The following is a 41843-nucleotide window of genomic DNA, read 5'->3' on the forward strand; positions in this document are numbered from 1 at the left end:
CGCTATGGAAGCGAGGTTTGCAATGGCCGGGTCCCTTTTGAAATCCTAATGAAAAGGAGTCCGTTGCGCGATGAACAACAAAGGCAGCTTCAACGGCTTTCACTAAAGAAGGGCTGGAGCAACCGCACCCAAATCAAAATCATCCGTCTTGCTCGGACGATCGCCGACCTGCAAGCAAGACGAACCATCAGCGACGAACATATTAGTGAGGCAATCCAGCTAAATACAGTGTGAATGCTTTTTATTTTAAGGGTAGAGCCTTTATTTTAAAAAATCAGCCCTTTTGTCGCCGGCTTTTCAGCCTTTCTTTGATATTTCCAGAATGTGCTAGGAAAATAATAGCAATTAAGGCTAATTCAATGACAAACGTTATCCACTGGTAATGCTTGAATATGAGAAAGATAGGAATAAACAAGAATGCCCCTAGCCCTGAGAAGGTGAAGCTTTTTGTAAAAGGATAAAGGGCGAAAAATGCCAGCAAAATGACGGCAATCAGGAGCGGATCAAAGCAAATCATCCCGCCAATAAAGGTCGAAATCCCTTTCCCGCCCTTGAATTTCAATGCAGCCGGTTTAATATGACCAAGAATCGCCATCCCAAGACCAATCAATTGAACATACTCAGGTAAATGAAGGTAGCGGGCTATGAGAATTACGCTTATCCCCTTTAATGCGTCGCCTAGGAAAATAAGGGCGAACGCCTTTCTTCCATGAAGGCGGCCGGCATTCCTCGCGCCGACATTGCCGCTTCCATGAAGTCGAATATCTTTATGGTGCAGGATTTTTATGACAAGATAGCCAAACATGATATTGCCGATTAAATAGGAAAAGACAAGATACAACCAAATCACTGGAATCACAACCAATCAAAATATTGAGAAACCCGGGATGGAAAAAGGTCCAATCTAGGTTCTGTGCGTAATTTCTGCTCTAATTTTTCAAAAATAGTCCTAAACTTCGATTTCAATTGATTTTTGACAGAATTCGAGAAACGAAATTTACTGCAGTTCTAATTGTTTCTTAAGCTCCGTGCGGATTCTTTGCTTTTCTTCCTCTGAGACCAGGCCGTAGTAGATTTTGTTGATCATTGTGCCGGTTTCGTTTATTTCCATTTGCTGTATGTTCTTTCCGGCGTCTCGATAATTTTTTTGAATATCCATGATCTGATCGAAAGTAAGATTTGTTTTAATATTTTTTCCAAGGGCTGTAAAGATATCGGAGAATTTCGTTAAGGTTGACACGCTGGTTCCTTCATTAATGATTGCTTGAATGATTTGCCGCTGTCTTAATTGGCGTCCAAAATCGCCCCGCGGGTCATTATAGCGCATGCGAGCAAAACTAAGAGCCTGCTCCCCGTTTAGAGAAATTTCTCCTTTTGCAAAATGGAAGCCATTTTCGGTGAAATCCAGGTCATTCTGGACTTTTACACCACCAACAGCGTTGACAATATCCTTAAATCCCTCCATGTTAATCTGGATATAATAGTCGATTGGAATATCGAGAAAATTTTCAACCGTGTCCATCGACATAGGCACCCCGCCAAAAGCATAAGCGTGATTGATTTTATCTTCCTTTCCTTTTCCGATAATTTCTGTGCGGGTGTCACGTGGAATACTTAGCATTTTTACAGAATTATTGATTGGATTTACAGCTAAGACAATAATCGTGTCTGACCGCCCTTTGTCCCCTTCTCGTTCATCAACACCAAGCATTAGAACGGAAAAAGGATCCTTTTTTTCAAAGACCACAGGTTTCTCACGTTTAACGGAAATTTCCCGTTCGAGTGGTTGATGCATCGTAATAACTGCCTTTTTAAATGAATGATAGACGGTGTAACCATATGCCCCTCCAGCAATTAACAGCACTAAAAGGATAATTCCGGTTACTCGAAGCCATTTTCTCGATTTCTTCTTCTGAGCTCTCATCTGATTAACCCCCAAAAAGTTTGAATGAATTATAGGGTGTCAGGCACCGCTCGCGGACAGTCGTTGAGGGTGGCAGAAATCAATGCGGACCTGGTTCTTGGTGAATGATAGTTTCGATGATAATTATAATATTTGACAGACGGAACCAGTTTCCCTGCTTGTTTAATAGGGTAAGCAGGCGATTACTTATAATTCAATAAAAAAGTGCCCTCACCCCAAGGGTGTCAGGCACCAATCCAATCTTTTCAATCAACTGCGCTTATTATTCTCCTTTTTCTTTTTTCTTTTGTTTTTCCTGATGTTCTTGAAGGGCGAGCAGGATATCTTGAATATCGATTTTTCCATCTTTGGTTAGATCGGATAAGGTGTTTTCGGAAACAGGCGGCCCAGCAGGTGTCGTCGGTGGAACAGCGGGAGCAATAGGTGCTGCCGGAGCTGTTGGAGCCGCCGGAGCTGTTGGGGCCGCATGTGCAACAGGTGGTACAGGAGCTGTAGGTGCTGTTGGCACAACAGGAGCCACAGGCGCCGGGGCCGGATTTGTGTTCCCGGCTGCCAGCGCAGTCGCTGCCGCCGCTGGCTGTTTCGGCCTAAAGGCAAAGGTGAACACTAGTAAAATAATAACCAGCAATCCAGATACACCGTCAACAATGTAGAAAATGGTGGTGTAGTCCGACCATAACATTTTGCTGCTGCTCATCTTTTTCTCGGAATTAGCGATATATTGTTTAATTTCGGAATGATTCGGATAGATTCGTTGGACCGCTTCAAATTTTGCCAGGGCATGTTTATAATAGCCGCCCCAATATAAATCCAAGCCTTCTTTAAATAGTTTATCTGTATCGCTTTTGAAATTTTTTACGCCCGCTTGGTTTACAAATTCTTTCACGGTATTCACAGGCACGGCGAAACTAAAGCCCTGGACCTCTTGGCCATTGACGGTGTCGCCTCTAAAGGTTAATAGCCCAATGATTTGCCCTTTCTCATTGATGACCGGCCCGCCGCTATTTCCATGTGTGGCTGCCGCATTAATTTGAATGACCGGGCTTCCCTGTTCCGTCTTTTTCGAAGTTGCGGAAATTTGTCCCGCGTTCATCGAAGAAACGAGAGATGAATCAGGTGAGAGGAGATCAGAATCCCCTGCTGCCGGATAGCCGCTCACCCAAATATTGTCTTGGTTTTGGATGTCGTCTGAATCGCCAAGTGGAATGGTCGGCAGATTCTTTCCTTCAATTTTAACCACTGCAACATCTTTGCCTTCATTAATAGGGGCGCCATAGCTTTTAATCTCCCCATCAAGGATATCGCCGCCCGGTAATATGACCTTTGTGGCTTTTTTGATATCAATGTAATGTGTATAGGAGACCAAATAATCATATGCCACTTTATAATCTTCCTGGAAATAATCGGCCATTATCGCCACTAATTGCTTAAAGGCCTCATTTGCTATATCCTCGTCTTTCATCTTTGCAAATTCTACGACATGGGCATTGGTGACAATATAGCCATTAGAGCTGATGATTGCTCCGGATCCAGAGCCGCCAATAATCGTCTGATTCTTTAGCTGATTGAAAACAGCCTTGACATTAGGGTTGTTGTCGTTAAACTGCCATTGGACAACTGCGTAGTCAACAATGCGGACGACTGCTGGCTTTGTATATTCAGCCAGCCTCTGTGCTGACGATATGTTTCCTGCTGTTGGCTTGATATTTATTAGAAAAAAGGAAGTAGCCATCACTGCAATGAGCAGCAAACTGATAGGAATGGTAAAAAGCGCCCTCTTCTTCAAAATACAATTCACCTCTTAAATTGAAAATTTAAAATACACCATGCAATATATTCATAATTATCAGAAAAATAAGCTTGTACAAAACAAATATTTAACCGAGGGTGTCAGGCACCGCTAGTGGACATTTGTCCGCCTGGAGTGGACAGTGGGGCGGAATGGCAGAAGGAAAGAGGCCCGTCTTTTAGGAAACGGGCCCATCTTGAATTGAATAATGTTCATCCCTTATCCTCTCCTTTATCTATTATTTATGCAAAAAAGGAGCATTTGGTCAGGGATTAGGCTTGATTTGAGTCCTCTTACCTAAATTTTCAAGTAAATAATGTGGGAATAGATTAATTGCAGGAAAAATCTGATAAAATGGAGAAAAAAGATTAAAAGGCGAAAACACAATCTGGATATTTTAATAAAAGGGGAGATCAATCTTAAATGAAAAAGTTCATGGTGTTCTTGATGATATCATTAGTGCTTACCGGATGCAGCAAAGTAGGAAAACTGGCAAACTTCACTGTCATATCCCAGTCTGAAATAGAAAAGAGTGTATCGATAAAAGAAGTAGAATTCGATACAGACAAAATAAACAGTCTCTATTCCGGGTTTAACGAAGAGGATTTAGAAGATGGGCTATATTTGTTTAATACTGACGGAAATACAAGGTATGTATTATTTAATTCAAAAGGCGTAAAGTATTCAAATATATCATTTACTATACAGGATAATGTGCTAAAGATTACGTATGATTCAGAGGTAGATGAGGGTTTAGAAATGCGGTCCTTTTTTAGTATTAGCAAGAAAAATGAAAATGATTTTGATACAATCATTTTAGAAAATAACGGTAAGCAGGATCATTTTAATATAAATTTCTTATGATAAAAGCTCCCGTTGAGGTTTCGTTCTTGTTATTGCTTTTCCCTTCATTGGTTATTTGTTATTATGTTAGTGGGCTTAAACGGTTGTTAGTTTTTCAAAACTGCTTGTCAAATCGGAGCATAGGGAAACACATACGGTCGATAATTTTTCAATTATGCCGACGAATTGTATGTAGATAACGTTCTTTGGAGGTTTTTTATAGTGAAGCAATTAAAGGTAATGACAGTGTTCGGAACTAGGCCGGAAGCGATTAAAATGGCACCGCTTGTCAAAGAATTAGAGAAATATCCTGATCAAATAAAATCGATTGTCACGGTTACAGCACAGCATCGCGAAATGCTCGACCAGGTCTTGAATATTTTCGAAATTACCCCCGATTACGACTTAAATATCATGAAGGAAAGACAATCCTTGATAGATGTAACAACACGCTGCTTAGAGGGGCTTAATCAGGTTTTGGCGGAAGTAAAGCCGGATATCGTCTTAGTTCATGGTGATACGTCGACAACCTTCGTGGCGAGCCTGGCTGCCTTCTATCATCAAATTCCAATCGGGCATGTCGAGGCGGGGCTCCGCACGCATAATAAATATTCGCCTTACCCTGAGGAAATGAACCGCCAGCTGACGGGCGTCTTGGCAGATCTTCATTTTTCACCGACAGGGCAATCAAAGCAAAACCTCTTAGTGGAAAATAAACGGGAAGAGGCTATTTTTATCACCGGAAATACGGCGATTGATGCTTTGAAAACAACCGTTAAAGCCAATTATTCTCATCCTGTATTAGAAAAGCTTGGGAATGATCGGTTAATTTTAATGACGGCACACCGCCGTGAAAATACCGGAGAACCAATGGAAAACATGTTCCGGGCGATTCGCCGGGTGGTTGAAAAGCATGAAGATGTTCAAGTAGTCTATCCTGTCCATATGAACCCGGTGGTGCGAGAAATCGCCAATCGCGTGCTCGGGGACAACAACCGGATTCAACTTATCGAGCCGTTAGATGTGATTGATTTCCATAACTTTGCTTCAAGAGCTTATTTGATTTTGACCGACTCAGGAGGTGTTCAGGAGGAGGCACCATCGTTAGGAGTGCCGGTGCTTGTGTTACGTGATACGACGGAACGTCCTGAGGGAATCGAGGCCGGTACTTTGAAGCTTGCCGGAACCGATGAAGAAACGATCTTTGGTTTGGCAGATGAATTGTTATCTGACAAAGCGGCACATGACCAAATGGCCAAAGCCTCCAATCCATATGGAGACGGTCTCGCCTCCAAACGAATCGTTGAAGCCATCCTCTACCACTTTACAAAAGACTCGGAAAAACCAGCAGACTTTTTACCGGGCAATGGTAGATAAGAAAAGGCAGATAATTTATGAAGTTAACGAAAATTCATCATATAGCGATAATCTGTTCTGATTTCCAAAAATCAAAGGATTTTTATGTTCGGATTCTTGGGCTGACCCCTGCGCGGGAAGTTTTTCGGGAGGATAGGAATTCCTATAAGCTGGACTTGGAAGTTGGCGGACATTACCAGATTGAGTTATTCTCGTTCCCGGATCCGCCAGCAAGGCCAAGCTACCCGGAAGCGGCAGGATTAAGGCATCTGGCATTTGAAGTGGAAGCCATTGATGAGGCGGTAGCTTATTTAATGGATCAGCAAATAAAGGTAGAAGCCATTCGCTTGGATCCGTTAACGAACAAAAAATTCACCTTCTTCGCTGATCCTGATGGGCTTCCGATTGAACTTTACGAGCAATAATAGAAAACGAAATAAGGAAAAGAAAAAGTATGCTATCATTTTACGGATAGCATATTTTTTTCTGACAATCACTGGTCCTCGCTCTTTTTCTTTCTACTGTCTAATGGGGACGGACAAATGGCCACGAGCGGTGCCTGACACCCTAAACAACACCACACCATTAAAAACGCCACTCCATTTAAAATACCGTAAAAGCCCCCGTTATCATTAAAATACGTCTTAAGTCGTAGATATCTTTCCGTTTGTGGTCTATGGCAGGCAGGATTTTTTTCGTGTATTGTTGAAGTAGTTAATGGAAATAACTTTCTTTTGATAGAATATTTCATGGGAGTGAAACCTTTAATTGCGTTCCTTCGTATGAAATACTATCGATTAATAGTCAGGAGTCGATTTATGATGAACCCTTTTCTTTCGTTTATTGTCCGCTCGTTTGTGGCCTTTCCGATAACAATCATCACTTGGCTGATATGCCTTATTCCTGTAGGGCTGACTTTTTTGCAGTCAACTGGTTATGCCATCCTTGCCGGGGTCCTTACCCATGTAGTCCTTTCGATTTTCATGAACAGCCGTTTTTTATCTAAGCACCAGCTTTCAAGAAAAGAATACCGCTACATTAGGAAGAATCTAGTCGAGGCGAAACGAAAAATCAGCCGTATGAACAAGAGTATTTTTAAGATACGAGATATTTCTTCTGTTAAGCAAAGAATTGACATACATCGGATTACTAAAAAAATCCACAAAATGACCATGAGGGAGCCGAAGCGTTTCTATAAAGCCGAAGAATTTTATTTCTCCCATTTAGATTCAGTTGTCGAGCTCACGGAAAAATACAGCTTCTTATCCTCACAGCCGAAACAAAACGCCGAGATAGGGCAATCCCTTATCGAAACACGCAGAACATTAAACGAATTATCAAAAGTTTTGGAAGAGGATTTATATCATGTAATCTCCGATGATGTTGATACATTAAATTTTGAAATTGATGTCGCAAAACATACCCTTAAGCAGAAAAAAGATTCTAAATTTCCCGAAGAGAATAGGTGGCTTAAATGAGCGAAAACAACCCAATCCAATCCAATAAAACCGGCAACTTATTAGATGATATTCTCGCCAACCCGTTTGGCGATCAACTTGAACTTTCCAAAAACCCAGTTCAACAAACAAATGAAGTCAAGCCAGTAAAGTTAATTGATGTCCTGCCTGAGGAAAACCGGGCAAAGGCCTATCAGCTTGCGGAACAAATTGACCCCACCAACCATCAAGCGATGATTCTATACGGCACTCAGGCGCAAGGAAAGCTGTTATCCTTCTCTCACGCGATGCTTGAGCATGTGCAGAAAAAGGATGTTGGCGAAATCGGCGAGATTATCAGCGATTTAATGAAGCGGCTTGATGAGGTAAATCCAGACGAACTGAAGGATGGGAAGCCATCCTTTTTTGCCCGTATGTTTGGAAAAATTTCCGGTTCACTACAGGAGGTCCTTTCCAAATATCAAAAAACTGGAGCACAAATCGACCGAATCAGCGTGAAACTGGATCGGAGCAAAAATGTTCTTTTATCCGATATCAAATTGCTTGAACAGCTTTATGAAACGAATAAGGAATATTTCCATGCCCTGAATGTCTATATTGCCGCTGGGGAAATCAAGCTTGAAGAAATGCAGGAAAAAACAATCCCGCAATTGAAAAGGGCGGCGGAAGCAGCCAATGATCAAATGAAATTCCAAGAAGTCAACGATATGATTCAATTTGCCGACCGTTTAGACAAGCGTCTCCATGATTTGAAACTAAGCCGGGAAATCACGATTCAAAGTGCACCGCAAATCCGCTTGATTCAAAACACGAACCAAGCGCTTGTTGAGAAAATCCAATCGTCGATCATGACGGCGATTCCATTATGGAAAAATCAAGTGGCGATTGCGTTAACCTTAATCCGCCAGCGTCATGCCGTCGAGGCACAAAAGCAGGTTTCCAAAACAACCAATGAGCTGCTGTTGAAAAATGCAGAAATGCTGAAAACGAATACGATTGAAACCGCGAAGGAAAACGAGCGCGGCCTCGTCGATATTGAAACATTAAAGAAAACGCAAGAAAGCTTAATCTCAACACTAGAAGAAACGATGCGCATTCAAGAAGAAGGAAGGCATAAGCGCCGCCTAGCTGAGCAAGAACTAGCCAACATGGAAAACGACCTGCGGCTAAAACTATTAGAAATAAAAGGAAAATAATAAAAGGAGCCTCTGCTGCAAACCTACTGCAACAGAGGCTCTTTTTAATTTGTAAAATTTTGGTGTCCCCCATACGAAGACAAATGTATTTTTTGGGTGTCAGGCACCCCACCCCACAACCAGTTAATTATTAACTGGTGTTGCGTTGTTGTATTCTTCGAGTGTAATGCCGCGGCTCATGATTTCTTGGGCGATTGCTTTTCCGACGTAGCGGAGGTGCCATGGTTCGTATTGGTATCCGGTGATGGCGTCTCTTCCTTTTGGATAGCGGATAATAAAGCCGTATTCTGCCGCATGGTTCTCGAGCCAGCTGGCCGCTTCCGTCCCTTCGAAACATTCCTCTGCGGCGCATTTTCCGTCCCCGCCAGTCACATCGATGGCAAGGCCTGTTTCATGCTCGCTCGTTCCAGGGACAGCACTGTACCTTTTGGCTGCTTCATACCCATCTGATTTAACATAGTGATTGAACAAACTGGTTTGGACCTCGTGGGATCGGTAAGCCGAAACACCGAGTAATTTCACACCCTCCTGGTTAGCACCAGCAAATAATTTTTCAATGGCGGCTGCTGCGGCTGCCCGCATTTTTCGCTTTTCGATTTTCTCTTTAAAGGTGAAAGGGATGTCTGGATAAATCAAATCTGTCGGCTTGTAATGATCAGGCAGCTTATTCAGCTTGTTAACCAGCACCGGGATTATTTCTGGATTGGAAACTACATGGATGCTTGACCCGTTTTTGAGGTGTTTAACGCTTTTCAGCGTGTCAGTTGAATGCTTGCTAGCAGAAATCGGCTGTTGCTCAACCGTTTTCCTCTCACTTTCAAAATGACTCTTCCCCACGCAGCCCGCTAAAGCGACCCCAAATATGATTAGACATAGAATGATAAATCTAAACTTTGTCATAGTAAACTTCCTTTTTATAAAAATTAACTTCAATAATCAGCATGGACACTATTAAAAGCTTTAAAACATGCCAGAAAAATAAAGCCCACAATCCCAAACGATAGTAGGTAGCAAAATAATACCCTCTTTTCAAAGATTTAAAACGACCATATTTTTACACTTGATGGGTCTAAAGACTCTTTTTTTTTATATTCAAGTTGCATATGCTTTTTATGACACATAAATCGTACGAAACGGCAAAACCATTGAAAAATGGTGACGCAAAACTAGAGGGGCTAATGTTTAACGACGATGCTAGCCAGTTGCCGAACACGACCAACTCCTGCGATTTATGTTAACCAATCGATTGAGGAGGTTTTTATGTGTTAAAAATGTTAATTAAGGGCCGGTACTTTTATCATGTATTCCAGCACCGCCACAATGAGCTGCTGCAGCAAGATTGCTTGTGTGAGGATTTAAAAGCAAAGCTAAAGATTAAATCAATCTACCATAATAGTAAGGTCGTTGAACTTGGTTCATTGATCTAACTTAACTTTAATTGATAATGAAAAAAGCCTAGGAATCCTCCTAGGCTTTTTATGATGAATAAATTAAGCAGTTTAATGGGACATTACTTCAGTGCCATCATCATGGCCCCACACCCAGGAATAGTTCCTGGGTGTTTTTTATTACTAAAATGTGGATAAATTAATGAAATTTGTGGACAGCTTTCCAAAAAATGTTGATGAAACCGGAAGATTTGTGGATATTCTTTATCTGATTAAATTGAAAGATGGGTAATCCACAAGGATTTGTTGATATCCATGTGGATAACATGAAAAAGGTGTTGATAACTAATTAGAAAATGTGGATAAAGTACTGGAAACTGTGGATATTTTAAAAATTAGTCATTTTGCACGGGCATAAAGGGGGAATCCTTACTTTGAATTTCCAATTTTCAAAAAATAAACCAATTGACACACAACTAAATACCTAATAAATGAAGCGAATTGGCCAGGTATAGGTATTATGTGGTATAGACGACTATACATCAATCCGTATATCCTTTAACTATAAGCTGTAAGCGGTAACAGTCATAATACATAGCAATTCCGCTTACAATTAATTGTTCAGCCAAAGGAGGATTTATGAAAAGTAAAACTATTATTTTATCCACTGTCTGTACTGTCTTTTTCGGAACGGCAACTGCTTTTGCCAGTAGTGATGCAGCCATTGTTCCAACGATTGAAAAGAAAGAAAAGTCAGGTTCTACCGCTTCCGAGAAACCCCACCCTGTTTTCACCTGGAATTCAAACTTAGTCCCAGTTTCAAGCGTTCTTCATCCCGGCTCAGCAAAAGGAGCTGGCATGGTAACAGCGCCACTCCAGCAAATTGATCAAATTATGAACCAAGCCATTTCGGAAAAAGTCATGCCCGGTGCGGTTGCCTTTGTTGCCAGGGGTGGAACAATCGTAAAGCATACCGCGTACGGGAAATCCGCGCAATACACTGATGGCAAGTTTACCGAAATGGAAAATCCGGTCTCGATGAAAGAGGACACGATTTTCGATCTCGCATCGATTAGTAAAATCTTCACGGCCACAGCAGTAATGGTTCTCTATGAACAAGGCTTATTTGCACTCGATGATCCGGTTGCCAAATACATCCCGGAATTTGCCGCTAACGGCAAAGAAAACGTCACTATCCGCCAGCTGCTGACACACACATCCGGATTCGTCTCCTGGATTCCACTCTATTCACAAGGGAACTCGCGCGACGAGAGATTGCAGTTAGTTTTCAGGCAGCCATTAAAAAATCCGCCAGGCACCGCCTACGAATATAGCGATTTAAACATGATTACCTTAGGTGCGTTGGTTGAGCGATTATCCGGCAAGCGTCAGGATGTATTCGTGAAAGAGCATATCACGGGGCCATTAGGGATGAAGGACACGATGTACAATCCGCCTGCCTCCTTGAAAAAACGGATTGCAGCCACAGAATTCCAAGCAACGCCAAACCGGGGCCTTGTTTGGGGGGAGGTTCACGATGAAAATGCCTGGTCGCTTGATGGTGTCGCCGGTCATGCCGGGGTTTTCTCAACAGCTGAAGATCTTGCTAAACTCACGTATATTTTCATCAATGATGGAAAGTATGGTGGAAAAAGAATCCTGAAGCCAGCAACGATTAAGCTATTGCTTGAAAATCAAAATGAGCGTTTCCCTGGCGATGACCACGGGCTTGGCTGGGAGCTCGGACAAGGCTGGTACATGGACGCCTTATCGGAAGGCACCTATTCCTTTGGGCACACAGGTTATACAGGAACGTCAATTGTCGTCAGCCCGAACAATAAAACGATTGCGATTCTATTGACCAACCGGGTTCATCCGAGCAGAAATACCGTTTCGACGAATCAAACAAGGCGATTATTTGCCAGACAGGTAGCAGACGCGATTCCAGTTTCGATTCCTGGTAAGGATTCCGCTTGGTTTGCAGGCTATGGCGATCAGGTGAACCGTGTCATGGAGGCCCCACTTAATCTGAAAAAAGACGCCAAACTGACATTTAGCACCTGGTATATGACAGAGTTTGGCTGGGATTTCGGCAATGTCGAAATTTTTCAAAACGGCGCTTGGAAAAAACTAACGGAGCTTACAGGCACCAGCAACGGCTGGGAGAAAAAAGAAGTGATCATCCCAAAAGACGCGGAAAAATTGCGCTTTGTTTATAAAACGGATACGGCAACAAACGGCCGCGGCTGGTATGTGCTGAATCCAAAACTCGATTCTTCGGTGTTGAAGTTTAGCAGCAATGAATGGGAGTTAAGGAATTACTAATTTTATAAAAAGAGGCGGGCGAATGAACCGCAGAAGTTTAACATCAACGACTGGCAGTTAAGAGACTACTAAAAAATAGAGGAGGAGAAACCATGCGTAAATTTTTAAAGACGCTGATCACCTCATGTTTGGGATTTGCCCTATTATTAACGGGAATTCCGCATTCAGGGGCAACGGCGGCTTCAGCAATCAAAGACGTAGTGATTGACCTTAACGTTCCGCAAGTTACGAGAGAAGTGAAAGACAACCAAATTGATTTGAATGCACTAAATGTTTATGATGACGGCCATTTTATGCTGGCTTCGGAGCACCTAACCTGGAAGTCTTCTAATAAAAATGTCGCCTCTGTCAAAGATGGTGCAGTTACCTTATCAGGGCATAACGGGAAAACATTTATCTCAGTCAGCGATGGCAAGTACAATGATCGAATTTCGATTCAATTCAAAGGGAATCAAGGGGAGATCCTTGTGGAAAAAGAAAAAGGATCACGCTATTCTATTATCGGCAAGGCGATTAAGCAGATGACGATCGAAGAAAAGGTCGGACAAATGCTGATGCCGGACTTCCGTACTTGGAAAGGGCAGAATGTCACGGTAATGAATGATGAAATTGTCCAGCTTGTCAAGAAATATCATCTTGGCGGTGTCATTCTGTTCCGGGAAAACACAGAAACGGCAGCGCAAACAACGAAGCTTGTCAGTGCTTATCAGGATGCAGCGGAGAAATATGGGCTGTTGATTTCTATTGACCAAGAAGGCGGTATCGTTACACGTTTGCAATCCGGAACAGATTTTCCTGGGAGCATGGCGCTTGGAGCTTCAAGGTCTGAAGAATTGGCTGAAAAGGTTGGCAAGGCAATTGGTGAAGAACTAAATGCTGTTGGGATTAATATGAATTTTGGTCCTGTTCTCGATACTAACAATAATCCTGATAATCCGGTCATTGGCGTTCGTTCATTTGGCGAAGACCCAGCCCTCGTGGCAAAATTGGGCAATGCCTATATTAAAGGACTTCATGAAACGGGCACAGCTGCTACTGCAAAGCATTTTCCGGGGCATGGTGATACGGCGACTGATTCACATTTAGGATTGCCGGAAGTGCCGCATGATATCGACCGTTTGAAAAAGGTGGAATTATACCCATTCCAGCAGGCAATGGATGCTGGAATAGATGCGGTAATGTCGGCACATGTAACCTTCCCAAAAATCGATAATACAAAAGCCATTTCGAAAAAGGATGGTACGGAAATTGCTGTACCTGGGACACTTTCCCATAAGGTATTAACCGGTCTAATGCGCGAAGATATGGGCTTTAAGGGTGTTATTGTGACGGATGCGATGAACATGCAGGCGATCGCCGACCATTTCGGCCCTGTTGATGCTGCTATTCGTGCGGTAAAAGCGGGAACGGATATTGTCTTAATGCCTGTAGGACTTGAATCCGTAGCTAATGGCCTTTACGATGCAGTGAAATCCGGAGATATTTCTGTAGATAGACTTGACCAGTCCGTTGAGCGAATTTTAACGCTAAAATTAAATCGCGGCATCGTTAAGGCTGAAGTAGAAAAGAGCCTTGATGAAAAGGTTTCTAATGCTGAAAAAACTTGGAGATCAGCGGAACATTTACAAATTGAAAAAGAAGCAGCAGCTAAATCGATTACACTTGTGAAAAATAGCGGCGTTCTTCCGTTAAAAGCAGGAGTGAACGATAAAATCGTTGTTGTGGGTTCGAGTGCGCCTACTCTTTTAGCTGAGGTTCAAAAACACCACAAAAATGTAACAATGATCAATACTGCAGCACCGCTTACAGGTGCCAATTTGACTGAAGCGAAAACAGCAAAATATATCATTGTTGGAACCAATACTTCCACAGTGAGCGGAAGATTGCCTTCTGCCAGTTTAATGAAGCTAGCCAATCAAATGATTGACGAAACGGATGCTTCGGTAATTGGTGTAGGAATTCGAAATCCGTATGATATTATGGCCTATCCTAAGGTAGATGCGTATCTGACACAGTACGGAACGAAGGACGTAAGCTTTGAGGCGGCGGTAAACACAATTTTCGGTGTAAATAAACCTTCAGCCAAGCTTCCGGTTACAATCTTTAACCAGGATGGCAGTGTCTTATACGGATTTGACCATGGTTTAGGGTTTTGATTTTTCAAAAACACGAGGAGGAGTACGATGAAAAAGAAATGGCTTACGGGGATTCTTGTGCTGTTGTTGGTCCTTTCCACGGTATCGGCGGCAGTTGCCAAGAACGATAATGACCAAGGAAAGAATAATGGGAAGTTCCGTTTAGGTGTTGAGGTGTTATTAAAGGATCGTCTCGACTTAATTAAAGGGAAGCGAGTTGGTTTAATTACCAATCCGACCGGCGTCGACCAAGAGCTTACTAGTATCGTAGATTTGCTGTATAAAAACCCAAATATCAAGCTAACAGCATTATATGGCCCGGAGCATGGTGTCCGCGGCAGTGCTCCTGCTGGTTCGTATGTTGAATCGTATATTGATGAAAAGACAGGAATTCCGGTTTACAGCCTTTATGGAGCGACGAAAAAGCCGACACCGGAAATGCTGAGCAATGTTGATGTCTTGTTATTTGATATTCAGGATGTAGGAGCACGTTTTTACACGTATATTTACACGATGGCGTTAGCGATGGAAGCGGCGAAAGAAAATAATATACCTATTATCGTCCTTGACCGTCCGAACCCAATCAGCGGTGCAAAGGTGGAAGGACCGATTTTAGAAGATAAATATTCATCTTTTGTCGGTGAATACCCGATTCCTGTCCGCCACGGGATGACAGTCGGAGAATTAGCTAAGCTATTCAATAAGGAGTTCAAGATTGGCGCTGATTTAACGGTTGTTAAAATGCAAGGCTGGAAGCGGAGCATGTATTACGATGACGCTGATTTACAATTCGTTATGCCGTCACCGAACATGCCAACATTAGATACGGCATTAGTGTATCCGGGTGCCTGCTTGATTGAAGGAACCAACGTATCAGAAGGCCGTGGAACGACAAGACCGTTCGAATTAATTGCCGCTCCGTTCATCAATAGCGATGACCTAGCAGCAAAATTGAATTCTTACCATTTACCGGGAGTTACTTTCCGTGCAGCGTCGTTTATCCCTTCAACATCGAAGTTTGTGAACCAGTTAAGCCACGGCGTTCAAATCCATGTCACCAACCGGAATTCCTACAAACCATTTGAAACCGGCTTAACGATTGTCAAAACCATCCATGATATGTATCCGGACAAATTCCAATTCCGGGCACCAGACAAAAACGGCATTTCCTTCTTCGATAACCTTGTCGGCAACGGCTCCATCCGAGCTGGAATCGAAGCAGGTAAATCGATCGAACAAATGAAGAAAGAATGGGAGCCAGGACTGAAGAAATTCATGGACGTCCGGGAGAAGTATTTATTATACTAATTTTTCCAGTTATAAAGGACCTTCTATATAGGAGGTCCCTTTTTTTAACTTGGAATTTTAGCTGGAAAAATGGGTTTGGCGATATAAGTTGTGAGTTTGGCGAAATAGTTCTCCAGTTTGGCGAGATAACTACCGAATTTGGCGAGATTCATCCGAAGTTTGGCGAGATTATCCTTAAAATAGGCGGAATCCCTTGTCTAGTTAAGCAAGAAAAACGGGTTTGGCGATATAAGTTGTGAGTTTGGCGAAATAGTTCTCCAGTTTGGCGAGATAACTACCGAATTTGGCCAGATTCATCCGAAGTTTGGCGAGATTATCCCTAAAATAGGCGGAATCCCCTGTATAGTTAAGCAAGAAAAACGGGTTTGGCGATATAAGTTGTGAGTTTGGCGAAATAGTTCTCCAGTTTGGCGAGATAACTACCGAATTTGGCGAGATTCATCCGAAGTTTGGCGAGATTATCCCTAAAATAGGCGGAATCCCTTGTCTAGTTAAGCAAGAAAAACGGGTTTGGCGATATAAGTTGTGAGTTTGGCGAAATAGTTCTCCAGTTTGGCGAGATAACTACCGAATTTGGCCAGATTCATCCGAAGTTTGGCGAGATTATCCCTAAAATAGGCGGAATCCCCTGTATAGTTAAGCAAGAAAAACGGGTTTGGCGATATAAGTTGTGAGTTTGGCGAAATAGTTCTCCAGTTTGGCGAGATAACTACCGAATTTGGCGAGATTCATCCGAAGTTTGGCGAGATTATCTCAAAAATCGGCGAGAACCCCAACTCTTCCGCGTATCAAACCATACCTTTTCCCTTAAAATCCATCCCTCTGCAATATCCTTCAGAAATATGACTTTTGTCACCTCATTTTAATGACAATGCTTACTAAAAACCTCCACCTCTAAAGCGTACAATGAAATCAAGTAATCAGGAGGTGTTCAAGAGAATGAACAAAATTGTAAGCTTAACAAACGTAACAAAGTCATTTCAACATAAAACAGCTGTAAACGATGTATCTTTCACGATTGGAAAAGGGGAAGTCGTGGCGATTCTTGGGCCGAATGGGGCTGGGAAAACCACTACCATCTCGATGATCTTAGGTCTGCTGAAGCCATCCGCAGGCGAGATCAAATTATTCAACCACCAGCCGCATGAAAAACAAGTCCGTGAGAAAATTGGCACGATGCTCCAAGAGGTGAGTGTCATGCCCGGCTTGAAGGTGCGGGAAATTCTTGAGTTAATTAGCAGCTACTACCCAAATCCGCTCGGAATCCAGCAACTCATCGAACTTACAGGTCTCACCAATCAAGATCTGAAAACACGGGCGGAAAAATTATCAGGCGGCCAAAAGCGGCGTTTAAGCTTTGCGCTCGCACTCGCCGGAAATCCGGAGCTGATCATTTTTGACGAGCCGACAGTCGGTATGGACATCACATCAAGAAATCGCTTTTGGCAAACAGTCCACCAAATGGCCGCCCAAGGGAAAACGATTATTTTTTCAACGCATTATCTGCAGGAAGCGGATGATGCCGCAGGGCGAATCCTACTTTTTAAAGATGGTGCCGTGGTCGCAGACGGAACGCCGGCACAAATCAAATCCAGGATTTCAAAGCAGTCCGTTTCCTTTTTCGTCGACCCGGAAATGTCGCTGGAAAAATTGTATCTCCACAGTGAGATTGATGATATCTACAGAAAAAACAACCGGGTTTACATCCAATCCTCAAATACGGACCGAGTATTGGAGCTAATTTTTCAAGAAAAAATTGGTGCACGGGATATCCAAATTGAACGCGGCAAGCTAGAGGAAGCATTCGAACAGCTGACTAGCGGCGCGAAGGAGGCTATATAAAATGAAAACATTTAAAATGCAGTGTAAATACGAAATCATCCGGGTGCTAAGGAATCGCTATTTTGTCTTTTGGTCGCTTGTGATGCCGATTCTCTTCTATTATATTTTTACCAATGTCGTGAACACGAATGCCCCGGATAAGGCGGAATGGCAGGCACATTACCTGATGTCAATGACAGTGTTCAGTGTGATGGGTTCGTCGATGATGACACTTGGAATCCGCATGGTCCAGGAACGTTCGCAGGGCTGGGCGACGTTCATCCGTATCACGCCGCTGTCCGACACGGTCTATTTTGCGGCACAAATGATTGGTCAAAGCGTAATTCATATGCTCTCGATTACAATCATTTTTATCGCAGGTGCACTTATCAATGGAGTTTCACTCACCGCGCTAGAATGGATTATGAGCGGATTATGGATTTTACTCGGCTCGCTGCCATTCCTCGCGATCGGCACCTTAATCGGATTGATGAAAAAAGTAGAGACCGCTGCAGGCGTCAGCAATGTGATTTATATGGTGCTCGCGATAGCAGGCGGCCTATGGATGCCGCTCGAAATCATGCCTAAAATCATGCAATCAATCGGAAAATGGCTGCCGTCGTATAATTTTGGCAATGGCGCATGGGAAATCATCCGCGGCAATATGCCGGATTGGAGAAATATTCTGATATTAATCGCCTATTTAGCCGTATTTATGCTACTATCGAAGTATATTAGACGAAAACAAGAAGCGGTGTGATCAAGTTGAAAAAGTCGTTTAGCATCTTTCCAAGGCAGTTTGGATTTTTTCCCTATATCTTTCTTATTTATATCGCATTTCCTGTCATTTATGTAACGAAGGAATCAGGGCTAAAGCAGCTGTTGGGCTATGGGATGGTGCTACTATTTTTGGTCACGTACCGCCAGCTTTATTTTTCAATGGGAAAAAGAAAATTTACTTACTGGTTAGCGGTTCAACTGGCCATTGTGTTTATCTTTAGTATGTTTTATAACTTAAACTACATGTTTTTAGGGTTTTTCCCAGCGAATTTTATCGGCTGGTATCACAATAAAACGGTGTTTAGGCGTGGTCTGATCGGCTTGGTGTGTGTGCAATTTATTCCGTTCATCTATCGTATGATCGAGCAGAAGAGTTTTTTCACGCCAGGAGAGCTCCTGTATTTTATTCCATTTCTCATCATCATGCTGATTTCGCCGTTTGGGATCCGCTCGATGAACCGGCGGATGGAGCTTGAGAAAGAGCTGGATCAAGCGAATAAGCAAATTGAAGAGTTGGTTAAGCGCGAGGAGCGGGTGCGGATTGCCCGCGACCTCCATGACACGCTCGGCCATACATTATCCCTGTTGACGCTAAAAAGCCAGCTTGTGCAAAGATTGACCGCGGTTGATCCAGAACGGGCACGGCTTGAAGCGAAGGAAATGGAAGTGACCTCCCGGGCAGCATTAAAGCAGGTCCGCGAGCTAGTAACTGATATGCGGGCAGCAACGATTGCCGAGGAGCTGCTCCAGGCGCAGCAAATCTTAAGAGCAGCGGGAATAACTTATCAGTACGATGGAGATGTTGATTTTTCAAAGACCTCTCCCTTTATTCAAAATATCGTCGGGATGTGTATCCGTGAAGCCTCGACCAATGTTGTCAAGCACAGCCGGGCCGCACATTGTTCGATTTCTATCAAGCTTACAGTTGAGAAAATGAGTGCGGTGGTGTGCGATGATGGGATGGGAGTTGAGCGGAACAAGCGCTTTGGCAATGGATTGAAGGGGATGGAGGAGCGGCTGGCGCTGATAGATGGGTCGATGTCCCTTTCGAATCATAACGGGGCGGTTTTGGAAATCACAGTTCCGATAATAAAAAAAGCAGGGGAGACTGCGGGATGATTCGCTTGTTTATAGCTGAAGATCAACGAATGTTATTGGGGGCGTTGGGCTCCTTACTTGATTTAGAGGAAGATATGGAGGTAATCGGCCAGGCGCTGAATGGAGAGGAAGCGCTCGCCTCAATACTCAAGCTTGAGCCAGATGTTTGCTTAATGGATATTGAAATGCCCGTCTTGAACGGGCTGGAGGTTGCTGAGGAGCTCGCACGCCGGTCTGCTTCCTGCAAGGTCATTATTTTAACTACGTTTGCCCGGCCGGGGTACTTTGAACGCGCCGTAAAAATCGGTGTCCATGGGTACTTACTGAAGGATGGCGAGATTGATGAGCTCGCTGATGCGATTCGCAAGGTGATGGCAGGAAAACGGGTATTCAGCCCCGAGTTAACCTTTGATGTCATCCGCGAAGAAAATCCGCTGACGCCAAAAGAACAAGAGATTTTGAGATTAGCAGCGTTAGGGAAAACGACAAAGGAAATCACATCGGAGCTCTTCCTATCATCCGGTACGGTCCGTAACTATATCTCGGAAATTATCCATAAGCTAGATGCGAAAAATCGAACCGAAGCCGCTGCCATCGCCGAGAAAAAAGGCTGGATTTAGCGGTGGTGTAGAGGTACCTTTTATAGGTGCCTTTTTATTATGTCAGGGGAGTGGGATTTCCGGCCATGACGGTCAAAAATAATGATAATTGTGCCCGATGAGCGAGATTTCCGGCCAATACGGTCACAAATAATGATAATTATGCCCGGTGCGCGAGATTTCCCGCCATTACGGTCACAAAAAAACCTCACACTCTCCTCATAGGGAATTTCCCCATTTTATCGCCCTTTCTATGTTGGACAACCTTCCTCCTATTCATTCGCAGAATAAATTAATACGAGCGGTGAAGGGGGAATAAATTATTGTGAAAATTTTAATCGTCGGCACAGGGTATGTCGGGACGACGACAGGCCTTATTTTTTGTGAGATGGGCCACCAGGTAACAGGCCTGGACCTTGATGATCACAAATTACAAGCATTAAAGGCTGGTAAACTATATTTCTATGAGCCCGGCCTTGAGGAGTTGCTAAGCAGGCATGTCGCCGCCAAAAATATTTATTTTACAAAAAACACAAAAAAAGCTGTAAAAGAAAATGATATTATCTTTATTTGCGTCGGTACACCAATGGAAACTGATGGGAGTGCGAATCTTACTTATGTAAAAAATGTCGCCGAGTCCATCGGCAAATATATGAACAAATCTAAAATCATTGTGACGAAAAGCACGGTGCCAGTGGGGACGGCTGAGCTAGTGGAGAAATGGGTCAGCGGAAAGCAAGCTACCCCTATTCGATTTGATGTCGTCTCCAATCCCGAGTTTCTGCGTGAGGGTTCAGCCCTTCAGGACGCACTAAATCCTGACCGAATTATTATTGGCACCAAAAGTGAAAAAGCGCGAAAAATTATGAAGGAATTATACAAAGATTTTCACTGCCCAATCGTTATAACCAACCCAAAGGCCTCCGAAATGATCAAATATGCCGCCAATTCCTTCCTTGCCATGAAGATTTCTTATATCAACGAGTTAGCTCGACTATGTGACGCCCTCAACATCAATGTGAATGAGGTTTCAAAGGGCATTGGGCTCGATACTCGGATTGGACCGCAGTTCCTCCGGGCCGGAATGGGGTATGGCGGTTCCTGTTTTCCAAAGGATGTGAACGCGTTAATCCAAACCGCGAAGGAGCAGGGCAAGCCGCTATCCATCTTAGAGAGTGTTGTTAAAGTCAACGAAAAGCAGCCCATTTATATTATTGAAAAAATCAAGCAGGCCCTCGGCGGGAATTTGATAAATAAGAAAATTGCTGTTCTTGGCTTATCATTTAAAGCGAACACAGACGATACAAGGGAGTCGCCGAGTCTTCGTTTAATTGACCGTCTGCTAGCAGAACAGGCGCAGGTGAAGGTGCACGATCCAGTCGTAAAAATTGCTGCAAGGCCGTCTCTCGTGCAGCTTCAAAGTGTAGAGGAAACGGTTGCCGGCGCAGAGGCGCTTGTTATTGGCACTGACTGGGATGAATACAAGGTACTTGAATGGGTGAACCTTAAGCCACTAATGGCCCATCCGTACATTTTCGATGGGAGAAACATGCTTGATAAGAGAATGGTAACGAATATAGGGTTTTATTATGAAGGAATCGCAAACCATTAAACTAAAAAAGGAGCATGGAGCATGCTCTTTTTTTTAGCCAGGTAAATATAACTTTCCCGTCAGGCAGCAACGCCCGGTCTTCGCCTATCGGCTCTTAAAATCGACGATTTATCATTACCAGTTCAATGACTTTACAGTTCGGCTCCTTCACCGAGGCGAACGACAACGGAAGTACCATGATGTCCGCTTGTCACATTCCTTGTATCAAAAACAAGAGGTGCCTGATGTAGAATTTTGCCAAGCGGAATGATGGAATGGTCTGTTAAAATAATCACACAATCCATTTCACTTAACACCTGCTCTGTTAACTCCGTATTTGTAAATAAATGACCATCAATAATAATCGAAGGAACATAGGGATCATGATAGCGGACATTGGCTCCTTTTTGTTTGAACTTCTTAATAACCTCTAGAGTCGGAGAATCGCGCGTATCCGCAACATCTTTTTTATATGTGATACCGTAAATCAAAATTTTGGCAGATGGTAGAGAGTGTTTCGGCTTTAAAAGTTCTTCGGTACGGGTCACGATATAGTCTATCATTCTTTCGTTTGTCCGGTCTGAGATTGTAATAAACTCACTGCTTGTCTCAAATTGCTGCAGTTTCCATTGAAGATATAAAGGATCAACTGGAATACAATGTCCTCCTATTCCGGGACCTGGATAAAACGGGGTAAATCCATAGGGTTTTGTAGAAGCAGCTCCGACTACTTCCCAGATATCAACTTTTAAGTGATCACAAAGAATGGCCATCTCATTAATAAATGAAATATTAACAAAACGGAAGGTATTTTCAAGGAGCTTGGTCAACTCAGCAGCTTCCGTTGAGGAAACGGGAACAACTTCTCGATAAACTTTTCGATAAAGGGACAATGCTTTCTCCTTGCACTTCTTCGTCACTCCCCCTAAGACCTTTGGGATATCTTCCACCCGATACTTTTCATTACCAGGATCAATTCTTTCTGGTGAATTAGCCAGGAAGAAATCTAAGCCGACCTGTAACCCGCTTTGTTCAAGAATCGGCAATAATACTTCCTTTGTAGTACCAGGAAAGGTGGAACTTTCTAAAATTACAAGCTGTCCTTTTTGCAGTCTCTTCTGAATCTCCTTTCCTGCGCTCATGATAAAACTTAAATCAGGTGTTTTATGTTTAGTAAGTGGTGTCGGTACACAAATAATAATAGAGGTAACGTCTGTTAATTCATCAAAATTTGTGGTTGCTTGGAATTGCCCACTGTCAACTACCTTTTTTAACGAAATGTCATCTATGTCTCCAATATAACTTTTTGAACATTGAAGCTTCGTGACTTTGCTAGCATCCATATCAATGCCTTTCACATGGAACCCCTTTTCCGCCAGCAAGACAGACAAGGGAAGACCCACATACCCTAAGCCAATAACAGCAATTTTTTCTTTTTCCCACTGTGAATCATCGCTATTCATTCATCTATTCTCCTTTCCTCGCCTCTAAAAAATTTAATACATTTTAAAATATGTTCGACAGAAGGGATGGAAATGGACAAGCAACTACATTACGAAATTTGGGTGTCATTTTTTTTGAAAAATATGTTGGAAATACATTTGACTGATTCCGTTTATGTAATAGGTTGCACCCACTCAGAATTAGCGGAAATTGAATAATGAGTAGTTACAAGCCGTTTCACCCTATATATGTAAGTCATAGATTAGGGAGAAATAATTTAATTACTATATCAAATGCAGTTTATCTGGATTTCCTGCTTGAACGAGCAAAAGTAAAAAAAAGTACCAAGTATCCAGGTGTTACCTGCATGTTCGATATAGAGATAAGGAGAGAAAGATGATAAATCTAGTAGATTTAAAACGTCAGTTTCAAAGTGTTGAAAATGAAGTTCTCCATGGAATAGCGGAGGTGATTAAAAGCGGTCAGTATATTTTAGGTCCAAAAGTGCGGGAGCTTGAAGAGAAAATATCAACAAAGCTCGGTGTCACTGAAGCAGTTGCGGTTGCAAATGGTACTGATGCACTTGTACTTACACTTGAAGCGTATGGAATTGGAGTGGGAGATGAAGTCATTACTACCCCTTTTACCTTCTTTGCAAGTGCAGAGGCTATCTCGCGTGTCGGTGCTGTGCCTGTCTTTGCTGATGTTGATCCAGGCACATACAATATTGATCCCGCTGAAATAGAAAGAAGAATAACCACAGCTACTAAGGCGATCATTCCAGTTCATTTATTTGGACAACCTGTTGATATGGATAAAATCACAGAGATTGCCAAAAAGCACGGACTTCTAGTGATTGAAGATGCCTGTCAGGCTTTTGGAGCTACTTATAAGAATAAGAGGGTGGGGAGTCTGGGAGACGCTGCATGTTTCTCTTTTTTTCCAACTAAAAATCTCGGCACCATGGGGGATGGAGGGATCATTACGACTTCAGACGTGGAACTTGCCGGAAAAATTAGAAAACTCCGTACTCATGGAACAACGAAGAAATATTATCATGACCAAATCGGCTATAACAGCCGCCTTGATGAGCTGCACGCCGCAATCTTGCTTATCAACCTCACTAAAATAGATGAATGGAATCAAAAAAGGAGAGAGCTTGCTGACCGTTATCGTCAGCACCTCAGGGACGTGCCATACTTAACCATGCCGGTTGAGTCAGAAGACGGCTCTCATATTTATCACCTGTTTTGCATGGAGTCAGATCGTCGAGAAGAACTCATGCAGGACCTTTTGAACGCACAGATTCAAACTGGAGTGTATTATCCGCGGTGCCTGCATTTACAAGAAGTGTACTCCTTGCTCGATTATAAGAAAGGGGATTTTCCGATAGCTGAATCGTTATCAGAAAAACTTTTTGCCATTCCGATGCATCCGTTTTTAACAGAGAATGAACAAGATCAAATTATTGCCCTTTTACGGCAAAAGGGAGGAAGCTAAATGGTCGTTCGATTTGGCTTGATCGGCTGTGGTTATATTTCAAGAAAACATCTTCAGGCAATAGCCGGCTGTAAGGATGCACAGCTAGTAGCGATCAGTGACCTGCATGAGGTGAGAATGGATGGAACAAAGAAATATTACCAAACCATTTCAGGTGATCTCCATCCCATTAAATGTCATAAAGACTATAAAGAGTTGCTCGCGGATGCGCAAGTTGATGCAGTCATTATTGCTTCTTTTTCCGGACTTCATGCAATGATGGCAAAAGACGCTCTCCTCTCGGAAAAGCATGTAGTTCTTGAAAAGCCGATGGCGCTGTCTATCGAAGAGGCAAATGAATTGATAGTACTGGCAGAGAAACAGCAAAAGGAGCTAATGGTTTGCCATCAGCTTCGGTTTCGACCGTTGATGCAAAAAATTAAAAAGTTGATTGATGAAGGGAGAATGGGAAAACCGTATTTAGGGATTTCATCCATTCGGATTAATCGCTCCCCTAGCTATTATTCTGCTGCGGCTTGGCGGGGAAATTGGGCCAGTGATGGCGGAATGCTGATCAATCAAGGGATTCATCTTGTCGATTTGCTACAATGGTTTCTTGGTGATGTTAAAACCGTATATGGAGAAATTGTTCAATCGTCTCTATTAAAGGAAACCGAGGATGTAGCTGTAGGGGTCATTAACTTCAAAAATCAAGCAAAGGGGATCATTGAGGCTAATATTGTGACCAAGCCTAATAATTTGGGATATTCTTTAACTATTTTTTGTGAGAAAGGGACGATTTCCATCGAAGGCCCTTCTCTCAATAAAATATCCCGCTGGTTTATTGAAGGAGAGGAAACGAATGAGGAAGAGCTTGATCAACTCATCCGTGATGGGAATGAACAGATTTATATGTATGAAGACTTTATAGAGGCGGTAAATTCAGAAGAAAAGCATGTGCTGATTGATGGAACGGAAGCGAAAAAGGCGCTTGAAATTATTTTTGCACTTTATCAATCGGAATTATCTAAACAGGTGATACACTTTCCTTTAACTTCGTTCTCCACAGCTGACATGAGTAGAAAGGAAGGAGAAAATCCATGAATCTTGGAAAAGTAGCGGTAACAGGCGGAGCGGGATTTTTAGGGTCGCAGCTAGTGAGAAGGCTTATGCCTTTATGTGATCATATTTATATCATTGATGATTTATCGACTGGAAACAGGGCAGCCATTCCAAAATCAGACCAGATCACCTTTTATGAAGCAAGTATCACAAATGAAAAAATACTGGAAGAGGTATTGCCCCATGTGGAGTATATTTTCCATTTTGCTTGTAAAAATCTTGTCTTATCCGTTGAAAATATGAATGATGATTTCGAAACGAACCTATACGGAGGCTACTTGCTGCTTCAAAAGGCCGAGGAATGCTGCCGGGGGTTAAAGCGCTTTGTCTATGCTTCAACCACCTCGATTTACAGCCATGCTGACATCCTGCCTACACCAGAATTTTACTATAATATCAAACTTCCCTATGCAGCTAGTAAATTCTCGATGGAGCATTATTGCCATGTTTACCATCAAATGTATCAAATGCCGGTTAGCATTCTAAGATTTTCAAATGTTTATGGACCAGGCCAACTTGCCTCTAATCCGTATTGTGGGGTGGTAGCTAAATTCTTTGAAGCCGCGCAAAATCAACAGCCAATGATTATTTACGGTGATGGCAGCCAAACGCGGGATTTTACGTACGTAGAAGATGCGATGGACGCTGTCTTGTTGGCAGCTGTACAAGAGAATGCAGTAGGAACTGTTTATAACGTTGGAACCGGAATGGAAACCAGCGTTCTTGACCTTGCAAAAGAGGTTCAAAAGGCTAGTGGGCAAAAAGACCTTCCCCTTCAGTTTGCGCCAAAACGAAAAGTGGATGTCGTGCAGCGAAGAAGTATTCTTGCTGAGAAAATTCAAGCTGAATAGAATTGGCAAAAACCACATTCTATCACAGAGGGGATTGCAAAAACCTATGCTTGGTTAAAAGGAGTGGAGGAAAATGAGAATCTTCCACGGGACAATTGAAATCGCCGGCCAAATGGGAATTTTGAGCAGTGCCCTGACAAAAAAGGGGCATTGCTCTGTCGGCTATAATACGTTCCATTCTTATCTTGGTTATAAAGATTTCCTCATCAATACAAATCAGGGCGGGCTTGAGGAAAGGGTCCAGGAAATTTTAGAGGAATATGATCTGTTTCATTTTCATTACGGATCGACCCTCTTACCGGAATTTGCGGATCTGCCAGAAATTAAAAGCCAACATAAAAAAATGATTATGCATCACTGGGGTAATGACGTAAGGTTTCATGATCAAGCAAGAAAGAACAATCCCTATGTTTATACGGGTGATTCACCATCCAATGAAGACATCCATGCCAAATTAATGAAAATTACGGAACACATTAAAGAAGCGATTGTTCAGGACTACGAAGTGTATGATTACGTCAAGGATTATTATGAAAAGGTACATGTTGTTCCGATTGCCATTGATCTTACACATTTTCAGCCGCACTATCCGTCAGTGCATAAAGATCGGCCACTCATCCTCCATGCCCCAACTAATCCGGATTTTAAGGGCACCTTCTATATTGAAAAGACGATTGAACGATTGAAAGAAGACTACGACTTTGAGTATCGGCGAATTGAAAAAATGAATCATGAGGAGGTCATTAAGCTATACAAGGATGCGGATATTATTATTGACCAGGTTTTATGCGGGTCCTACGGCTTACTTAGTGTGGAATCGATGGCGCTGGGGAAGCCTGTGTTAACGTTTATTCGTCCGGATCTCATTTCCTCGTTTCCAGCAGAATTGCCGATTGTGAACGCCAATCCGGATAACTTATACGAACAGGTCAAACGGCTGCTTGATAACCCTGATCTGCGTAGAGATCTTGGTGTAAGCGGCCGCCAGTATGTGGAAAAGGTTCATTCACATGAAATAATCGCGGATCGATTGCTCGCAATCTATGCAACATTAAGGGGCTAGAGAAGAACAATTTGACGCTGTTTTTCCGCAAAAAAAACTGGTTTCAAGGAATTGAAACCAGTTTATGCTTTTCTTAAGACGGGAATGCTGCTGTCGGATATATTGGTTCATAGTCTTTTTTTATGAAGGAATAGAGGCAGGCATATTCGTTAGGATGATTTTCATAAATATCCCGCATCGTTTGATTAGGAAATTGAAAGACGAGGAGGCTTTTGTTCATATACTCGTTGTGTACGCCATAGTTTAAATAATCAAACAAATGATTTTCCTTATAAAGATGGCCTTTCCCAAAAGTGATTTGCATGCCGATATGGTAATACTTTGCAAATATGGTGGAGTGGACAATCCATTTATAATCTGGTCCAGCTGTTCCGTAAAAGTTTGGATGGGTGCAGGTAGCGTCAAATCCAAATTTCCTCCATTCCACACACCCGGCAGAGCCATACTGCTGCAGCCATAATGACAACAGTCCTTTTATGCGAATATAGGCGTTCACCTTTCTAACAAGGCTTTCATCCCGGCCGTCTACCGATGCTCGCGGCCAGACAAACCCTTGGAATGTTAATTTTTCATGGAGTCGATCAAATTTTTTCCATTTTTTTAAAAACTGATCAATCCACCACGTCATTGCCAAAAACCTGTGTTCTTCAGTTTTGAAATTTATCCATTTTCCCTTTAAAAAGCCAAACTTTGTTTGAGTAAGATTCGGATAAGGTATCGTCACCCATATATCTGTTTTCTTTCCGTCTGCAGTGTTACTAGCTGCAGCATCCAAATTATATTCATCCATAAAAAGCCTTTTTAATGCCAGCTTCCAATCCTGTTTTGCTGGTAATACCCCAAAATCGGCATACATCGGGTATAGAAAATGATTTTTCCTGCCACTGATTGGATTGAAGATCAAGCCCCCAAACATTGAATCTACAGGTTCGCCGTTAACTAAATAAGTTTGATACGGCATTAAATCCTCAGCAGTCCAATTGGTAATCCCATTTTCAGTTTCCTCTCCATAGGGAAGCAGGCAAAGGTGATTTTGTATACCAAGCTCTTCTGCTGTCATATATTCATTTGTTGACAAGTGATTCCCATCCCTTCCATATTGTCGAGCTCCATCGCCTAGGAGCTCGGGGTCATAAGCCAATCCGTCAGAAGGCTAAAAAGCAGACTCCTCGCGGGCTTGTCTTATGCCTGTCGCCCCTCTAGCAAGGCGCATGCGACTTTCATATTGTCCTATTACAGCGTATGAGCTCCTCGAAAAATGGTGAGTCCGCTTGTCCCCATTTTAAATATTTCAAATAACCAACTTATCCAAAGTGAATATACTATAGCGGAAGGAGAGATAAGTATGAAAATTGTCCATGCCCCTACTGAAATTGCCGGGCAGATGGGGATTATTTGTAAGGAACTGAGGAAGAAAGGGCATTTCGCTGCTGGATATAACGGCTTTCACACGTATTTGAATTATAAGGGAGATATTATCAATACAGACGCATTTGAGGTGATGAAGGAACTGGAATTTTTAGTTGAGAATACTGATATTTTCCACTTCCATAATGCCAACACATTTATGCAGGATTTTGCAGATCTTCCGTTATTAAAGGAACTGGGAAAGAAAATGGTGATGCATCATTGGGGAAGTGATGTTCGTAGTGTTAGAATGGTCAGAAAGCTGAATCCCTATCGGCTTCCACCGACCTATTATACGGATTTAGAAATTGACAGGCAGCTTAAATATGTAACGAAGTATATTGATACAGCAATCGTCCAGGATTATGAAGCCTACCCTTACGTAAAAGACTATTACAAAAAGGTATTTGTTCTCCCGCTTGCTTGTAATGTTGAGGACTTTGAGGTGTCGTACCCATTGGTTACAAATGATAACCCTGCCATTGTCCATGCGCCAACCAATCGATCATTTAAAGGTTCAAACCATGTAGAAGCGGCTGTTAACCAACTACAAGGCAAAGCTGAGTTTACGTATCAGATTGTCGAAAAAATGAGTCATGAAAAGGCCATCGCGATCTATAAGGATGCAGATATCATTATTGATCAGCTGCTGTGTGGAACATATGGAATGTTTAGTGTCGAAGCGATGGCCATGGGCAAACCGGTTGTTGCTTTTATTAGAGACGATGTACGTAACAAGTTTCCTGCTGAATTGCCAATTGTACAAGCAACCCCGGAAACGCTTGCCGATGTCCTGCTTGAATTAATTCAAAATCCTGAGCGACGCCATGAAATCGGAAGAGCCGGCAGAAGGTATGTGGAAACCTATCATTCAGCTGAACGAGTGACGAATGAGCTTATTACGATCTATCAGCAGCTATTACAGGGTGAGTAAAGTAGGGCAGCAGTTTCCCTTAAATAGAAGAGAAAATTTGGTGCTAAGAATTGCCCAGCTATTTTTATAACGGAGAAGGGGGAATGCGTATGATCCATGCATCAGCACAAATAGGTGAAAATGTCACGATCGGGGAGTACGTAGTGATCGAAGAAAATGTCACAATAGGAAACAATGTATCGATCAGGCATCACGTGGTTATTAAAAAAGATACAATAATTGGTGATTTTGTTCAAATTGGAGAACTGACAGTCCTTGGGAAACCGACTTCTTCCAATAAAAAAATGGCACGCAAGCCAGGAAAAACTCTTGATCCATTAATGATCGAGGCTCATGTCACGATTGGCTGCAACAGCGTAATTTACCGCGATGTAAAGCTTGAAACCGGTGTGTTTGTTGGTGATCTAACAAGTATCCGTGAAAAAGTAACCGTCGGCGAAGACAGCATTATTGGACGTAATGCCATCGTTGAGACAAACACGAAAATTGGAAAGCGCGTTACCATTCAAACAGGCTGCTATATTACAGCAGATATGGTGATTGAAGATGAGGTGTTTATCGGCCCTTGCTGCTCATCCTCTAATGACAAGTATATGGGGATGGGGAATTTCAAGCATCAAGGACCAGTTATTAAGAGCGGAGCCAAAATTGGAAACAACGCAACTCTCTTACCAGCTATTACGATTGGTGAAAAATCAATAGTCGGAGCGGGTTGTGTAGTTACGAAGGATGTTCCTGCTAATAAGACGGTTGTCGGTAATCCTGGGAGAATAATACGGTGAAATTCAAGGGAGAAGAATATTTAAAATAGGAACAAGGTTCCGGCCCTCTTGTCCCTCCATATGTTATCAATGACCTTATTATAGGCAGGATGGTTGAACAAATGAAGACAATTGTCTTTTTGGGATGTAACAATTCTGGCACTAGTAAAGAAGCGCTAACGATAGCAAAAGAAATGGGATACTTCATTGTTTTGTTAACAAACAAGAAAAATCACATGTTGAAAAAATACGAATTTCCAGGTGTTGATCAAGTTGTTTTTATCAACGACTTATTAGATGAAGTAAAGGTTCTCGATGAACTGACAAAATTAACGGTAACAGGAAAACAAATATGTGCATGCCTTAGTTTTATTGATCCCTATGTTTCTTTTGCCGCAAAACTGTCTGAACATCTAGGACTGGTAAAACTATCGGTGGACTCACTTTATATTATGGAAAATAAAATTAGGTTTAGAGAAAAATTAACAGATCTTTCGAGTTCGCCTTTTTATGTAGTCTTTAATAATAGTATACCTGTTGACCAGTTTGTACAGCGGTATAAAGCATTTTTGCCATTGATATTGAAACCGCCGGCTTCCAATGGTTCAAAGAATGTCCTCTTGGTTGAAACAATAGAAAAGTTTATGGCCGGTATAAAATTTCTACAAATAAAATATCCAACACAGCCGCTATTAGTGGAAGAATATTTATTAGGGCCTCAGTTTTTAATTGAGATCATTGTAACCAACAATGAAATGACTGTTGTCGGAGTGATTGAACAAGAATTTACAAACAACGAAAGATTTATCGTGACTGGATATAAATACCCTGCAAGATTAACGAATGAAGAATATAAAAACCTTGTTGATTCCATCACAGCCATTGTTGACCAAGTAGGACTTTCAAATGGATCGTGTCATTTAGAGATGAGAATTGTACAAGGGGAATGGAAACTTGTCGAGATCAATCCAAGAATGTCTGGTGGAGCGATGAACCAAATCATTGAGGAAGGAACAGGAATTAACCTCATTAAAGAAATAGTAAGAATGGCTCTCGGTGAGCAACCCTTATTAATCGAAACACGAAAACAACATGTGTACGCCATATATTTAACGATTGGTTCTCAAGGAAAGCTACTCAAAGTAACAGGTATGGATCAAGCTTTGAGGCATGAAGGTGTAAAATACGTCCATATCAAGCCAAAGGAAGGAAATATATTAATCGTCCCCTACTCTATGGGCAATCGTTATGCCTGCATCATTGCAGCCTCGGAATCTCCAGAAATAGCAAAATCTAGCGCAATAGCCGCTGCACAGGAGATAAAGTTTTATTTGGAACCAATTTGAGTGATAATTGGGTAAAATGTCCAAGCATGAATTCCTTTACAATTCGCACACTCCCCTTGATCGATAAATATCATATTAAAAAGGACAGATACAGGGAGCTGTCAGTGAAATTGAGTAGCGAGAAAAGAAGTATACATGGTTTATGTGAAGCGCTTTTTGAATTGAAATCATTGCAAGACTTATTAACCGATTCCTCGAACAAATTTTCTGGAAAATTGCTTGCTAAATTAGTAGGCGTAGACACTATTCCTTTCGTATTATTGACGAAAGATGGATTCCTTTCATACAAGGGTGTGGAGGTCAATCATGAAAATGGGCAGGAAGAGTCCTTTACATCTAATTATTTTCGAATTGAATCGATTGAAAAAGAAGGACGCTATGCAACGATTTCATTACTTCGTCCCCTAGATATACATGGTGAAACTCCACACTCACATAGTGATGTTATGAGATTAAAGAAAACATCTAACCGTATAAAAGTTGATTTATTAAATATATATGCCATTCAAACCTTAGATATTGAATTCCTTAAAAGGGAAATCATTATTGAGCCAAAATGGTAATGTATTAACTTTCGCCCTATGTGTTCATGGGGCCTTTTTTATGGAAAAAGGTAGCGCTGTGTAAAATGCACGATTTATGCGTCCTCAATCATGAAATATCAATAAAACTGCACTTCTGTCCGTTTCAAATTGGTTAGTAATTGAATGTAATGTATAAGGTTTTAAAGTTCAAGTAAAGGAGATTATTTAATGACATTGATAGGAATGTTACATCATCGTAAAGACCCGACAACAGTCATAAAGTCTTATGCCTATGCTGCCGTTGCTAAAGCAGAAGGGGCCAAGTTTTTCTATTTTTCACCTGGAACAGTGAATTTTGTTAACAGCTCCATTAAGGGACAAGTATATGAAAACGGCATATGGGTAGAGAGAATAATGCCTTTCCCAGATGTTATCTACAATGCAGGGAGTCCTGAAAAACTCGCTAAGTCTAAGGAAATTATTCAAAGGTTAAAAGAAAAGATCCCCTTTACCACCCATTCGATCGGTAATAAATGGAATATTAATGAGCGGTTAAAAGAGGCAAAAGAATTCTCAAACTATCTAATTCCGTCAGAAATTGTAATAGATACTGAGCATTTCTTCAAACTTGTGGCTGCATTTGAAAAGGTTGTATTTAAACCGATTGATGGAAGAAAAGGGCAAGGGATCTTTTTCATTTCCCAAAGTGATGCTGACTTTCTCGTTAAGAAGGACTCCCATACTATTTACTACTCCAAACAACAACTAAACGACCTTATTAAATCAAAACTGTCATCAGGAACCTTTATTGCTCAACCCTATATCCAATCTGTCACAAAATCCGGACAAGTCTACGATTTCAGACTCCATGTTCAAAAAGATGGTGATGGAAAATGGGTGATCACCACGATCTATCCGCGAGTTGCTCCAATGGGATCTATTATTGCCAATATTAACAATGGAGGTTTCACCAATTATTTAGATCCTTTTTTACAGCAAGAATTCAAAGAAGAAGCATTTAATATTAGACGAACACTCGAACATTTTTCTTTGGCATTAGCCAATCATTTAGATGAACTTCAAATGCTACAATACGGGGAGGTCATTGATGAAATTGGCGTAGACGTAGGACTAGATGAGAATTCTAAAATCTGGATATACGAGGTAAACTGGCGGCCGGGTTGTCCACCTGCCTTTTATTTGGAGTTAGATGTAGTAATTAATTCGATTAGATATGCCATGTTTTTAGCAAAGAACCAAATTATGATTACCAAAAAAATAAAAGAATTAAAGCGGGAAAAAACGGTAGCAAAGAAGGAAATACCGATTATCGCGATAACTGGGAGTGCAGGTAAAACAACGTCCAAAGCATTTCTTGCATCGATTTTATCAAAGAAATGGAATACTTTTGAATCTAAAGATTATTGGAATACAACAGAGCATACGAAAAAACATGCGGCAGAAATCAATCCAGCCCATGAAGCAGTTGTATTAGAGTATGGAATGGCCTATCCCGGTGTCATTACTGAACATTGCAGCATCATCAAGCCTAATATAAGCATCGTGACAAATATCGGTTTAGCCCATGTAGGTAATTTCCATGACGATATTAAAGGAGTCGCTCATGCAAAATCGGAATTGATTCATGGGATGGATCAAAATGGCGTCCTATTTCTAAACAAGGATGATCCTAATTCAACCTATTTAGAAACCCAAAATTTTAAGGGGACGATCTTCACAGTTGGAATAAATTCAGCTGCTGACTACAGAGCCTACGATGTTAAATACGCACACTCAGGAATGAATTTCAAGATGAAGCTTAAAGGGCAGGAAATATCACTTTTCATTCCTATTTTAGGGGAGCACCATGTATACAATGCTCTAAACGCGATTGCTGTTGCAGACTACTTAGGGTTTACGCCAATGGAAATTAAATTGGGGCTGCTTTTTAGAAAACCACCTAGAAGACTGACTATTTATAACTGCCGTGACAATATAACCGTAATAGATGATACTGTTCATTCCCATCCTCAAGGAGTGCGAGCTGCAATCGATGTTCTTTCAAATGTTGGAAAGCACCGAAAAATAGCGATTATTGGACAGATGAGGGAATTGGGGAACTTAAGGGAGGAAGAGTATCGTAAAGTCGGAGAATATGTTCATGATAAAAAAATTGACCTTTTAATTACTTATGGTTTTCGAACAGAAGAGATTGGAACACAAGCAATTGCAAAAGGTCATTCCGCCAAAAATGTCTTCCACTTCACTAATCGGGACCAATTACATGAATTGTTATTGAAGATTGTAAAAAAAGATGACACGATTTTGGTCAAAGGAGCGAGTAAAACGAATATGTTTGATACCGTAAAGTTTTTAGATCAAACATTTAGATAGGTTTTATCGGTTTAATAAGTTTCAATGTAAAAAACGATTTTGGCGATTGCAAAGGCACTGAAAAAGTCCCTTAATTTTAGGGTTATGTGTCTTAATTGGCTGTTGATTTCCGCTCCAGGCGGCTTCGCTTTCCGCGGGCGTGCCGGGGAGCCTCCTCGGCGCTTTAGCGCCTGCGGGGTCTCCCCTGCCCCGTACTCCCGCAGGAGTCTTCGCCGCCTTCCGCTCCAATCAACAGGGTTCTTTTAATTAGATAGATACCCTCATGAACAAAAAGACGACTCTAAAATCCACTTTTGGAATTTTAGAGTCGTCTTTTTTTACTGCTATTCAGCACTAATGAAAAATACAAAGTTTTCCAACGTCCTCGGATATTGCCGAAGTCCTTTTTGGGGTAGGAACTATCTTTTGATGTATCATTTTCCCGTTTCATCCACCGCTAGATGGAACTGAATCTCGTTTGCAGCACTCTTTGCCAGTTTTTTAGCTTCTTCCATACTTTCCCCTGTTGCAATCACGTAGGCATATCTATGACCCATTGATAATGGCGGTGTTAACTTAGTTCCCTTTTTAGGCTTCACGTAAACTTTAACTACACCTGGGGACCTTAATGCCCTCCTTTTTCCCGTAACCTTTTCTAATATTCCCTTTTTCGAAATAATGACGTGCTGCGTAAATACGTAATTCGTACATTTTGGTTTTAGTGACGGAATTTCTCCTAAATATAATTTAAGAGTTTCTTCTACTAAATTAAACCCAAATGCAGCTAGGATCATATCATTCATTGCACCACCAGAAATTCTTGGGTTGATTTCAATGAGTTTCCAGCCGTCTTTTGTCCGACGTATTTCAAGATGAAGGGCGCCATTCTTAATTCCGAACTGGGAAATGATAGATTGCAGGACCTCTTCAATTCCTGCTTTTATTTGATTGGGAACTTCCGCAAGTACACCATAACCTGTAATAATAAATCTTTTACCCTGCGTAATTTCTTGTTCGAAAATGCCAGCAATCATAATCTTGTTGTTGTATATGAGCGCCTCGACTAAATATTGGTTTCCGTCAATATATTCTTCAATAATAATTGCTTCATCGGGGTTCTTTTCTTGCAATTTTTCTACCTGTTTTTCTAATTTTTCCTTTTTATCCACGAATATCACATCTTTAGAACCTGTTGATTTAGCGGATTTCACCATGACCGGAAATGTTAGATCTTTGTCTATCTTTTTGACTGGAATCTCTTTGCCTTTAGTGATAATAAAAAAATTAGGGGTGTATGGTTGTTCACTTAGAAAAAATCTTGTTGCCTCTTTATTTTCCATTTTTGAAATGGCTTCAGACGAAATATCATTCTTACAAAATTCATCACAAAGAATGGCGGCACTATGGACACTAGAATCAATAAAACTGACAATCGTCTTAATATCCTTTCCTTTTAATTGCAATTTTCTGATTTCACCTTTCATTTCTGAAAGATTATTCGTATTAACAAAAATCATCTCATGAACATCCGTGTACTCTTTCCGTTGTTCTAATTGTTTTTCATTATTCGTGAAAACAACTGTAAAAAAACCGAGTCGCTCTGCTGCTTTAATCGCTTCTCTACTCGATCCAGATTTATTTGTGCCGATAAAAATAATCGTTTTCAAACGTTCCACTCCCTAAAATAAACTTCATTTGTACAACTCGTTATATAAGTATGAATTAAACCGTTTTTTGTATGGTTATGTATCCTGTAAAATGGGTCAGCAGAAAACAATCTTTTAAAAGGACACCAATATTAATCCATATGTACAAGCAAGTTGAAAACGCGCACATATGATGATTATGAGAAAGGAGTGTGATAGTAAATGAAGCCCTTATCGGTCGAGTGTATCAGAACTATCTTTTCCGGTGACTTGATTCAAGGGTCTGATGATGTAATTGTTCATTTTGGCGCATACCGACATAAACAAATAAAGAATCAAAATACCATTCTTTTTTTAAGGAGAAAAGTTGTCAATTTGAAAAAGCTAGAAGTATATTTCCCTTTAGTGCTTGTAACAGACCAAACCATTAGCAGGAGTGAACAATTTAAGAATTTAACAATCATAATGGTCAAGGATGTGGAAGAAGCTTATTGGAAATTTGTAAAGTACTACCGAAGCCTTTTTCATATTCCTGTTGTAGCTATAACAGGGACAGCAGGAAAAACAACGACAAAAGATATGATTAGTCATATTCTTTCAGCTAAAAAAACAATTACAGCTACAAATAGTACCAATAATTCTCGAACAGCTCACTTACAATACCTCCTTAGCATTGATGATGACACAGAAGCAGCTGTATTTGAAACAGCGGTTGGAGCACCTGGAGATGTGCTAAAAGCAGGGGAGTATTTTAAACCGACTATCGGCATTATTACAAACATAGGCGCACACCACTTGAATTACTGTAAAACGCTAGAAGGCTATATCCAGGCAAAAGCAGAAATGGCAAAAATACTTGATCAATCAAGTGTACTTATTATTAATTCGGAAGATGATAACACGAAAAAAATAGATTTATCCAATTATCTTGGACGGATCATAAAAGTTGGCATCGATCCATCCTGCCACTTTAAAGCAGCTGGTATTAAATATTGTAAAGACGGGATGGAATTTAATGTCCAACACGAGGAGAAAAACTACTCTGTTTTCGTTCCAGGCTATGGCGAGCAACAAGTTTATAATGCACTTGCCGCACTTGCAGCTGTCCATGAAATAGGAATTGATCTTCTGGAAGCGGCAGATCGATTAAAAACATATAAAAATCTAAATAAGCATCTTCAAGTACGTGAAGGACTTAATGGCGCTACGATCCTTGATGACACATGGAGCCTAACAACCACGTCATTAAAGGCCGCTTTAAAGGTGTTAAGTGAAGTTGGAGAATCGAAAAAGAAGGTGGCTATTTTAGGAACTATTACGGATTTAGGATCTTGGGGATACGTCATTCATGAACAGGCAGGGGAAATTATAAGCGAGTCAGATGTTGATGTTCTCATTACGATAGGTTTCCACGCCCGTATTATGGCTGATTACTTATTAAAAATAGGAACGACTTCAACGGTCTATTCATTTAACAATAGCACCCTTGTTTATGATCTTTTAAAAGAAATCGTTGATGAAAATACAATTGTCCTGATTAAAGGGGATATGTATAGCAAACCAATGATTGAATTGGCATCTAAATTACGAAAGAAGATATAGCCCTCCTTTTACATTCTTTGTATAAGAGGGGAATATTTCTGTCCTAGTATAAGAGGGGAATATTTCTGTCCTAGAAAACCAATTTATCAGAATATATCGAAAGCCAAACAAGATTAAATCTCCTTCTTTCCATGAGTGTGACCCTGCCTCCACCGAGCCCATGAAGAAATTAGCATATTCCTATTCAATACCTATACATTATGAATTGGGTTTTCATATGATATTCAGAAGAAAGGAGGAAGTTGATTGCAACCTTTACTAGTAAAAGACATTCGACAGTTACTGAAAGGTAAATTAGTTAGCGGTCTGGAAAATTGGAAGGTAAGAGACGTTATTTACTATAATCGTCATGAACATACAAAGCGGTATACGCTAATGTTTGTTAGCAGGGACGATACAATTAACTGGACTGCGATTAATAATAAGGGACCATCTCTAGTGATTTCGGATAAGCCTGAGTCGGAATTGAAAATGGCTCTTCCGAATACGTCCGTTATCAAAGTTGACAGCCTTGTACAGGCATACTGGAAATTTATCGAGTATTACCGAGGCCTTTTTCAAATCCCGGTGGTGACCATAACAGGAACATGCGGAAAAACAACAACGAAAGATATGATTAAACATATTTTGAGCAAGGATCAAAATGTTCAAGCCTCCGAAAGCAGCAAGAATGAACCACGAAGATCATTACCCTATCTGATGGGGATTGATGATAAAACAGATGCAGCTGTTTTTGAACATGGACTGGGGAATTCTGGGAACATAAAGCATCAGTGTATGATTTATCAACCGACAATTGGAATTATTACCACGATTGGCGTCCATCATTTAGATGGGTGCGGGAATCTTGAAGGATATATAAAAGCAAAGGCTGAAATAGTGGACGGAGTGAAAAAAGGCGGTACATTGATTTTAAATGCGGATGATGAAAATACTAAAAAAGTGTCGCTGCATTCATTTAAAGGAAAGATTATTTATTTTGGAACCGATATGAAGGCTGATTTCAGAGCTTCCGCAATGAAGTTTGTCAATAATGGAATGAAATTTCTGTTACATGTGTCAAATCGTACGTACGAAGCTTTTATCCCTGGCTATGGCGAGCACCAAGTATTTAACGCACTTGCTGCACTAGCGGCTGTGAACGAGATGGGAATGGATATTGAGGAAGGAATATCTCGTCTTTCTACTTATAAAAATATGGTAAGGCATCTGGAATTTGCAAAGGGGTTCGGCGGTAGTACGATTATAGATGATACTTGGACAAATAATCCCACTTCAGTAGAAGCGGCATTAAAGGTGCTTGATTCCCTTGGCGAGGGTAAAAATGTCATTCTTGTGCTAGGCGATATTAATAGATTAGGAAATTTTGAAAAGAAGTATCATCGAGAAATTGGCACTATGGTCGCAAAGAGAAACATCCACACGCTGATTACAATCGGCAGTAAGGCTGAAGAAATAGCAAGACAAGCGAAAAAAGACGGTAGTAAGGCCGATATCCATATGTTTCAAAATGTCAATGGCCTTAAAGAAGTTTTAGAGCCTGTACTTGATAGTAACGCAATCCTACTTATTAAGGGGCCAATGTCAAGTCGGTCCATGATTAATTTTGCGAACAGCTTAAAAAAGGATAACTAATCTAAGAACAAAGAAGCATTCGATGCTAATATCGCATCGAATGCTTCTGGTCGTTCTCATTACATAATTAAAGAACACGTCTTGCTCCAGCATAGTTGTTCTTAGCCCAAACAGAGTCTAGACTTTCTTTAACTGCACTGCCGGAAGTATGGAGTGTGATAAATTGATTTCCTCCAATATAAATTCCGGTTTGTGTAATTTTAGAACCGCTATTATCTGTAGAGAAGAACAAGAGATCCCCCTTTTGAAGATTAGCTTTTTGGACTGCTTTACCCATTTGAGCCTGTTGGCTTGCAAGTTTATATTTTAAATCAATTCCTTGATTTTTATATACATAGTAGGTAAAACCGGCACCTGTAAATGTTAAGTTATTTTCATTGTAAGAATACCCGAATTTTGCTTTCCCGATAAGACTGGAAGCAAAATCGACAACTTTATCAGCTGGTAAAGTACTTGCTGTAGGCTGCGTCACTTTTGGTGCAACACTGTCAGTGAAAACACGTTTTGCCGTAATATAATGCTGATCATAATAATCAACAAACAGAACTCTAGTCAGGATACCGTTTGAATTGGGAATAATAATTCTGTGATCACCTGCGTAAATGGCTACTGTAGACGGTGTGCTTGAACCGATAGTACTATTAAAAAAGATTAAATCACCTTTCTTTAAGTTTGCTCGTGAAACGGTTGTGCCGAGTTTCATTTGTTCTTTTATATTAGTTGTTCCTAAATTAACGCCATTTGTTTTATAAACATAGTTAACAAAGCCTGTCCCTGTGAACTTCATTGCTTTTTCATCATTCACACTGCCCATGGTCACTTTTTTCATTAAATTAAAGGATTGTTCAACGATTTTTTCACCTTTTGTTGCTGGGTTTGAAGGGAGTAAGCTTGGTAATACTCTGCGGGCAGAAAAGTAAGCATCTGTATAATATGGCTTACTATTCATATCAGCAATCACAATATTTTGTTTTGAGTCAGCCATATGAATTACTTTATTGTCGCCAATATACATCCCTACATGATCGGGATCCGTGCCTGTTTTTTTACTTTTAAAGAATACTAAATCCCCTTTTTGTAATTGATTTCTTGGAACGTATGTCCCTTGCTGCACCATATAATTTTCATTATAAGTAGCAAGATCTACTCCATTCTGTTTAAAAATATAATCAATGAACGTTGCACATGAAAATTTGTAAGGGTAAGTTGATTTATACTCTGACGTACTGTAAGTTGCCTTTCCTATTAAACTCTTACCGGTTTGAATTAATTGATCTGCCTTTGCTTCGACAGCTAGTTGGTTGTTTTGTGGATTAACGGTTGCAGCTGAAACCTTTATTGGATTAATAGCGGTAGGAGCCGCTCCAAAAGTACCCAAACCAAGTGTGATTGCTAATGTAGTTGTAACTAAACGTTTTTTCATCGTTTACCTCCTGAAGTGTTATAGTTCTTCTCGCAACCGAGTTTAACATATTATAGAGACGAGTCCTTGTGGTGAAATATCCCAGTACACTTCGTTGTATGATCAAAAACCTTTCCACTCAAGGGTTATACGAAGAAATTTACAGTTTGGTTACAAGGGTTACAGAGGGCATTAAATTAAATCTCTACTATATATTAGTCGTTAAATCATTTTTCTACGGTTGAATGGGAAGAAAAACTTTTGTCTCCTATTTTAAAAAAACTTTAGAAAAGGTATTGACCAATCTATTAATCTCCTGTAATATATGAAAAGTCGTCAGCAAGACGGCGAATAACATAAAAAAGTTGTTGACATTAACAACTTAAAATGTTATTCTAATATAGTTGCTTCAAACGAAGTAACAAGAACTTGTTCTTTGAAAACTAAACAAACAAAAACGTCAACAAACAATATTTTTTAGTTTTTTATAAAACTAAGCCAACGTAACTTTTATGAGCTAATCAACTTTCTTNAACGCTGGCGCCTAATACATGCAAGTTGAGCGAATCTTTGGGGGCTTGCTCCCAATGGTTAGCGGCGGACGGGTGAGTAACACGTGGGCAACCTGCCTGTAAGACTGGGATA

General features: G+C 41.1%; 34 protein-coding genes, 1 rRNA gene and 1 riboswitch (1 of these 36 running past the window's edge). Of the genes, 27 read left to right on the top strand and 8 right to left on the bottom strand.

All coding sequences use genetic code 11. The annotated features are described in order from the left end of the window. Window positions 1-234: the 3' end of a YifB family Mg chelatase-like AAA ATPase gene (locus tag AA980_RS19010; RefSeq protein WP_047771872.1), read on the top strand. It extends 1185 nt beyond the left edge of the window; the window shows 234 of its 1419 coding nt (coding positions 1186-1419); the start codon falls outside the window, past its left edge; the stop codon is at window positions 232-234. Window positions 235-274: 40 nt separating this feature from the next. On the opposite strand, the gene AA980_RS19015 is transcribed toward AA980_RS19010, so the two are convergent. From AA980_RS19015 to AA980_RS19025, 3 genes are all read right to left on the bottom strand, one after another. Beyond that, window positions 275-850, bottom strand: coding sequence for a glycerol-3-phosphate acyltransferase (locus AA980_RS19015; RefSeq protein ID WP_024028544.1), 576 nt, complete (start codon window positions 848-850; stop codon window positions 275-277). 147 nt (window positions 851-997) lie between these two features. Further along, on the bottom strand, window positions 998-1924 hold the full coding sequence (gene tagU, locus AA980_RS19020; protein WP_024028543.1) for a polyisoprenyl-teichoic acid--peptidoglycan teichoic acid transferase TagU: 927 nt from the start codon (window positions 1922-1924) through the stop codon (window positions 998-1000). Window positions 1925-2186: 262 nt separating this feature from the next. Further along, window positions 2187-3710 carry a S1C family serine protease gene (locus tag AA980_RS19025; protein WP_024028542.1) on the bottom strand — a complete coding sequence of 508 codons (1524 nt, stop codon included), beginning with the start codon at window positions 3708-3710 and terminating at the stop codon, window positions 2187-2189. A gap of 426 nt (window positions 3711-4136) precedes the next feature. Here AA980_RS19025 and AA980_RS19030 point away from each other — a divergent pair, with 426 nt between their 5' ends. The 5 genes from AA980_RS19030 (at window position 4137) to AA980_RS19050 (ending at window position 8565) form a co-directional block, all read left to right on the top strand. Beyond that, entirely contained in the window at window positions 4137-4577 is a 441-nt protein-coding gene (locus AA980_RS19030) for a hypothetical protein (RefSeq protein WP_024028541.1), read from the top strand. Window positions 4578-4775: 198 nt separating this feature from the next. After that, window positions 4776-5933: a non-hydrolyzing UDP-N-acetylglucosamine 2-epimerase gene (gene wecB / locus AA980_RS19035; RefSeq protein WP_034724058.1), complete on the top strand. Its 1158-nt coding sequence runs from the start codon at window positions 4776-4778 to the stop codon at window positions 5931-5933. A 17-nt stretch (window positions 5934-5950) separates the two neighbouring features. Then, on the top strand, window positions 5951-6337 hold the full coding sequence (gene gloA2, locus AA980_RS19040) for an SMU1112c/YaeR family gloxylase I-like metalloprotein (RefSeq protein ID WP_024028539.1): 387 nt from the start codon (window positions 5951-5953) through the stop codon (window positions 6335-6337). A 393-nt stretch (window positions 6338-6730) separates the two neighbouring features. Further along, window positions 6731-7390, top strand: coding sequence for a 5-bromo-4-chloroindolyl phosphate hydrolysis family protein (locus AA980_RS19045; protein ID WP_328586693.1), 660 nt, complete (start codon window positions 6731-6733; stop codon window positions 7388-7390). Further along, the gene (locus tag AA980_RS19050; RefSeq protein ID WP_024028537.1) at window positions 7387-8565 is read left to right on the top strand and encodes a toxic anion resistance protein; all 1179 of its coding nucleotides are present in this window, start codon (window positions 7387-7389) and stop codon (window positions 8563-8565) included. The genes AA980_RS19045 and AA980_RS19050 overlap by 4 nt, the downstream gene beginning before the upstream one ends. Window positions 8566-8688: 123 nt before the next feature. Here AA980_RS19050 and AA980_RS19055 read toward each other — a convergent pair whose 3' ends face one another. Beyond that, window positions 8689-9465 carry a M15 family metallopeptidase gene (locus AA980_RS19055; protein ID WP_024028536.1) on the bottom strand — a complete coding sequence of 259 codons (777 nt, stop codon included), beginning with the start codon at window positions 9463-9465 and terminating at the stop codon, window positions 8689-8691. Window positions 9466-9690: 225 nt separating this feature from the next. Then, window positions 9691-9775, top strand: a riboswitch (cyclic di-GMP riboswitch). A 52-nt stretch (window positions 9776-9827) separates the two neighbouring features. On the opposite strand from AA980_RS19055, the gene AA980_RS27315 reads away from it, so the two are divergent. From AA980_RS27315 to AA980_RS19100, 9 genes are all read left to right on the top strand, one after another. Further along, window positions 9828-9992: a hypothetical protein gene (locus AA980_RS27315; RefSeq protein ID WP_156351183.1), complete on the top strand. Its 165-nt coding sequence runs from the start codon at window positions 9828-9830 to the stop codon at window positions 9990-9992. Window positions 9993-10592: 600 nt separating this feature from the next. Beyond that, complete coding sequence (locus tag AA980_RS19060; RefSeq protein ID WP_024028535.1) at window positions 10593-12278, top strand: serine hydrolase domain-containing protein; 1686 nt, start codon at window positions 10593-10595, stop codon at window positions 12276-12278. Window positions 12279-12370: 92 nt separating this feature from the next. Further along, entirely contained in the window at window positions 12371-14434 is a 2064-nt protein-coding gene (gene nagZ / locus AA980_RS19065) for a beta-N-acetylhexosaminidase (RefSeq protein ID WP_024028534.1), read from the top strand. A gap of 27 nt (window positions 14435-14461) precedes the next feature. Next, window positions 14462-15721: an exo-beta-N-acetylmuramidase NamZ family protein gene (locus AA980_RS19070; protein WP_024028533.1), complete on the top strand. Its 1260-nt coding sequence runs from the start codon at window positions 14462-14464 to the stop codon at window positions 15719-15721. Between the two features lie 939 nt (window positions 15722-16660). After that, window positions 16661-17563 carry an ABC transporter ATP-binding protein gene (locus AA980_RS19080; protein ID WP_024030000.1) on the top strand — a complete coding sequence of 301 codons (903 nt, stop codon included), beginning with the start codon at window positions 16661-16663 and terminating at the stop codon, window positions 17561-17563. 1 nt (window position 17564) lies between these two features. Then, the gene (locus AA980_RS19085; protein WP_024029999.1) at window positions 17565-18302 is read left to right on the top strand and encodes an ABC transporter permease; all 738 of its coding nucleotides are present in this window, start codon (window positions 17565-17567) and stop codon (window positions 18300-18302) included. Window positions 18303-18307: 5 nt separating this feature from the next. Continuing rightward, window positions 18308-19441, top strand: coding sequence for a sensor histidine kinase (locus AA980_RS19090; protein ID WP_024029998.1), 1134 nt, complete (start codon window positions 18308-18310; stop codon window positions 19439-19441). Continuing rightward, window positions 19438-20040: a response regulator transcription factor gene (locus tag AA980_RS19095; protein WP_024029997.1), complete on the top strand. Its 603-nt coding sequence runs from the start codon at window positions 19438-19440 to the stop codon at window positions 20038-20040. Before AA980_RS19090 ends, AA980_RS19095 begins: the two co-directional genes overlap by 4 nt. Before the next feature lie 304 nt (window positions 20041-20344). After that, window positions 20345-21631 carry a UDP-glucose dehydrogenase family protein gene (locus tag AA980_RS19100; RefSeq protein ID WP_024029996.1) on the top strand — a complete coding sequence of 429 codons (1287 nt, stop codon included), beginning with the start codon at window positions 20345-20347 and terminating at the stop codon, window positions 21629-21631. Between the two features lie 131 nt (window positions 21632-21762). Here the strand turns inward: AA980_RS19100 and AA980_RS19105 are convergent, their stop codons facing one another. Beyond that, on the bottom strand, window positions 21763-23073 hold the full coding sequence (locus AA980_RS19105) for a nucleotide sugar dehydrogenase (protein WP_024029995.1): 1311 nt from the start codon (window positions 23071-23073) through the stop codon (window positions 21763-21765). A 376-nt stretch (window positions 23074-23449) separates the two neighbouring features. Here AA980_RS19105 and AA980_RS19110 point away from each other — a divergent pair, with 376 nt between their 5' ends. From AA980_RS19110 to AA980_RS19125, 4 genes are all read left to right on the top strand, one after another. Then, a complete protein-coding gene (locus AA980_RS19110; protein ID WP_024029994.1) occupies window positions 23450-24553 on the top strand; it encodes a DegT/DnrJ/EryC1/StrS family aminotransferase in 1104 nt (367 codons plus the stop codon). Further along, entirely contained in the window at window positions 24554-25636 is a 1083-nt protein-coding gene (locus tag AA980_RS19115) for a Gfo/Idh/MocA family protein (RefSeq protein WP_024029993.1), read from the top strand. After that, window positions 25633-26505 (top strand): NAD-dependent epimerase/dehydratase family protein, encoded by an 873-nt coding sequence (locus AA980_RS19120; protein ID WP_047771876.1) that lies wholly within the window; start codon window positions 25633-25635, stop codon window positions 26503-26505. Before AA980_RS19115 ends, AA980_RS19120 begins: the two co-directional genes overlap by 4 nt. 73 nt (window positions 26506-26578) lie before the next feature. Continuing rightward, the gene (locus AA980_RS19125) at window positions 26579-27568 is read left to right on the top strand and encodes a glycosyltransferase family 4 protein (RefSeq protein ID WP_024029991.1); all 990 of its coding nucleotides are present in this window, start codon (window positions 26579-26581) and stop codon (window positions 27566-27568) included. Between the two features lie 73 nt (window positions 27569-27641). On the opposite strand, the gene AA980_RS19130 is transcribed toward AA980_RS19125, so the two are convergent. Next, window positions 27642-28646, bottom strand: a complete 1005-nt coding sequence (locus AA980_RS19130) for a DUF4855 domain-containing protein (RefSeq protein WP_024029990.1) — start codon at window positions 28644-28646, stop codon at window positions 27642-27644. A 267-nt stretch (window positions 28647-28913) separates the two neighbouring features. On the opposite strand from AA980_RS19130, the gene AA980_RS19135 reads away from it, so the two are divergent. From AA980_RS19135 to AA980_RS26560, 5 genes are all read left to right on the top strand, one after another. After that, a complete protein-coding gene (locus AA980_RS19135; RefSeq protein WP_024029989.1) occupies window positions 28914-29909 on the top strand; it encodes a glycosyltransferase family 4 protein in 996 nt (331 codons plus the stop codon). 89 nt (window positions 29910-29998) lie between these two features. Next, window positions 29999-30691, top strand: a complete 693-nt coding sequence (locus AA980_RS19140) for an N-acetyltransferase (RefSeq protein WP_024029988.1) — start codon at window positions 29999-30001, stop codon at window positions 30689-30691. 101 nt (window positions 30692-30792) lie between these two features. After that, the gene (locus AA980_RS19145) at window positions 30793-32016 is read left to right on the top strand and encodes an ATP-grasp domain-containing protein (protein ID WP_024029987.1); all 1224 of its coding nucleotides are present in this window, start codon (window positions 30793-30795) and stop codon (window positions 32014-32016) included. Window positions 32017-32120: 104 nt separating this feature from the next. Then, on the top strand, window positions 32121-32579 hold the full coding sequence (locus AA980_RS19150; RefSeq protein WP_160310254.1) for a CotY/CotZ family spore coat protein: 459 nt from the start codon (window positions 32121-32123) through the stop codon (window positions 32577-32579). Window positions 32580-32768: 189 nt separating this feature from the next. Further along, window positions 32769-34934 (top strand): YheC/YheD family protein, encoded by a 2166-nt coding sequence (locus AA980_RS26560; protein WP_024029985.1) that lies wholly within the window; start codon window positions 32769-32771, stop codon window positions 34932-34934. Between the two features lie 413 nt (window positions 34935-35347). Here the strand turns inward: AA980_RS26560 and AA980_RS19160 are convergent, their stop codons facing one another. Beyond that, window positions 35348-36580, bottom strand: coding sequence for an ATP-grasp domain-containing protein (locus AA980_RS19160; RefSeq protein ID WP_024030929.1), 1233 nt, complete (start codon window positions 36578-36580; stop codon window positions 35348-35350). A gap of 201 nt (window positions 36581-36781) precedes the next feature. On the opposite strand from AA980_RS19160, the gene AA980_RS19165 reads away from it, so the two are divergent. Both AA980_RS19165 and AA980_RS19170 read left to right on the top strand, forming a co-directional pair. After that, complete coding sequence (locus tag AA980_RS19165; protein WP_024030930.1) at window positions 36782-38161, top strand: Mur ligase family protein; 1380 nt, start codon at window positions 36782-36784, stop codon at window positions 38159-38161. 246 nt (window positions 38162-38407) lie between these two features. Beyond that, window positions 38408-39796 (top strand): Mur ligase family protein, encoded by a 1389-nt coding sequence (locus tag AA980_RS19170; protein ID WP_024030931.1) that lies wholly within the window; start codon window positions 38408-38410, stop codon window positions 39794-39796. Between the two features lie 67 nt (window positions 39797-39863). Here the strand turns inward: AA980_RS19170 and AA980_RS19175 are convergent, their stop codons facing one another. Further along, the gene (locus tag AA980_RS19175; RefSeq protein ID WP_024030932.1) at window positions 39864-41219 is read right to left on the bottom strand and encodes a C40 family peptidase; all 1356 of its coding nucleotides are present in this window, start codon (window positions 41217-41219) and stop codon (window positions 39864-39866) included. 484 nt (window positions 41220-41703) lie between these two features. On the opposite strand from AA980_RS19175, the gene AA980_RS19180 reads away from it, so the two are divergent. Continuing rightward, window positions 41704-41843: ribosomal RNA gene (locus AA980_RS19180) — 16S ribosomal RNA — on the top strand; the annotation flags it as partial.

It is taken from the genome of Neobacillus vireti (genome assembly GCF_001026695.1).
Lineage (GTDB): Bacteria > Bacillota > Bacilli > Bacillales > Cytobacillaceae > Neobacillus > Neobacillus vireti.

What these genes read in the sequence shown, in the direction of transcription:
- AA980_RS19095 (WP_024029997.1), top strand. Translation starts at nt 19,438, where the DNA reads ATGATTCGCTTGTTTATAGCTGAAGATCAACGAATGTTATTGGGGGCG.
- AA980_RS19045 (WP_328586693.1), top strand. Translation starts at nt 6,731, where the DNA reads ATGATGAACCCTTTTCTTTCGTTTATTGTCCGCTCGTTTGTGGCCTTT.
- AA980_RS19030 (WP_024028541.1), top strand. Translation starts at nt 4,137, where the DNA reads ATGAAAAAGTTCATGGTGTTCTTGATGATATCATTAGTGCTTACCGGA.
- tagU (WP_024028543.1), bottom strand. Translation starts at nt 1,924, where the DNA reads ATGAGAGCTCAGAAGAAGAAATCGAGAAAATGGCTTCGAGTAACCGGA.
- AA980_RS19055 (WP_024028536.1), bottom strand. Translation starts at nt 9,465, where the DNA reads ATGACAAAGTTTAGATTTATCATTCTATGTCTAATCATATTTGGGGTC.
- AA980_RS19145 (WP_024029987.1), top strand. Translation starts at nt 30,793, where the DNA reads ATGAAGACAATTGTCTTTTTGGGATGTAACAATTCTGGCACTAGTAAA.
- AA980_RS19115 (WP_024029993.1), top strand. Translation starts at nt 24,554, where the DNA reads ATGGTCGTTCGATTTGGCTTGATCGGCTGTGGTTATATTTCAAGAAAA.
- AA980_RS19105 (WP_024029995.1), bottom strand. Translation starts at nt 23,073, where the DNA reads ATGAATAGCGATGATTCACAGTGGGAAAAAGAAAAAATTGCTGTTATT.
- AA980_RS19060 (WP_024028535.1), top strand. Translation starts at nt 10,593, where the DNA reads ATGAAAAGTAAAACTATTATTTTATCCACTGTCTGTACTGTCTTTTTC.
- AA980_RS19135 (WP_024029989.1), top strand. Translation starts at nt 28,914, where the DNA reads ATGAAAATTGTCCATGCCCCTACTGAAATTGCCGGGCAGATGGGGATT.
- AA980_RS19070 (WP_024028533.1), top strand. Translation starts at nt 14,462, where the DNA reads ATGAAAAAGAAATGGCTTACGGGGATTCTTGTGCTGTTGTTGGTCCTT.
- AA980_RS19175 (WP_024030932.1), bottom strand. Translation starts at nt 41,219, where the DNA reads ATGAAAAAACGTTTAGTTACAACTACATTAGCAATCACACTTGGTTTG.
- AA980_RS26560 (WP_024029985.1), top strand. Translation starts at nt 32,769, where the DNA reads ATGACATTGATAGGAATGTTACATCATCGTAAAGACCCGACAACAGTC.
- gloA2 (WP_024028539.1), top strand. Translation starts at nt 5,951, where the DNA reads ATGAAGTTAACGAAAATTCATCATATAGCGATAATCTGTTCTGATTTC.
- AA980_RS19080 (WP_024030000.1), top strand. Translation starts at nt 16,661, where the DNA reads ATGAACAAAATTGTAAGCTTAACAAACGTAACAAAGTCATTTCAACAT.
- AA980_RS19165 (WP_024030930.1), top strand. Translation starts at nt 36,782, where the DNA reads ATGAAGCCCTTATCGGTCGAGTGTATCAGAACTATCTTTTCCGGTGAC.
- AA980_RS19110 (WP_024029994.1), top strand. Translation starts at nt 23,450, where the DNA reads ATGATAAATCTAGTAGATTTAAAACGTCAGTTTCAAAGTGTTGAAAAT.
- AA980_RS19125 (WP_024029991.1), top strand. Translation starts at nt 26,579, where the DNA reads ATGAGAATCTTCCACGGGACAATTGAAATCGCCGGCCAAATGGGAATT.
- AA980_RS19140 (WP_024029988.1), top strand. Translation starts at nt 29,999, where the DNA reads ATGATCCATGCATCAGCACAAATAGGTGAAAATGTCACGATCGGGGAG.
- AA980_RS19085 (WP_024029999.1), top strand. Translation starts at nt 17,565, where the DNA reads ATGAAAACATTTAAAATGCAGTGTAAATACGAAATCATCCGGGTGCTA.
- AA980_RS19050 (WP_024028537.1), top strand. Translation starts at nt 7,387, where the DNA reads ATGAGCGAAAACAACCCAATCCAATCCAATAAAACCGGCAACTTATTA.
- AA980_RS19120 (WP_047771876.1), top strand. Translation starts at nt 25,633, where the DNA reads ATGAATCTTGGAAAAGTAGCGGTAACAGGCGGAGCGGGATTTTTAGGG.
- nagZ (WP_024028534.1), top strand. Translation starts at nt 12,371, where the DNA reads ATGCGTAAATTTTTAAAGACGCTGATCACCTCATGTTTGGGATTTGCC.